This is a genomic window from Neorhizobium sp. T6_25, from assembly GCF_002968555.1.
Classification (GTDB): domain Bacteria; phylum Pseudomonadota; class Alphaproteobacteria; order Rhizobiales; family Rhizobiaceae; genus Neorhizobium.
This window is the reverse complement of the sequence record NZ_PVBL01000011.1, coordinates 1-57671: the sequence shown is the minus strand read 5'-3', so window position 1 is coordinate 57671 and position 57671 is coordinate 1. Positions and strand designations below refer to the sequence as shown.

At 61.9% G+C, this 57671-nt stretch carries 48 protein-coding genes (1 of these 48 running past the window's edge); 26 read left to right on the top strand and 22 right to left on the bottom strand.

What is annotated here, in order from left to right; genetic code table 11:
• The 3 genes from C5L10_RS16595 to C5L10_RS34905 form a co-directional block, all read left to right on the top strand.
• Positions 1-690, top strand: the 3' portion of a protein-coding gene (locus C5L10_RS16595; RefSeq protein ID WP_046667571.1) for a pyrophosphate--fructose-6-phosphate 1-phosphotransferase. Its footprint begins 522 nt before the window's first position; the window shows 690 of its 1212 coding nt (coding positions 523-1212); the start codon falls outside the window, past its left edge; its stop codon occupies positions 688-690.
• Positions 691-738: 48 nt separating this feature from the next.
• On the top strand, positions 739-1374 hold the full coding sequence (locus tag C5L10_RS16590) for a LysE family translocator (RefSeq protein WP_046667570.1): 636 nt from the start codon (positions 739-741) through the stop codon (positions 1372-1374).
• 101 nt (positions 1375-1475) lie between these two features.
• Positions 1476-2591, top strand: a complete 1116-nt coding sequence (locus tag C5L10_RS34905) for a transglycosylase SLT domain-containing protein (protein WP_052754749.1) — start codon at positions 1476-1478, stop codon at positions 2589-2591.
• A gap of 41 nt (positions 2592-2632) precedes the next feature.
• Here the strand turns inward: C5L10_RS34905 and C5L10_RS16575 are convergent, their stop codons facing one another.
• The gene (locus C5L10_RS16575; protein WP_105430659.1) at positions 2633-3985 is read right to left on the bottom strand and encodes a serine hydrolase; all 1353 of its coding nucleotides are present in this window, start codon (positions 3983-3985) and stop codon (positions 2633-2635) included.
• Between the two features lie 166 nt (positions 3986-4151).
• Here C5L10_RS16575 and C5L10_RS16570 point away from each other — a divergent pair, with 166 nt between their 5' ends.
• The 5 genes from C5L10_RS16570 (at position 4152) to C5L10_RS16550 (ending at position 9373) form a co-directional block, all read left to right on the top strand.
• Positions 4152-5399: a DUF3419 family protein gene (locus tag C5L10_RS16570; protein ID WP_105430578.1), complete on the top strand. Its 1248-nt coding sequence runs from the start codon at positions 4152-4154 to the stop codon at positions 5397-5399.
• Between the two features lie 11 nt (positions 5400-5410).
• On the top strand, positions 5411-6067 hold the full coding sequence (locus C5L10_RS16565) for a class I SAM-dependent methyltransferase (RefSeq protein ID WP_245448024.1): 657 nt from the start codon (positions 5411-5413) through the stop codon (positions 6065-6067).
• A 145-nt stretch (positions 6068-6212) separates the two neighbouring features.
• Entirely contained in the window at positions 6213-6998 is a 786-nt protein-coding gene (locus C5L10_RS16560) for a GH25 family lysozyme (RefSeq protein ID WP_105430658.1), read from the top strand.
• Between the two features lie 143 nt (positions 6999-7141).
• On the top strand, positions 7142-8344 hold the full coding sequence (locus tag C5L10_RS16555) for a lytic murein transglycosylase (protein WP_105430576.1): 1203 nt from the start codon (positions 7142-7144) through the stop codon (positions 8342-8344).
• Positions 8345-8443: 99 nt separating this feature from the next.
• A complete protein-coding gene (locus tag C5L10_RS16550; protein ID WP_105430575.1) occupies positions 8444-9373 on the top strand; it encodes a DMT family transporter in 930 nt (309 codons plus the stop codon).
• A gap of 418 nt (positions 9374-9791) precedes the next feature.
• Here the strand turns inward: C5L10_RS16550 and metF are convergent, their stop codons facing one another.
• The 4 genes from metF to ettA all read right to left on the bottom strand — a co-directional run bounded on the left by metF (position 9792) and on the right by ettA (position 16012).
• Complete coding sequence (gene metF, locus C5L10_RS16545) at positions 9792-10679, bottom strand: methylenetetrahydrofolate reductase [NAD(P)H] (protein WP_105430574.1); 888 nt, start codon at positions 10677-10679, stop codon at positions 9792-9794.
• 13 nt (positions 10680-10692) lie between these two features.
• Complete coding sequence (locus C5L10_RS16540; RefSeq protein ID WP_105430573.1) at positions 10693-11691, bottom strand: metalloregulator ArsR/SmtB family transcription factor; 999 nt, start codon at positions 11689-11691, stop codon at positions 10693-10695.
• A 151-nt stretch (positions 11692-11842) separates the two neighbouring features.
• Positions 11843-14140 (bottom strand): methyl-accepting chemotaxis protein, encoded by a 2298-nt coding sequence (locus tag C5L10_RS16535; RefSeq protein ID WP_105430657.1) that lies wholly within the window; start codon positions 14138-14140, stop codon positions 11843-11845.
• A gap of 222 nt (positions 14141-14362) precedes the next feature.
• Positions 14363-16012 (bottom strand): energy-dependent translational throttle protein EttA, encoded by a 1650-nt coding sequence (ettA, locus tag C5L10_RS16530; RefSeq protein WP_046667563.1) that lies wholly within the window; start codon positions 16010-16012, stop codon positions 14363-14365.
• A 91-nt stretch (positions 16013-16103) separates the two neighbouring features.
• Between ettA and C5L10_RS16525 the strand changes: the two genes are divergently transcribed.
• The 4 genes from C5L10_RS16525 (at position 16104) to C5L10_RS16510 (ending at position 20965) form a co-directional block, all read left to right on the top strand.
• Positions 16104-17042 carry an alpha/beta fold hydrolase gene (locus C5L10_RS16525; protein ID WP_105430572.1) on the top strand — a complete coding sequence of 313 codons (939 nt, stop codon included), beginning with the start codon at positions 16104-16106 and terminating at the stop codon, positions 17040-17042.
• 98 nt (positions 17043-17140) lie between these two features.
• Positions 17141-18103, top strand: coding sequence for a DMT family transporter (locus C5L10_RS16520; RefSeq protein ID WP_105430571.1), 963 nt, complete (start codon positions 17141-17143; stop codon positions 18101-18103).
• A 1-nt stretch (position 18104) separates the two neighbouring features.
• Positions 18105-19307 (top strand): CaiB/BaiF CoA-transferase family protein, encoded by a 1203-nt coding sequence (locus C5L10_RS16515; RefSeq protein ID WP_105430570.1) that lies wholly within the window; start codon positions 18105-18107, stop codon positions 19305-19307.
• Entirely contained in the window at positions 19304-20965 is a 1662-nt protein-coding gene (locus tag C5L10_RS16510) for a thiamine pyrophosphate-binding protein (RefSeq protein WP_105430569.1), read from the top strand. Before C5L10_RS16515 ends, C5L10_RS16510 begins: the two co-directional genes overlap by 4 nt.
• 59 nt (positions 20966-21024) lie before the next feature.
• Here the strand turns inward: C5L10_RS16510 and C5L10_RS16505 are convergent, their stop codons facing one another.
• The 3 genes from C5L10_RS16505 to C5L10_RS16495 all read right to left on the bottom strand — a co-directional run bounded on the left by C5L10_RS16505 (position 21025) and on the right by C5L10_RS16495 (position 22706).
• Positions 21025-21366: a RidA family protein gene (locus C5L10_RS16505; RefSeq protein WP_046607449.1), complete on the bottom strand. Its 342-nt coding sequence runs from the start codon at positions 21364-21366 to the stop codon at positions 21025-21027.
• A gap of 72 nt (positions 21367-21438) precedes the next feature.
• Entirely contained in the window at positions 21439-21777 is a 339-nt protein-coding gene (locus C5L10_RS16500) for a TIGR01244 family sulfur transferase (RefSeq protein ID WP_105430568.1), read from the bottom strand.
• An 89-nt stretch (positions 21778-21866) separates the two neighbouring features.
• Complete coding sequence (locus tag C5L10_RS16495; protein WP_105430567.1) at positions 21867-22706, bottom strand: DUF4432 family protein; 840 nt, start codon at positions 22704-22706, stop codon at positions 21867-21869.
• Between the two features lie 193 nt (positions 22707-22899).
• Between C5L10_RS16495 and C5L10_RS16490 the strand changes: the two genes are divergently transcribed.
• The gene (locus C5L10_RS16490) at positions 22900-24288 is read left to right on the top strand and encodes a L,D-transpeptidase (protein WP_371411945.1); all 1389 of its coding nucleotides are present in this window, start codon (positions 22900-22902) and stop codon (positions 24286-24288) included.
• Positions 24289-24414: 126 nt separating this feature from the next.
• Positions 24415-25017 (top strand): ClpX C4-type zinc finger protein, encoded by a 603-nt coding sequence (locus C5L10_RS16485; RefSeq protein ID WP_105430566.1) that lies wholly within the window; start codon positions 24415-24417, stop codon positions 25015-25017.
• A gap of 34 nt (positions 25018-25051) precedes the next feature.
• On the opposite strand, the gene C5L10_RS16480 is transcribed toward C5L10_RS16485, so the two are convergent.
• From C5L10_RS16480 to C5L10_RS16445, 8 genes are all read right to left on the bottom strand, one after another.
• Complete coding sequence (locus tag C5L10_RS16480) at positions 25052-25771, bottom strand: ParA family protein (RefSeq protein ID WP_105430565.1); 720 nt, start codon at positions 25769-25771, stop codon at positions 25052-25054.
• 218 nt (positions 25772-25989) lie between these two features.
• Positions 25990-27135 carry an iron-containing alcohol dehydrogenase gene (locus C5L10_RS16475; RefSeq protein ID WP_046633467.1) on the bottom strand — a complete coding sequence of 382 codons (1146 nt, stop codon included), beginning with the start codon at positions 27133-27135 and terminating at the stop codon, positions 25990-25992.
• On the bottom strand, positions 27132-28517 hold the full coding sequence (locus C5L10_RS16470; RefSeq protein WP_105430564.1) for an aldehyde dehydrogenase family protein: 1386 nt from the start codon (positions 28515-28517) through the stop codon (positions 27132-27134). The genes C5L10_RS16475 and C5L10_RS16470 overlap by 4 nt, the downstream gene beginning before the upstream one ends.
• Before the next feature lie 19 nt (positions 28518-28536).
• Complete coding sequence (locus C5L10_RS16465) at positions 28537-28953, bottom strand: type II toxin-antitoxin system VapC family toxin (protein WP_105430563.1); 417 nt, start codon at positions 28951-28953, stop codon at positions 28537-28539.
• Positions 28946-29416: a helix-turn-helix transcriptional regulator gene (locus C5L10_RS16460; RefSeq protein WP_105430562.1), complete on the bottom strand. Its 471-nt coding sequence runs from the start codon at positions 29414-29416 to the stop codon at positions 28946-28948. The genes C5L10_RS16465 and C5L10_RS16460 overlap by 8 nt, the downstream gene beginning before the upstream one ends.
• A gap of 82 nt (positions 29417-29498) precedes the next feature.
• Positions 29499-30869 carry a glutamine synthetase family protein gene (locus C5L10_RS16455; RefSeq protein ID WP_105430561.1) on the bottom strand — a complete coding sequence of 457 codons (1371 nt, stop codon included), beginning with the start codon at positions 30867-30869 and terminating at the stop codon, positions 29499-29501.
• 87 nt (positions 30870-30956) lie between these two features.
• Positions 30957-32507: an amino acid permease gene (locus C5L10_RS16450; RefSeq protein WP_105430655.1), complete on the bottom strand. Its 1551-nt coding sequence runs from the start codon at positions 32505-32507 to the stop codon at positions 30957-30959.
• Between the two features lie 101 nt (positions 32508-32608).
• Positions 32609-33385, bottom strand: coding sequence for an N-formylglutamate amidohydrolase (locus C5L10_RS16445; RefSeq protein ID WP_105430560.1), 777 nt, complete (start codon positions 33383-33385; stop codon positions 32609-32611).
• A 170-nt stretch (positions 33386-33555) separates the two neighbouring features.
• On the opposite strand from C5L10_RS16445, the gene C5L10_RS16440 reads away from it, so the two are divergent.
• The 5 genes from C5L10_RS16440 to C5L10_RS16420 all read left to right on the top strand — a co-directional run bounded on the left by C5L10_RS16440 (position 33556) and on the right by C5L10_RS16420 (position 38505).
• Positions 33556-34446 (top strand): MurR/RpiR family transcriptional regulator, encoded by an 891-nt coding sequence (locus C5L10_RS16440; protein ID WP_046633455.1) that lies wholly within the window; start codon positions 33556-33558, stop codon positions 34444-34446.
• Positions 34447-34594: 148 nt separating this feature from the next.
• Positions 34595-35701: an ABC transporter substrate-binding protein gene (locus C5L10_RS16435; RefSeq protein ID WP_105430559.1), complete on the top strand. Its 1107-nt coding sequence runs from the start codon at positions 34595-34597 to the stop codon at positions 35699-35701.
• Positions 35702-35773: 72 nt separating this feature from the next.
• The gene (locus tag C5L10_RS16430; protein ID WP_046608687.1) at positions 35774-36649 is read left to right on the top strand and encodes an ABC transporter permease subunit; all 876 of its coding nucleotides are present in this window, start codon (positions 35774-35776) and stop codon (positions 36647-36649) included.
• Positions 36646-37434, top strand: coding sequence for an ABC transporter permease (locus C5L10_RS16425; protein ID WP_105430558.1), 789 nt, complete (start codon positions 36646-36648; stop codon positions 37432-37434). The genes C5L10_RS16430 and C5L10_RS16425 overlap by 4 nt, the downstream gene beginning before the upstream one ends.
• Positions 37435-37443: 9 nt before the next feature.
• Positions 37444-38505, top strand: coding sequence for an ABC transporter ATP-binding protein (locus tag C5L10_RS16420; RefSeq protein WP_105430557.1), 1062 nt, complete (start codon positions 37444-37446; stop codon positions 38503-38505).
• Between the two features lie 85 nt (positions 38506-38590).
• Here the strand turns inward: C5L10_RS16420 and metH are convergent, their stop codons facing one another.
• Complete coding sequence (metH, locus tag C5L10_RS16415; protein WP_105430654.1) at positions 38591-42364, bottom strand: methionine synthase; 3774 nt, start codon at positions 42362-42364, stop codon at positions 38591-38593.
• Positions 42365-42533: 169 nt separating this feature from the next.
• Here metH and C5L10_RS16410 point away from each other — a divergent pair, with 169 nt between their 5' ends.
• Together C5L10_RS16410 and C5L10_RS16405 are read left to right on the top strand one after the other, a co-directional pair.
• Complete coding sequence (locus tag C5L10_RS16410; RefSeq protein WP_105430653.1) at positions 42534-43790, top strand: AGE family epimerase/isomerase; 1257 nt, start codon at positions 42534-42536, stop codon at positions 43788-43790.
• A gap of 96 nt (positions 43791-43886) precedes the next feature.
• Positions 43887-44372: an MgtC/SapB family protein gene (locus C5L10_RS16405; RefSeq protein ID WP_046667544.1), complete on the top strand. Its 486-nt coding sequence runs from the start codon at positions 43887-43889 to the stop codon at positions 44370-44372.
• Positions 44373-44398: 26 nt separating this feature from the next.
• Here the strand turns inward: C5L10_RS16405 and C5L10_RS16400 are convergent, their stop codons facing one another.
• From C5L10_RS16400 to C5L10_RS16390, 3 genes are all read right to left on the bottom strand, one after another.
• Positions 44399-47341: a PAS domain-containing protein gene (locus tag C5L10_RS16400; protein ID WP_105430556.1), complete on the bottom strand. Its 2943-nt coding sequence runs from the start codon at positions 47339-47341 to the stop codon at positions 44399-44401.
• A gap of 176 nt (positions 47342-47517) precedes the next feature.
• Positions 47518-49698: a bifunctional diguanylate cyclase/phosphodiesterase gene (locus C5L10_RS16395; RefSeq protein WP_105430555.1), complete on the bottom strand. Its 2181-nt coding sequence runs from the start codon at positions 49696-49698 to the stop codon at positions 47518-47520.
• A gap of 216 nt (positions 49699-49914) precedes the next feature.
• Positions 49915-51456, bottom strand: a complete 1542-nt coding sequence (locus C5L10_RS16390) for a UbiD family decarboxylase (RefSeq protein ID WP_105430554.1) — start codon at positions 51454-51456, stop codon at positions 49915-49917.
• A 158-nt stretch (positions 51457-51614) separates the two neighbouring features.
• Between C5L10_RS16390 and C5L10_RS16385 the strand changes: the two genes are divergently transcribed.
• From C5L10_RS16385 to C5L10_RS16365, 5 genes are all read left to right on the top strand, one after another.
• Entirely contained in the window at positions 51615-52595 is a 981-nt protein-coding gene (locus tag C5L10_RS16385) for a tripartite tricarboxylate transporter substrate binding protein (RefSeq protein WP_105430553.1), read from the top strand.
• Between the two features lie 251 nt (positions 52596-52846).
• A complete protein-coding gene (locus tag C5L10_RS16380) occupies positions 52847-54364 on the top strand; it encodes a PAS domain-containing sensor histidine kinase (protein ID WP_046667539.1) in 1518 nt (505 codons plus the stop codon).
• A complete protein-coding gene (gene fixJ, locus C5L10_RS16375) occupies positions 54351-54971 on the top strand; it encodes a response regulator FixJ (protein ID WP_046667538.1) in 621 nt (206 codons plus the stop codon). Before C5L10_RS16380 ends, fixJ begins: the two co-directional genes overlap by 14 nt.
• Positions 54972-55086: 115 nt before the next feature.
• Positions 55087-55437, top strand: a complete 351-nt coding sequence (locus tag C5L10_RS16370; RefSeq protein WP_046667537.1) for a hypothetical protein — start codon at positions 55087-55089, stop codon at positions 55435-55437.
• A 116-nt stretch (positions 55438-55553) separates the two neighbouring features.
• A complete protein-coding gene (locus tag C5L10_RS16365; protein WP_105430552.1) occupies positions 55554-56204 on the top strand; it encodes a helix-turn-helix domain-containing protein in 651 nt (216 codons plus the stop codon).
• 174 nt (positions 56205-56378) lie between these two features.
• Here C5L10_RS16365 and C5L10_RS16360 read toward each other — a convergent pair whose 3' ends face one another.
• On the bottom strand, positions 56379-57116 hold the full coding sequence (locus C5L10_RS16360) for a copper homeostasis protein CutC (RefSeq protein ID WP_105430652.1): 738 nt from the start codon (positions 57114-57116) through the stop codon (positions 56379-56381).
• Between the two features lie 59 nt (positions 57117-57175).
• Positions 57176-57671 (bottom strand): ROK family protein (locus C5L10_RS16355; protein ID WP_172717059.1); only part of this gene is annotated, 496 nt, incomplete at its 5' end.

The window sequence follows — 57671 nt, the reverse complement described above, 5'->3', positions numbered from 1 at the left end:
TTCGACAACGTTTCGAACGAGCAGAGTGCCGCTCCTCGCACATTTGTGATTCACGAAGTGATGGGACGTCACTGCGGCTGGCTTACCGCCGCGACCGCACGGGCCTATATTCAGAAGACCAAAGGCAACGAATATGTCGAGGGCTTCATGATGAACAGCGCGATGAAGAACATCGATGGTGTCTACCTGCCCGAGATGGCCTTCGACCTCGACAAGGAGGCCGCGCGCCTCAAGGACGTCATGGACCAGCGCGGTTTCGTGACCTTGTTCGTTTCGGAAGGTGCCGGCCTCGATACGATCGTCGCCGAGCGGGAAGCCGCAGGCGAATCGATCAAGCGGGACGCATTCGGCCATGTGAAGATCGACACGATCAATGTCGGCGGCTGGTTCCAAAAGCAGTTCGCGGCACTGATCGGCGCCGATCGCTCGATGGTGCAGAAATCCGGCTACTTCGCCCGCTCGGCGCCGGCAAACGGTAACGACCTGCGGCTCATCCAGGGCATGGTCGATCTCGCCGTCGAAAGCGCATTGAACAAGGTCTCTGGCGTTACCGGCCACGACGAGGACCAGGGCGGAAAACTGCGCACGATCGAATTTCCCAGAATCAAGGGTGGAAAACATTTCGATCTGACTGCAAAATGGTTCGGCGAAGTGATGGATCATATCGGCCAGCCCTTCGAAGAGGCTTGAGACAGGAAATTAGCGGGCGCCGCTCACGGGCGTCCGGGAGGAAATGGAATGACGGCTGACATCTGGCTCGCTTTTGCTGCGACCGCGATCTTTCTCGCCCTCCTTCCGAGCCCTATCGCTTGTCTGACTGCCAGTTTCTCTCTCCAGCGCGGTCGCCGCACGGCGATCGCGACGGTCCCGGGGCTTGCCGTCGGAATGTCGGCGGCGCTGATCGTGGCGATGATCCCCATGGCCCTGATCGCCGTCTATCTTCCCAAGCTCATCGACGTGATCTCCTGGGCAGGGCTCGGTTATCTGATGCTCTATGTGATCTGGTCCTACCAGGATCCACGAATCTCCGGCCCGATTGCCGATAACGACAATCTTCCCGAATGTCGGGCAGCGCGAATCTTCGGATGCCTGTTCGGCAAATCCGCCTTCCGGGCGCGTTATGCCGTCGTCCTTGCAGCCGTGCTCGCCCAGTTCGTCGATCCCGACCGCTCCCTCCTGCCCCAGCTTCTCGAAATGCAGGCGACTTTCCTTGTCTGCGCCGCGCTTGGAGCCGGAATTCATGTGCTTTTTCCGCGCCGCGTGCTCAACCGCCGGCGGCGGCCCGCCAACCTCAACTCCGCCTCACGCAAGCCCCAGACGCGCTTCATTTCGCGGCGCGCGGTCACAGCCGGCTATCGCCGGATCGCCGCCTGACGCTCGCCATCTTGTCGGACGCTGCCCAATAGGTTAATCAAAACACTCTTTTGGTGGCGTTTGGGCGGACTGGGGTAACCATTTTTCATGAAAGCGACCCAATGGCGATAATCCGATTCCTCGGCCGCGGGACGGCTGTGGCGTGCGCCGTTTCTTCGGTTCTGGCCGGATGTTCGAGCGTCGAGCGCGAGCAAAAGCTTGCAGCGACACAGACGGTTGCCCCGACCAGCGGCCAGGCGACGGGACCTGTCCAGACGGCCTCCGCGGATGGCCAGACGACTATCCAGTACAAATCCGATCTCCCGGTAAACGGGCAGGCCCAGACTGCAGGCCAGATCACCCCTCCGGGAGTTCAGGTCGCCTCGGCCGCCCAGACCGTCGGCACACAGCCGACCGTGGCGCTTGCCAAGTCCGCAAGACTTCCCGTGCCGGTGCCTGCCACCGCCGATGCGATGTCGGTTCAGTCCGCCGCAATGGCATCGCCCACCATGGCGCCGCTCGTCGCTTTCGCCCCCGCGCCCGGCCCGGCGATGATGCCGCCGCCCGTTGCTCCGACCACATCGACAATTCTCGCGTCGGCCCAGCCGGCGAACCTTGCGGCGCCAAAGGGCGGACGCCTCGTGTCGCCGCCGATCGCGCCAGCGGTTAGCGAAGGCAAGATCCAGCCGGCGGCAGCTTCGGCGATCGCGCTGGACGAACGGGAGCTGACACCGGACATGGTCGCGCTGCAGACCGTCGTCCCGACCCCACGCCCGGACACTGCGACGCTTGCCTATGCAGCGCAGCCGAGAGCCGTTGCCGCCTTGTCCGCCGTGGAATTCCCGCCGGCTCCCGGCGAGCCGATGCCGTCCACGGCCACCGGTGCGCCGCCGGAATTGAGCAAGCTCATCAAGCGTTATGCCGGCATGTACGGCGTGCCGGAATCGCTGGTGCACCGCGTCGTGCATCGGGAAAGCAAGTACGATCCCAAGGCCTATCACAAGAACGGCTACTGGGGCCTCATGCAGATCAAGTATTCGACCGCCAAATCGATGGGCTACGAAGGCCCGCCGGCCGGCCTGCTCGATGCCGAGACCAATCTCAAATACGCGATCAAATATCTGCGCGGCGCCTGGCTTGTCGCCGACAACAGAAACGACAATGCCATCAAGCTCTACGCGCGCGGTTATTATTACGACGCCAAACGCAAGAACATGCTGGACGTCCTGGAGAAATAACCGGGCTGAAAGTGCCTCGATCGAAAATGTTCAGCGGCGCCTCAGGGCGCCGTTGTTGTTTTCACCACCTCGGCGACCAGCCGGGTCGGATCGTAACGATTCCAGCTTGGCGTCAGCCCGAGCCGCACCACCACCAGATCGAGCGACGGGATGATCGTGATGGTCTGCCCGTCATGCCCCTGCAGGAAAAACGCATCCGTCGGGATGTCCGGATTATTCTTTCCCGGCAGCCATGTCTGCATTTTCGAATAACGGCCGTTCGACGTGGCGTTGGCCTGGTGCATCAGGGTGACGAAACCAGGCGGCAGGATCCGGTTGCCGTTCCAGACGCCGTCCCGCGCAAGCAGCAGCCCGATCCGGGCCCAGTCGCGCGCGGTCGCATACATATACGAACTGCCGACGAAGGTGCCTGCCGCATCGGTCTCCATGACGGCGCTTTGCATGCCGAGCGGGCCGAACAGCGCGTTACGGGGATAGGACAACGCCGCAGTCCTGTCGCCGATCCGGTCCATCCAGATCTTCGAGAGCATCACGGCCGTGCCGGAAGAATAGCCGAACCGCGTGCCGGGATCAGCCTCCAGCGGCTGGTCGGCCGCGAAATTCGCCATGTCCGGCTCGAGATAGAGCATGCGGGTGACATCGGCGACCGTGCCGTAACTTTCATTGAAGGCAAGCCCGCTTTCCATGGCGGCGAGGTCGGTAATCCGGATATCGCCGCGCTGGTTGCCCTGCCATTGCGGGAACAGGACCTTGTCGTCCAGCGAAAGCTTTCCGTCTCGAATGAGCGTGCCGAGGATAGCGGCATTCACGGTCTTGGTCATCGACCAGCCGAGCAGCGGCGTATCCTTGGAAAAACCGGTCGAATAGGTCTCGCCGACGATCCGTCCCCGCTTGACCACGACCGCCGCTCGAAGGCCCGGACCGACAAGACCAGCATCTGAAAGAAGCCGCGCAACCGACGGATCGGATTCGACTTTTCCGCCCTCCGGCCAAAGAACGGACGAATCGACTGACGTAACAGCAGGCACCGGAATGCCGACAGTTACCGCGGGCGCGCCATCGGGGACGACAGCGCAGCCGAGCCCTTCGCGATAGACCGCGTCATTGCCGGCAAAAATGCCGAGCAGCGCTGCATGAACCCGTTTCTCCGGTCGATCGACGGAGACCCGCATCAATTTCAGAAGCGGGTGACCCGGAGCCTGCACGTCGACGGCGAGGACCTCGCTGCTGTCGCGGCCGGCAAGGAAGACGTTCGAGCACACCATCTTGGCTGAATAGCCGCTTCCGACCCTCAGCAGTTCCGGCGGTAAGGTATAGAGCCAGATCCCAAGCCCGATCAGGCCGACGACGATGACGCCGCAGAGGATTTTCACGAACCGCACCAACAACCGCATGCCTGCCTCCATTTCAAGGGCCGCATGCAATCAGGATTCTCGACGCCAAGGAAGGGGTGTTCGGCCGCCCTGGGGCCGATCGGCGGACTGGCCACAGGCGGCGTCATCAATCTGTAGCATGACAGGTTTACACGCGCTGAAACTCTGGACAAAGCGGGACTCGACCATGGCGGATATTGCACAGGAAGCCGGTTTTCGGAAAAACCAGAAGCTGAAGGACGCCCTTCTGCAGCATAAAGCTCTATCCCGGCAGGGTTTCTCAGAAAGGCTTTTCGGCCTCCTGTTCTCCGGTCTCGTCTACCCGCAGATCTGGGAAGACCCGGAAGTCGACATGACCGCCATGGAGCTTTCCGGCGAGCATTCGATCGTCACTATCGGTTCCGGCGGCTGCAACATGCTCGCCTATCTGTCCCGTTCGCCGAAGAAGATCGACGTCGTCGACTTGAACCCGCACCACGTCGCACTGAACCGCCTGAAGCTCGCCGCCTTCCGCCACCTGCCCGGCCATGGCGATGTCGTGCGCCACTTCGGCATGGACGGCATCCGTACCAACAGCAAGAGCTACGATGCGTTCATCGCGCCGAACCTCGATGCCGCGACCCGCGCCTACTGGGGCAAGCGTTCGCTCGCCGGCCGCCGTCGGATCGAAGTGTTCGACCGCAATATCTACAAGACCGGCCTGCTCGGCCGCTTCATCGGCGCCGGCCACCTGATCGCCCGCCTGCATGGCATCGACCTGACCAAAATGGCCGACGCCAAATCGTTGCGCGAACAGCGCCAGTTCTTCGACGATCGCATCGCTCCGCTGTTCGACAGGCCGCTGATCCGCTGGATCACCAGCCGCAAGAGCTCGCTGTTCGGCCTCGGCATTCCGCCGCAGCAATATGACGAGCTGGCGAGCCTTGCCTCCGACGGCTCGATCGCCCCGGTGCTGCGCCAGCGCCTCGAAAAGCTCGCCTGCCATTTCCCGCTGCGCGACAACTATTTCGCCTGGCAGGCCTTTATGCGACGTTATCCGAAGCCGGAAGAAGGCACGCTGCCGACCTATCTCAAGGCTGAAAACTACCGCGCGATCCGCGACAATGCCGAGCGCGTCACGGTCCACCATGCCAGCTTCACGGAACTGCTGGCCCAGAAGTCCGCCGGCTCGGTCGATCGCTACGTGCTACTCGACGCGCAGGATTGGATGACGGACGAGCAATTGAACGACGTCTGGTCGGAAATCAGCCGCACGGCCGCGCCCGGTGCCCGCGTGATCTTCCGCACGGCGGCCGAAAAGAGCGTGCTCGACGGTCGCCTTTCCCCGGCCCTTTTCGACCAGTGGTCCTATCTGGAAGAACGCTCCAACGAACTCAACCTGGAAGACCGGTCGGCAATTTACGGCGGTTTCCACATCTATGTGAAAAAAGCCTGATGGCGACGGATATGGCGAGTAACTCCCTGCCGACTGGCCACGCCGAGCGCATGGACCGGATGTACCGGTATCAGCGCCATATCTACGACATCACCCGCAAATACTACCTCTTCGGCCGCGACCGGGCGATTGCGGGATTGAATGTCCCGCCGAATGCCTCGCTGCTCGAAGTTGGCTGCGGCACGGGCCGCAACCTCGCCCTCGCCCACCGGCAATATCCGGCGGCCAGGCTCTACGGCCTCGATATCTCCGCTGAGATGCTGGAAAGCGCCAGGGCCAATTTCCGCGGCAAGCCGATTATCCCGGAGTTTCGCGTCGCCGACGCCACCAATTTCAAAGCGGAAGAGTTCGGTGCGACCGGCTTCGATCGCATCCTGATTTCCTACGCCTTGTCGATGATTCCCGACTGGGAAAAGGCGATCGATGCCGCGCTTGCGGCCTTGGCGCCGCATGGCTCCCTCCATATCGTCGATTTCGGCCAGCAGGAACGGCTGCCAAGCTGGTTCGGGCGGTTCCTGAAGGCCTGGCTCATGCGTTTCCACGTCACGCCGCGGCCAAACCTGCACGAAGTGCTGGAAAGCAAGCTGGCGGCCGCCGATGCCGACATGATCTTCGAGGAGATCGGCCGGGGGTATGCGTGGCACGCTGTCATCCGCCGCCGCGGCTGAAGCGTTGGGTTCCCGCATCTCCGGCATGAAATCCTCTTGCCCTAACCGATTTTTTACGACGTTATGGTGAATATGGAGTTCATGCCTCCCTGTTTTGCGTCGAACGGGGCAAGAGGCTTCCACGTCGACACTACACGGGATGTTCATGCCTCGGCTCCTTCTGGCCCTCCTTGCCACCGCGCTCCTTGCCACGGGATGCACATCCTCAAGTTATGACCTGATGGAAACGTCATCGGTCAAGAAGATGCGGTTCAAGGACAGCGATCCCCAAGATTTCGGCAAAACTCATCCGGGGCTCCACGAGGTCCACGGCATCGATGTTTCCAAGTGGAACGGCACCGATATCGACTGGCCAGCCGTAAAGAAATCCGGCATCGCTTTCGTCTTCATCAAGGCGACGGAAGGCAAGGACCGAATCGACCCGACCTTCGAACTGAACTGGCGGGGCGCCGCATCTGCCGGCATTCCCTATGCCCCCTACCACTTCTATTATTTCTGCTCGACAGCCGACGAACAGGCCGACTGGTTCATCAACAACGTGCCCAGGGACGCGGTGAAGCTGCCGCCAGTCCTCGACATGGAATGGAACCATTCCTCCCCGACCTGCAAGACCCGCCCCGATCCCGAGACCGTGCGCGCCTCCATGCAGCGCTTCATGGACCGCGTCGAGGCCTATTACGGCAAGCGGCCGATCATCTATACGTCGGTGGATTTCCACCGGGACAATCTGGTCGGCGCCTTCAGCAACCACCACTTCTGGCTCCGCGCCGTGGCGCAGCATCCGACCAAGATCTACCCGGATCGCCGCTGGGCTTTCTGGCAGTATACCTCGACGGGCGTCGTGCCGGGCATCAAGGGCGAGATGGATATCAACGTCTTTGCGGGCACGTCCAAGAACTGGCACAACTGGGTTGCGGCAGTCTCAAAGTAAACCCCATGCACCAGGCGAAACAGGTGTCTGGCAATGTGTGAGCAGTTGCGATAAAAACTGCGCCAACACGGCTGCCGTCCACGTTTCGGTCACAAAATTTTCCGAGATCGGACGGCGCTTACTCAGATTCTTAGGAACGCCGAATGTCCGCTCGCTTTGCCCGCCGCCTCGCCCTTGCCTCCGTCATAACCAGTTGCCTTGCCTCCACCGCCCTCGCCCAGGCCCCGGCTATCGCCTGCGGCGGCGATCTCGGCGTTTTCCTTGACGGCGTCAAGGCGGAAGCCATTTCCAAGGGCGCCTCGGCAAGCGCGGTAGACGAAGCGCTCGCCGGCGCCCAGATCGATCAGAAGGTTCTATCCCGCGACCGGGCTCAAGGCGTCTTCCGCCAGACCTTCCTCGAATTTTCGCAGCGCACCGTCAGCCAGGCGCGCCTCGACATCGGCCGCCAGAAGATCAAGCAGTATGCGGAGGTCTTCGCCCGGGCAGAGAAGGAATTTGGCGTGGCGCCCGGCGTCATCACCGCATTCTGGGGGATGGAGACCGATTTCGGCGCCGTGCAGGGCGATTTCAATACCCGCAACGCACTGGTGACGCTCTCGCACGACTGCCGCCGCCCGCAGCTTTTCCGCCCGCAGCTGATCGCCCTGATCGAGATGGTCCAGCACGGCGACCTCAATCCGTCCACCAACACGGGCGCATGGGCCGGCGAGATCGGCCAGGTGCAGATGCTCCCCGAGGATATTATCGCGCACGGCGTCGATGGTGACGGCGACGGCCATATCAACGTCAAGGCCAGTTCCCCGGACGCTATCCTCACGGCCGCAAAATTCATCCAGAGCATGGGCTTCAAGCCTGGCCAGCCGTGGATCCAGGAAGTGACGCTGCCGGAGAACCTCCCCTGGGACAAGTCCGGCCTCGGCAACGAGATCCCTGCCAGCGAATGGTTCAAGCTGGGCGTCACCCCGCGCGATGGCGTGACCAACTTCGGCAACCTGCCCGCAGCCCTCATCCTTCCGCAGGGCCGCAAGGGGCCGGCTTTCCTAACCTATCCAAACTTCAGCATCTATCTGGAATGGAACCAGTCGTTCATCTACACGACCTCGGCCGCCTATTTCGCGACCCGGCTTTCGGGTGCTCCGACCTATCTGAAGGGCACGCCGGACCAGGGCCTGGACGACACCGGCATGAAGGCGCTGCAGACCAAGCTGGAAGCGCTCGGCCACAATATCGGCAAGGTCGACGGCATCCTGGGGTCGGGCACGCGCCAGGCCGTCCAGAAGGAACAGGCGCGCCTCGGTCAGCCGGCCGACGGCTGGCCCACCCAGACCCTGCTCTCCGCGCTCTGAAATACCATCTCTGAATACGATCGCCGCCCGACCGAAATCGGGTGGCGACTCGCGGATCATAAGGTTATCCCCTAACCTCGACCGCGAGGGGGATTTTGCATGACAACCGCCGCCATTCCGAAGCCCAGCGCCACCGCCTGGGCCCTGATCCTGCTGCTCGGGCTGATCTGGGGCGGATCGTTCTTCTTCGCGCGCGTCGCAGTCTTGGAAGTGCCACCCTTCACCCTCGTCTTCCTGCGCCTGTTCCTGGCAGCAGCGGCGCTGCACATCTATCTGCACGGCCGGTTCGGGCTCTATGCGACGCTGAGAACCCACTGGCGGTCCTTCCTGGTCATGGGCTTCATCAACAACGCCCTTCCCCATACGCTGATCTTCTTCGGCCAGACCGAGATCGGCGCCGGTCTCGCTTCGATCCTCAACGCGACCACGCCGATCTGGACGGTGCTGATCGCCAATCGCTGGACGGCCGACGAAAAACTGACACCGGCAAAAATCGCCGGCTGCCTTGCGGGTCTTGCCGGGACGGCCGTGCTGATCGGTCCGGGCGTCACGGCGGCCGCGTCCGCGCCGCTCTGGGCGCTGATCCTGCCGATCCTTGCGGCAATCTCCTACGGAGTGGCAGGCACCTACGGCAAACGTTTCCGCGGACTGCCTGCGCCGGTCAGCGCCACCGGACAACTCACGGCCTCCAGCCTGATGATGTTGCCTGTGTCGCTGCTCGCCGACCAGCCCTGGGCACTGCCCGCCCCGTCGACGCATGCCGTCCTTGCAATCCTCGCCCTGGCGCTCCTGTCGACCGCCTTCGCCTATCTCCTCTATTTCCGTATCCTTGGGATGGCCGGCGCAACGAATGCCTCTCTGGTTACGCTCGTCGTGCCCCCGAGCGCGATCCTTCTCGGCGCGCTTTTCCTCGGCGAGAGATTGGAGGCAACCGACCTCATCGGCATGCTGCTGATCGGTTTCGGCCTGGTCCTGCTCGACGGAAGGCTCCTTCGCAGGCGCAGCAATTCGCCGTCCGGCGCGTCGTAACGGATCGAAACCATCACGGAATATGTCAGAAGTTAACAGTCCTACACGACTTTTTAACTCTGCGGAAATTAAGATTAACGGATGCTTTACCGATAAAAATCAGCGACTTACGCAATCCGTTCCGGGATAGGGTGAACAGGGGGACGGCACTGCAGCACAGAAACACGCTTCCCAACCGGCACGAAACCGACTTAAAGTCTGCCCGTCAACGCAAGGAGGCAGACATGGGACGCACATACTCTCTCAATGTCTTGGTAGTCGGTGCAGCGTTTGTGTTTGTGGCATCCATGCTCTTCATTTGAGCGCCACCAGTTTCCACTACCAGTTCAAGATATCGCATCCAAGACCGTTTGATAATCAGCACTTCCGGTGAAAACGCATGCTCCTTTCGTAGGAGCATGCGTTTTTTTCATTGCGCTCAGGCAGCGGCGATCCGCGGCGTACGGATCTGCCGGCGGCCAAGCCGCTGAAGGACGGCGGAGACGAGCGGTGCCCGGTTCATCGTGTAGATGTGGAAGTCGCCAAGGCCGCGGCGGATCAGGTCCTCGATCTGTTCGGCGGCGATATCCGCAGCCACGCTGGCGCGATCCTCGGGCCTGTCGTCCAACCCTTGGAAACGGGCATCCAGGAAAGACGGAACCGAAGAACCGCAGCGTCCGGCGAAACGCTTGAGCTGGGTCAGGTTCTGGATCGGCATGATGCCCGGCACGATCGGGATCGCGATGCCGGCGGCGCGGACCTTTTCGAGGTAACGTTCAAAAACGTCGTTGTCGAAGAAGAACTGGGTCAGCGCCCGGGCAGCGCCCGCATCCGCCTTGCGCTTCAGCATTTCGATGTCTGCGCCAAGATCGGCGCTTTCCGGATGTTTTTCGGGATAGGCGGAGACGGAAATGTCGAAGCCGCCGAGTTCCGTCAGGCCGCGCACCAGCTCCGCCGCATTGGCATAACCCTGCGGGTGCGGGCGATAGTCGGTACCGACACCGCTCGCCGGATCGCCGCGCAGGGCAACGATGTGGCGGATACCGGCGGCGCGGTACTCGCCGACGACGGAATGGGTTTCTTCGCGCGTGGCATCGACGCAGGTCAGATGTGCGGCGGTCGCAAGCGAGGTCTCGCCGACTAGACGGCGCACCGTGTTGATCGTCGGCGCCTTGGTCGAACCGCCCGCACCATAGGTGACCGAAACGAATCTCGGATCCCAGAGCGCCAGTTCATCGACCGTATCCCAGAGCTGGCCCTCCATCTCTTCCGACTTCGGCGGAAAGAATTCGAAGGAAACGCTGAAAGTTTCGCTATCGGCGGTCATTGGTTCAGCTCCCTTAAAGGACGGCTTGCGATTGGGCGGATGCATGATGGGCGGCGATCAGCAGGCGGCGGTCCCGGGCAAGCCAGACAGTGGCCGTGAGCCCGCCTTCCTTGCCCGAACCAAGATCGATCGCCTGCTCGACTTCGAGGCCGACCTTCTCGAGCCATTCCGCCATCACCTGATGGGAGAAGCCGAGACGCACATGGGCATGGTCGTTGCGCAGATATTCGAGCGTATGTGGTGCGAGATCGACGATCAGCAGGCGGCCGCCCGGACGCAGCACGCGGGCTGCCTCGGCGATCGCCAATTCCGGCTGGTCGAGGAAGTGCAGTACCTGGTGAACGGTGATCAGGTCAAAATCCTGGCCTTCGAGCGGCAAGTTGAGAATGTCGCCGTGCCGGACGGATGCCTTGACGATCCCGGCCTTGTCGAGATTGGACCGCGCGACCGAGAGCATGTCGCGGCTCGCGTCGATGCCAACGGCGCGACGGTAGATGTTAGACAGAAGCTGGAGGATCCAGCCGGTGCCGGTGCCGAGATCGAGAAGCGCGTCGACGGGCGCCGGCCCGATCAGCTTGAGCAGTGCCGACTCGACTGCCGCGTCGCTGATATGCAGGCGGCGAAGCTCGTCCCATTCGGATGCGTTGCGCGTGAAATAGGCTTGGGCGCGTTCGGCACGCAGCCGCTTGACCGTCGTCAGCCGCTCGCTGTCCCTCAGCAGGACCGGATCCTCCTCCGAGGAGGCGGCAAGCAGCGTCCTCACCAGCGTTGCCGCCTTGCCTTCCTGCTTCAGCCGGAAATAGGCCCAGGCGCCTTCCTGATAGCGATCGATCAGCGCCTCTTCGGCAAGCAGCTTCAGATGCCGCGAAATGCGCGGCTGCGATTGGCCCAGGATTTCGGTAAGATCGGTGACGGTGAGATCCCCGGCAGCGAGAAGCGCAAGCAGGCGGAAGCGCGTCGGCTCGCCGGCTGTTTTTAGTACGTCTACCAGGGTGTCGAGCGCCAATCCCATTCAGCCGCATCCTTACGCAATCAAGATATAAAGATATGTTTATATCGTTTTGCCGTTCTATGCAAGCGGCAACTGATGGATCCGACGAGGTCGCCTGAAACGCAGAAGGCGGCCGAAGCCGCCCTCTCAAGTTCTGTTTGTGCCAGGAAGATCAGAATTCTTCCCACTCGTCGGCGGATTGCGCGAGGGCCGTATTTCCGCGGGAAACCGGAGCGCGCGCCGGCATCGGACGGCTCGGTGCAGCGGCGACCGGGCGCGAGGCCGGAGCTATCGGTGCGCGCATGCGGCTTGCCGTTTCGCGAAGCTGGCCCGAGGCGCTGCCGCCGAGCTGGAAGTGCGAAAGGAGATCGCTGAGCTTGCCGCTCTCCTGGGCAAGGCCCGCGCCGGCGGCGTTCATCTCTTCGACCATTGCGGCATTCTGCTGGGTCGACTGGTCCATGTGGTTGACGGCGGTGTTGACCTGGGCCAGGCCAACCGACTGTTCCTGTGCCGCGATTGCGATCGCATCCATGTGACCGTTGACGGTCTGAACCAGTTGCTCGATGACGCTGAGCCCCTCGCCCGTCTCGCTGACGAGCTTGACGCCTTCGCTGACGGCAACCGCCGAGTTGGAGATCAGCGACTTGATTTCCTTGGCGGCGTTTGCCGAGCGCTGGGCGAGTTCGCGGACTTCCTGGGCGACGACCGCGAAACCCTTGCCGGCTTCACCGGCTCGCGCCGCTTCCACGCCGGCGTTCAGCGCCAGCAGGTTGGTCTGGAAGGCGATCTCGTCGATAACCCCGATGATCTGGCCGATCTGCTGCGACGACTTCTCGATCCGTTCCATGGCAGCAACCGCGTTGCGGACGACTTGGCCCGAATGGTCGGCGCGGGTCCGTGCGTCGCGGACGACGTCGCGGGCCTCGCCGGTGCGCTTCGAGGTCGAAACGACGTTGGCGGTAATCTCTTCGAGTGCTGCCGCCGTTTCTTCCAGCGAAGCGGCCTGCTGCTCGGTGCGCTTGGACAGGTTGTCGGACGCATCGGAGATTTCTCTCGAACCGCTGGTGACCGTGGAAACCGAATTGCCGACGCTGAGCAGTGCGTCGCGCAGCTGACGGACCGAGGTGTTGAAGTCGTGGCGCAGGCCTTCGAACTGCGGCGCCAAGGCTTCGTTCACTTCGCAGAGCATGTCGCCGGCGGCAAGACGGCGAAGGTTGGCGGCGAGCGCACCGGTCGCCTGGGTCAGCTTCGCCTCGGTATCCGCCTCACTCTGGCGCTGCATTTCGATGCGCTCGGCTTCCGAGCGACGACGGGTCGCTTCCGCCTCGGCTTCCAGCTCAAGATTGCGGATCGCGGCTTCGCGGAAAACTTCGACCGAGCGGGCCATGGCGCCGATTTCGTCCTTGCGGTCGGCGTAGGGGATCGCCTCCTCGGTATTGCCGGAGGCAAGGCTTGCCATACGGTCGCCGACGCGACGAATTGATTTGGATAGCTGGCGAGCGATCACGACTGACAAGGCAATGGCGGCGATGACAAATGCGCCAAGCAGCGTCAGCGACGTCAACAATGAATTGTAGGAATTGCCAAGCTTGGACGTGGCTTGTGCGTGGACGCTTGCCGCGGTTTCAACCAACAACTGGCCGACGAAGTCGCGACGCGATGCCATTGCTCTGGTCCAGTTGTCCAGATCGGCGGGAGCAGGCGTGAAGGCCGTATTCTTCGCCATTTCCTCAATCCTTTGCTGAACCAATCGACCTGGGGCCGACTGCATGAAAGTGTCCAGCTGGCCAACAATCGCAGGATTCACGAACTCGCGCACGAGCTGACCGTAGATTCGAATCTGCGTCGTTGCAGCACCAAAGCGAGCAAACTCTTCAAGTGAAAGCGTACCGTTCTTGGTATATTGCATACCGATCCGGTTAAGAACGAGAAACCCTTCGTTATATTGCAGCAAGGCGCCGTAGCCTGTTACTCCCTGCTGAAGATCGCGATCCTCCATGATATTGCCGGTTCTCGCGGTGAGCTGAATGGAGGATGCCGAAAGCGGCTGCAGATAGAGAAGCGGCACCATCGCCTCGATGGGTCCGGCGTCAACCTTGCCGCGAAACTCCGAAATCTTGGCGTATCGTTCGTCGAGAGTGCGTTTGATGTCGGTCAAGAGCGTGTCCGCATAGCCGGCACTGACCACTTCGTTGTAGCCTGAAACGATCGCCTTGTAGGCCTCATCGGTCTTCTGGCGCATCTGGCTGCGCTGATCGGGCGAAGCTGCACTTTCAACCGGCAAGGCAAGCATCAGTCGTCCACTCGCCCCAGCTAGACGCTCGAGGGCCGCCGCGCCGGAGAGCTTTTGATAAGCGCCATAGCTATTCAACGTGACGAAAGCGCCGAGCCCAATCACGGCCAGGAGCGGAACGGAAGCAAGAAGCGTCAACGATGTACGGAAAGGCAGACGTTCGATCAAACGCAGCATGAAAAACCCTTTGAAGCGGGCTGTCATCATGACAGCGTCAAGACCCCGGCGGACATGGTCTCCCTGGGCGAAAATGCGCTACCAATCTTTGCGATTGTCTTTATCGGGCTACGTCAAAAATACCCATAATTTTGGGGGTTCTAATTTTAGCTTTTATTAATCTTGCATAAAACGAAAACCCCGGCAGAGCCGGGGTTTTGAATTAGATGGAGCTAAAAAAGACTAACGCGTCAGACGCTTGTGAGCCTGGCTGCCGGGGTTGAGGGCGTCGGGGCCGAGTCGGCGAACCTTGTCCTGCTCATAGTCCTCGAAATTGCCTTCGAACCATTCCACATGGCCGTCGCCTTCGAAGGCAAGGATATGCGTCGCCAAGCGGTCGAGGAACATGCGATCGTGGCTGATGATGATGGCGCAGCCGGCAAAGTTTTCCAGCGCGCTTTCGAGCGCACCCAGCGTTTCCGTATCGAGGTCGTTGGTCGGTTCGTCGAGGAGGAGAACGTTGCCGCCCGCCTTCAACATCTTGGCAAGGTGAACGCGGTTGCGCTGGCCGCCGGAGAGATTGCCGACCTTCTGCTGCTGGTCGCCGCCCTTGAAGTTGAAGGCGCCGCAATAGGCACGGGAGTTCATGTCGAACTTGCCAAGCTTGATGATTTCGGCGCCGCCCGAGATTTCTTCCCAGACGGTCTTGTTGCCGTCCAGCGCATCACGGCTCTGGTCGACGTAACCGAGGTGGACCGTCTCGCCGACCCGGATCGAACCGGCATCCGGGGTTTCCTGGCCGGTAATCATCCGGAACAGCGTCGTCTTGCCGGCGCCGTTCGGGCCGATGATGCCGACGATGCCGCCCGGCGGCAGCTTGATCGACAGGTCGTTGATCAGCGTGCGGCCTTCAAAGCCCTTGGTGATGCCTTCCATCTCGATGACCACCTGGCCGAGACGCTCGCTGACCGGGATGATGATCTGTGCGTCGCCGGGACGCTGCTTTTCAGCCGCTTCCACCAGCTGTTCGTAGGACTTGATACGCGCCTTGGACTTGGCCTGGCGCGCCTTCGGGCTGGAAGCGATCCATTCCTGTTCGCGGGAAATCGCCTTCTGGCGGCCGGCCTCTTCCCGGTTTTCCTGCTGCATGCGCTTGGCTTTCGCGAGCAGGTAGGCCGAGTAATTGCCTTCGTACGGAATGCCGCGGCCGCGGTCGAGCTCGAGAATCCAGCCGGTGACGTTGTCGAGGAAGTAGCGATCGTGGGTGATCATCATCACTGCGCCCGGATAGTCGCGCAGGTGCTTTTCGAGCCAGGCGATGGTTTCGGCGTCCAGATGGTTGGTCGGTTCGTCGAGCAGCAGCAGGTCCGGCTGCGACAGCAGGAGACGGCAGAGCGCAACGCGGCGGCGTTCGCCGCCCGACAGGCTGGTGACTTCCGAATCGCGCGGCGGGCAGCGCAGCGCTTCCATCGCCATCTCGACCTGGCTTTCCAGATCCCACAGGTTCTGGCTGTCGATGACGTCCTGAAGCTTGGCGCCCTCGTCCGCGGTCTCGTCGGAATAGTTCATCATCAGTTCGTTGTAACGGTCGAGGACGGCCGTTTTCTTGGCAACGCCTTCCATGACGTTCTCGAAAACCGTCTTGGACTCATCGAGATGCGGTTCCTGTTCGAGATAGCCGACGGTCGCGCCTTCTGCGAGCCAGGCTTCGCCGGTATATTCCTTGTCCTGACCGGCGATGATGCGCAGCACGGTCGACTTACCGGCGCCGTTCGGACCGAGGATACCGATCTTGGCATCTGGGTAGAAAGACAGATTGACGTTCTCAAGGATTTTCTTGGCGCCGTAGGACTTGTTGAGTCCCGACATGTGATAGATGAACTGACGTGCCATGGATAAAAGTGCTCCGGGGGGAATTTCGGTTTGCCGCTATGTAGGCGAATTGGTGGCCGGGAGCAATGCGCGAACGGTCGAGGGAGCGAGGATGTTCGACGAAACGAGGCGGTTTAAGAGCCCAACGGGTGCAAACCTTGCCTATCGTTACCAACCGGCGGCAGAACCGGGGCTCGCCATCCTGCTGGTCTCGCACGGGCTTGCCGAGCATTCCAGGCGCTACAGGGCTTTAGCCGAGGCCATGGCCGGCCACGGCTTCCACGTCTATGCCTTCGATCATCGCGGTCACGGCGAGACGACCGCGCCGGACGCGCCGATCGGCCGCTTTGCCCGGCACGACGGCGTCGGCCTGGTGCTTGCGGACGTCAAAGCCATGCGCGACATGGCGGCGGACGCCCATCCCGGCCTGCCGGTCCTGCTCTTCGGCCATTCCATGGGCGGCCTGATCGCCCTCAATGCCGCCGTAGAGCATCCCGACAGCTTTGATGCCGTCGCGGTCTGGAATTCCAATTTCCATCCCGGCCCGGCTGGTCGCGCCGCGCAGGTGATCCTGCGCATCGAAAAGGCCCTGAAGGGTTCGGATGTTCCAAGTGGGCTCCTGCCGAAACTCACGTTCGGCGTCTGGGGCAAGTCCATTCCCGGCCACCGTACGGAATTCGACTGGCTGAGTCATGACCGGGATGTCGTCGACGCCTATATCGCCGATCCCTTGTGCGGTTTCGATGCCAGCGTCTCGCTGTGGCTCGATCTTTTCGAACTGACCTTCCGTGCGCCGAAGATGATCGATCGGCTGGCCAAAACCCTGCCGATCCATCTGATCGGCGGCGCCGAAGACCCGGCGACCAATGGCGGCCGCGAAATCCTGTGGCTCTCGGAGCATTTCAAGAGCCGCGGCTTTTCAAACGTCACGACCAAGATCTGGCCCGGCACGCGCCATGAAACGCTGAACGATACGGTGCGGGCGCGCGCCACCGCCGAGTTCGCCGCCTGGGCCAGAGCCGCCCTGCCCGTCCCGGCGCCGGCGATCTGAATCGACAGTCCACATAAAACGGCCCTGCATATCAAACGGAATAAGTTCATGACATTTAATCAAGTGCTTCCGGAACCGGTCCCGGCTATAGGAAATCCATGAATTCGTCGCCCGCAAGCCTTGTCGCATCAGCCCCGAACCGGATCGTCAACGGTATGGGTTTGATGCTGATTGCCATGCTGATCGCCCCTTTCATCGATATCTTTTCCAAGCTCGCGACCGATACGACATCGCCCACCTTCATCACCGCCGCCCGCTTCGTTTTCCAGGCGCTCTGCATGCTGCCGATCGTGCTCTGGAATGGATACTGGCGGACGTTCTCCTGGCGGCTCAGCGTCTTCCATGCGATCCGCGCGACCCTCATCACGGTCTCCATGGTCTGCTTCGTGGCGACGCTTGCAGTCATGGAAGTGGCCGATGCGATCGCCATCTTCTTCGTCGAGCCGATCATCCTGACGGTGCTGTCCAGCATCTTCCTCAAGGAGACCATCGGCTGGCGGCGTTATACCGCCTGCGCGGCCGGCTTCGTCGGCGCCATGATCGTCATCCGCCCGAGTTTCCAGGAGATCGGCTTCGTGGCGCTACTGCCGATCGTCACCGCCTTCTGCGTGGCGATCTTCGCGATCCTGACCCGGGCGCTGGCGCATCGTGAAGATCCCTGGTCGATGCAGTTCCAGATGGCGCTCTGGGGAATTCCGATCTCAGCCATATTGCTCTTTGTCGGCGACCGGACCGGAATCGCCTTCCTGGCGCCCTCCATGCCGGACTGGACGACCTTGCTGTGGCTCGCGGGCGTCGGCGCCTTCGCGGCCCTGTCGGGCATCTTGGCCGTCTACGCCTATCGGGCCGCGCCCGCATCCGTGATCGCACCGCTGCAATATTTCGAGATCGTTTCGGCGACGCTGTTCGGCTGGCTGGTCTTCGGCGACTTTCCCGATCCGGTCAAATGGCTCGGCATTTCGATCATTATCGGCTCCGGCCTCTACATCATCTGGCGGGAACGCCGCGTCGCCTCCATGAAGCCGGTAACCAGCGCCGCCAAATCAACCGTGACCCCGTGACATGACCCAGATCCCTAAAAAACCGCCGCTTACCGGCATCCGCGTCATCGAACTTGCCCGCGTGCTTGCCGGTCCCTGGGCCGGGCAGATGCTGGCGGACATGGGCGCCGACGTCATCAAGGTGGAAAACCCCGATGGCGGCGACGATACCCGCGCCTGGGGGCCGCCTTTCGTCGAAGGCAAGGACGGCGAAAACCTCTCGGCCGCCTACTACCACTCCACCAACCGTGGCAAACGCTCGATCGCCGTGGACCTCAAGACCGAGGAAGGCCAGGACATCGTCCGCCGGCTGGCCGGGACCGCCGACGTGCTGATCGAGAATTTCAAGCTCGGCGGCCTCGTCAAATACGGGCTCGACTACGAGAGCCTGAAAAAGATCAATCCGAAGCTGATCTATTGCTCGATCACCGGTTTCGGCCAGAACGGCCCTTACGCCAATCTCGCCGGCTACGACTATATCGTCCAGGGCATGTCCGGCTTCATGTCGATCACCGGCGAGCCGGATGGCCAGCCGATGAAGGCGGGCGTCGCGATCGCCGACATCTTCACCGGCATCTATGCGGTAACCGCCATCCAGGGCGCGTTGATCCATGCGATGAAAACGGGCGAAGGCCAGCACGTCGACATGGCGCTGCTCGACGTCCAGGCCGGCATCCTCGCCAACCAGAACATGAACTACCTGATCTCGGGCGAGGCGCCGGTGCGGCTTGGCAACGCCCACCCGAACATCAGCCCCTACGAGGTCCTGGCCACCGAAGACGGTTACCTCATCCTCGCCGTCGGCAATGACGGCCAGTTCCGCCGCCTCTGCCGCATCCTCGGCATCGACGGGATGGCAGACGACGAGCGTTTCGCCACCAACAAGGCGCGCGTCGCCAACCGCGTCGAAGTGCGCCGGTTGATCCTCGCGCAGACGTCGAAATGGAAGAAAGCCGATCTGCTCGCCGCCTGCGGCGACAATGCCGTGCCGGCAGGGCCGATCAATTCGATTGCCGAAATGTTCGACGATCCGCAGGTCAAGGAGCGCGGCCTCCGAATCGATCTCGAAGCGGCCGATGGCACGGTCATCCCGGGCGTGCGCAGCCCGATCGTGCTGTCGGAAACGCCGCTAGTCTATCACCGGCCAAGCCCGGCGCTCGGCGAACATACCGCAGACGTGCTGGCGCAACTCGATCAAATCGAAAAAGAGGGGAGAGAAAAATGAACACCGTCATCAAGACCGGAGGCCAGCTCATCGTCGAGGCGCTGAAGGCGAACGGCGTCAAGCGCATCTCCTGCGTACCCGGGGAAAGCTATCTCGCCGTGCTCGACGCGCTGTATGAAAGCGGAATCGAGATCCTCGTCTGCCGCCAGGAAGGCGGCGCCGCGATGATGGCCGACAGCTGGGGGCGCCTCAGCGGCGAGCCCGGCATCTGCATGGTGACCCGCGGCCCCGGCGCCACCAACGCGTCGGCCGGCCTTCACATCGCCAGGCAGGATTCCATTCCCATGATCCTCTTCGTCGGCCAGATCGGTCGCGATATGAAGGAGCGCGAGGCCTTCCAGGAAGTCGAATACCGCCGCGCCTTCACCGAATTCGCTAAATGGGTCGGCGAGATCGACGACGCCCGCCGCATTCCGGAATTTGTCACCCGCGCCTTTGCCGTCGCCACCTCCGGCCGCCCCGGTCCGGTCGTGCTGACGCTGCCGGAAGACATGCTGGTGGAAGAGGTCGAGGCGCCCGAAGCCCGCGCCTACATGCCGGTCGAAAGCCATCCCGGCAAAAGCCAGATCGCCGCATTCGAAACCATGCTCAAGAACGCCGAGCGTCCGATGTTCATCCTCGGCGGCACCCGCTGGAGCGAGCAGGCGGTTGCGGACTTCGCGGATTTCGCCAGCCGCTTCAAGGTGCCCGTAGGCTGCTCCTTCCGCCGCCAAATGCTCTTCGATCACCTGCACCCGTCCTATGCGGGCGATGTCGGCATCGGCATCAATCCGGTCCTCGCCAAGGCGGTCAAGGAGGCCGACCTGCTGGTGCTGATCGGCAGCCGCATGTCGGAAATGCCCTCCTCCAGCTATACGCTGATCGATATCCCCTACCCGAAGCAGAAGCTCGTCCATGTCTTCCCGGATCCGGAAGAACTCGGCCGCATGTACCGGCCCGACCTTCCGATCTGCGCCGCCCCTGCGGAATTCGTCGCCGCCCTGAAGGAGCTCGACCCGCCGGCCGCCCCGCTCTGGGCCGAACGGAAATCGGCGCTGCACGACTCCTACCTCAAGTGGTCGACGCCGCCGGAGGCCGGCCCCGGCCCGGTCAGGATGGGGCCGATCATGCAGTGGATCGAGGAGAACGTGCCCGACGACGCGATCTTCACCAATGGCGCCGGCAATTACGCCACCTGGCTGCACCGTTTCCACCGCTTCCGCAAATACAACACCCAGTCCGCCCCGACCTCCGGCTCGATGGGCTACGGCCTGCCTGCCGCGGTTGCCGCAAAACAGCTGTTTCCCGAACGCGAAGTCGTCTGCTTTGCCGGCGACGGCTGCTTCATGATGCATGGCCAGGAATTCATCACCGCCGTCCGCTATGGACTGCCGATCATCACCGTGCTGGTCAATAACGGCATATACGGCACGATCCGCATGCACCAGGAGCGGGAATATCCGGGCCGCGTCAGCGCCACCGACCTCGTCAACCCGGATTTCGTCGCCTATGCCAAGGCTTTTGGCGGGCACGGGGAACTGGTCGAGAAGACGGAAGAGTTCGGCCCGGCCTATGAACGTGCGCGCGCCAGCGGCAAACCCTCGATCATCGAGGTCAGGCTCGACCCGGAAGCGATCACGCCGGCGAGGACGCTGACCCAGATCCGCGAAAAGGCCTGAACAGAAAAAGCCGGCCTATCAGAGCGATAGGCCGGCTTTTTGAATCAATATCGCAGCGGTCAGATCGCAGCCGTGACGATGAACTCGACCTTGTATTTTGGTGCAGCGAGCTTGGCTTCGCTGGTGGCCCGGGCCGGCGGGTTGGCCGGATCGATCCAGGCCTCCCAGACGGCGTTCATTTCGCCGAAATAGGCGATATCCGAGAGATAGATGATCGTCTGCAGGATCTTCGACTTGTCGGAACCGGCGGCTGCCAGCAGGCGGTCGACTTCGGCGAGCGCGTCCTTGCACTGGTCGGTGACACTCTCGCCTTCGCCAACCTGGCCGGCCAGATAGACGGTGTTGCCGTGGACGACGGCGCCGCTCATGCGGGCGGCCGGCTCGATGCGCTGGATGCTCATGGAATTCTCCTCAAAAAAAATTGAGCCTCGGGAAAAGACCCCGCGCAAAAGGCACGAGGCCGCGGAAAATCTTCAGCCGCGCAGATGCTGGCTCTTTTCGTAGATCGCCGTCGAACGGGCGCCGGACCGGCAGAAACCGAGCATCGGGCGCGGGAATTCGTCGAGCGCATCGACCATCGCCTTGACGCCCTGTTCGTCTACACCCATGCGGCCGACCGGGATGTGGCTGATGTCGAGGCCAAGTTCCTTGGCGCGGGCTTCGATCTCGGCGTAATGCGGCTGGCCCGGCTCTTCGTCGTCAGGACGATGGCAGACGACCGACTTGAACCCCATGGCCTTGATCTGATCGAGATTCTCGACGGTGATCTGGCCGGTGACGGAATACTCGTCGTTGATCTGGCGGATATCCATGGCTTGAGCCCTCCGTTCTGATTGAGGCGCCAGCATTACGACGGTGCCGCCCGGGCGTCAATCGGGCGACGACCGCCGGACGGCAGGTCTCAGACGAAGCAGAAGCGCAGTCCGTATTCGACGCTTTCGCCGGGTTTGACGAGGCCGAGTTCTCCGTTTGCCTCCAGTTCCTGACGGCTTGCCAAGCGATGCGAAACCGGCTCTATCCCAAGCACATGCGCCGGCGCCTTCTGGTTTCGCCAGACCTGCAGATGCGGAAGCGTATCGGCCCTGAATTTCACCTTCAGCGTCAGTCCGCCGATCGCTGCGATCGGACCGAGCGCAATTTCGGCCCACTGCTCGCCCTCGACGGCCGCCGGCACGCAGAATATGCCGCCTGTCTCACCGCCAAAGGTCCAGGGGAAGCCGCCGTTGTCGAGCATCCCGCCACTCAGCCGGACCCGGTCGTCGAACAGCCAGGCGCCGATATTCATGTGGTACATATGCACCCGCGCGAACGGCTTCGAGCCGGTATTGGTGACCTTGTCCGAGAGACTCACCTCGCCCGTCGCCCCGTCGATCCGCCAATGGCGTTCGAGGAGGGCCGTCTCGCCGGTCGCAAGGGTCAGCGGCACGCGGGCACGGCACTCCGCATCCGGCCCCTGCGCATCCCAGAACAGGATTTCGGCGGGGTGGGATGAGAAGGATCCGTGCAGCGGAAATTTCCGGCCGTCAGAGGCGCCTTCGATCGCCTCGGGGTGACGAATATGGTCCGGCCCGCAGGTGAAGAGAAAGCCTTCGAGCGAGTGATCGATTCGCGGATCTCCGTCGTCCGGAATGGCCCGGCCCGGAGCAAGGTCCACATCGCCGACAAAACAGCCTCCGATATCGAGAACGGAGCTCTGATCGAGGAAAATCCTCGGTCCGTTAGCGGCGGAAAAAGCCTTCATAATCATTCCCTTCACGGTTTCGTCAACACTTCTAACCGATCGTGAAGTGAATTTAACGGTGTGTTCATGACGAATTCACTTTTTCCACACTACGGTCAAATTTAACTTGTCTGTGGCGACAGGCGAACGGGCGGGAACCAATGTCCGATTTCCCGATTACGTTTAAATAGGAAACAAGGAAGTCGGTGACATCGTGAAGCGGCTATTTTTCGCATGCGCAAGTCTGGTTATCTTGACCGCGGCACAGGGAATTCCCTCCGCCGAGGCGCAGAACCGCTACGGCCGCAATCCATCGGAAACAATGCTCGTCGCCCCTGACGGCTCGATCCTGGACTACGTGCCCGACCGCGGCGACGTCATCATCAGCCGTGACGGCATGGGGCGCCGTGTCCTGATCGACCATTTCGGCAATGTCGTCGCAACCGAGGTCCGCGGGGAAACCTATCGCCCCAGCCGGGCGCAGGAATATCCACCGGTGCCGGGCGGTTACCGGTCCCTGCGTGACTCGGGCGGCTATCAGCAGGGTGCCGGCGGTTATCGCGACTACCGCGAGTATCGGCCGGGCGAACCAGGCGCCATTACCGGCGGGATCCCGGGGCAAGGCTCGGTCAGCCGCATGCCGCTGGATGATCAGGCCCTCCCCGACACCGGCTATCCGCAGGAAGCCTCAATCGAGCCGGACCAGCGGCCGGCGGAAACGCTTCTGCCGCAGAAGCCGATCATCACCGTCACCAAGAAGCCGCAGGCCCAAATCGCAGCACTACAGGTCTTCCTGGACCGTGAAGGCATCTCGCCGGGCGTCATCGACGGCCATCTCGGCGACAACGTCAACAAGGCGATCGCCGCCTGGCAGGAAATGACCGGCGAGACGCTCGATCCGAACAATTCCGAGGAGATCCTGCAGCGACTAACCTATTCGGGCGGCCTGCCGATCGTCGACTACACGATCACCCCGGCCGATGCCGCCGGTCCCTATGTCGCGTCGATCCCGGAAGACTACGCACACAAGTCGCAGCTGCCGGCGATGTCCTATACGTCCGTGACCGAAAAGCTCGCCGAGCAGTTCCACATGGACGAAGGTTATCTCAAGGCGCTCAATCCCGGCGTGGATTTCACCCTCCCCGGCTCGACCATCAAGGTCATCAATCCCGGCCAGCCGAAGGCCGGTCAGGTCACCCGCATTCTCGCCGACAAGGCCAGGAAACAGGTCTTCGCCTACGGCGCGGACGGGCGCCTGATCGCCGCCTATCCGGCCACCATCGGCTCCACCGACACGCCTTCGCCGACCGGAACCCATACGGTCGAACGCATCGCGCTCGATCCCGGTTACACCTACAATCCGAAGATCAATTTCAAGCAGGGCAACAACGACCAGATCCTGCAGATCCCGCCGGGTCCGAACGGCCCGGTCGGTACAGTCTGGATTGCGCTCTCGAAGCCCACCTACGGCATCCACGGCACGCCGGAACCCTCTAAGATCGGCAAGACCAACAGCCACGGCTGCGTCCGCCTGACCAACTGGGACGCAAGGGAACTTGCCAAGATGGTCAAGCCAGGCACGACGGTGGAATTCACCGAGTAAGATCCCGGCACAACCTATCAGCCGTCGGCACCCGCTGCCGACGGCTTTTTGTTTGCCTGGCAATCTGGCTTCAGCCAAAAGAAGCCCTAGTTTTTCGCGAGAAAATGTACATCGGCGGTGGATGGAATGAACTTCCCAACGAGACTCAAAGGCGCCCTGTCCCTCCTCTTCGGACGCGGCGACGATAGAGCTGTCTGCTCTTTTTGTGGTGAAAACCGCCGCACTGTCGAGATGATCATTGCCGGTCCGGCAGCCACGGCGATCTGCAATCGTTGCATCTTCGTCTGCAATCAGGTCATGCTTGAAAATTCCGGCCCGCCTGGTTTCCGTCGCCATGCCGAAAGGGATCATGAAAAGACGATCGCAATACCGCTCGCCCATGACGAAGTCCTGCTGGGCGCTCCCGAACGTATCGCGCTCGAGCAAATGCTGCATGTCCTCGTCGCGTCGCTTCCGCAAAGCGAACTGATCGGCTGGAGCTATATGCATTCGCAGGATCGGTTCGACCTACTGACAGTCGAGATCCTGACGACATCCGAGATGCCGTCGAGTGAAATCAGCAGCCTCGCCCAGCGGAACTGGCGTCAGATGCGCGACCGGTTCATCGCCGCGCGTAGCGTTCCGGCCAATCTGGAAGAGCCCGAACTGATCGGAGCCGCAGCCGCAGCTACCCAGGCGGCCGGTGCATATGCAAAGGCGGTCGGCTCTTTCGAACCAACCGCCTCGTAATCCAGGTCTGAAATAAACAGAAGTCGAACGGTGATCAGGCCGCGTAGCGGCCCAATCCGAAGAGGCGCGACGCGACGGACCGGGTGATCTTGACGGGCATGAGACGCATGACTTCCTGCGCGTAGGAGCGAGCGTTCTCCTTCGCCTTGTCGAGATTGCTGACCTTGGCCGGATCGAGCGTGTGGAGCGTTCCGCCGGCCTCGAACAGTTCCTTGAAGGCGATACGTTCGCCGATCGGCGTATCGAGGACATGCACGCCGCGGGCAGCCAGAAGCCCTTTAATGGTCAGCAGCGCCTTGGTGGTGACCATGGACGTCACGCGCGTCAGCACCACCGAATGCGGGATCACCAGACCGGCCTTCTCCTTCATGTAGGACAGCAGGTCGAGGATCTGCGCCGCACCCTTCGCGTCCATGGCCGAACCCTGGACGGGGATCATCACGTGGTCGGAAAGGCCGATCGCCGTGGTGACCAGCGCGTCACGGGCACCGGCGAGGTCGATGATGAAATAGTCGGTGCGCGATGCCATTTCGCGGAGATGACATTGCAGCGATGCGAGGGTGACTTCCGATACCACGTCGATGTTGCGCACTGCTGCGCCTGACGTCTCGAACCATTGGCTGATCCAGCGCTGCGGATCGGCATCGATGACGGTGACGCGAAAACCCTGATGGGCAAGTTCGGTGGCGAGCAGGAGTGCCGCGGTCGTTTTTCCGGCTCCACCCTTGGCATTGGCAAAGGAAATTACTGGCATTTTCGGTCCTCGAACAAGTCTTGAGCCACATCGCTCACGAGGACACCGGGAAGCATGGTGTCATAAGCACATCCTTTCCAAAGATGGTTAACGAATTGCAAATTTAACCACCACTAATATCACTCAGGAGATTTAGCTTTTGGCTCTAAAACGCGGAAAAGCCCGGAAGTTTTGCCTTCCGGGCTTGATGGACGTCGATGCTTCGGGATCTGGAAGTCTTAAAAGCAGGCGAGGAAAAGCGCCTTGGTATTCTCCATCGTCATGGTGACGGGGTTGCCGCCGCAGCTGGGGTCCTCCATCGCCATGGCGGTCAGCTCATCGATTCGGTCGGGCTTGATTCCCATCGCCGTGAGATTTTCGGGTACGCCGAGTTCCGAGCGCAACGATAGGACATAATCGTAGAACCCGTCGAACCCGCCGGCGATGCCGAGATAGGCCGCGGCGCGGGCGATCTTCTCCTCGATCGCCGGTCGATTGAAGCGCAGCACCGGCGGCATGACGACCGCATTGGTCATGCCGTGATGGGTATTGTAGACCGCGCCGATCGGATGCGACAGCGAATGGATGGCGCCAAGCCCCTTCTGGAAGGCGACCGCGCCCATGGCCGCTGCCGACATCATGTTGGTGCGTGCTTCGAGATCCGCCCCGTCCTTGTAGGCGCGCGGCAGGAACTCCTTGACGAGCCGCATGCCCTCGAGCGCGATCCCGCCCGACATCGGATGGTAGAAGGGCGAGGAATAGGCTTCCAGGCAATGGGCAAAGGCATCCATGCCGGTGCCGACGGTGATCGCCTTCGGCATGCCCATCGTCAGTTCCGGATCGCAGATGACGACGCCCGGCAGCAGTTTCGGATGGAAGATGATCTTCTTGACGTGGGTGGCGGAATTGGTGAGCACCCCTGCCCGCCCGACTTCCGAACCGGTCCCGGCCGTAGTCGGCACGGCGACGATCGGCGCGATCTTCGAGGCGTCGGCGCGGGTCCACCAGTCGCCGATATCCTCGAAATCCCAGACCGGCCGCGTCTGCCCGGCCATGAAGGCGATCAGCTTGCCGAGATCGAGGCCCGAACCGCCGCCGAAGGCAACGACGCCGTCATGGCCGCCGTCATTGTAAGCCTTGATGCCGGCTTCGAGGTTGTTCTCGTTCGGGTTCGGATCGACATCGGCAAAGATCGCCCGGCCGAGGCCCGCCTCTTCGAGCACGTCGAGCGCGTGGCCGGTGATCGCCATCGAGGCCAATCCCCGGTCGGTGACCAGAAGCGGCTTGCTGAGGCCGAGCGTCTTGCAGGCGTCCGCCAGTTCCTTGATGCGTCCGCGGCCCAGCTTGACGGCGGTCGGATAGCTCCAGTTCGCGACGATATTCATTTCGTGACCTTCTTCAGGTGATAGGATTTCGGGCGGGTCAGGTTGTGGAAACCGAGGACGGAGAGCGAGCCGCCTCTCCCCGTTTCCTTGACGCCGGTCCAGACCAGCGCCGGATCGAGATAGTCGGCGCGATTCATGAACACCGTGCCGGTTTCGAGCTGGCTGCCGATCCGGTTCGCCCGGTCGACATCCGGCGTCCACAGCGACGCCGTCAGCCCGTAGCGGCTGTCGTTCATGTAACCGATCGCCTCGTCGTCACTCTTCACCTTCATGATGCCGACAGCCGGACCGAACGTCTCTTCTCGCATGATCTCCATGGAATGATCGACGTCAACCAATACCTGCGGCGCAAGATAGGCGCCACCGTCGTCGGCCGGGAAAAGCTTCGGATCGACCAGCGCCCTGGCACCGCTTGCCACCGCGTCGGCGATCTGCTGGCGCACCACCTTGGCAAAGCGCTTGTTGGCCATCGGCCCGAGCGTCGTTTCCTTGTCGAGCGGGTTGCCGAGCTTGTAGTTCGACACCCAGGCAACCGACTTCTCGACGAAGGAATCGTAGAGCGATTCATGCACATAGATGCGCTCGATACCGCAGCAGCACTGGCCGGAATTATAGGTCGCGCCATCCATCAGCGTATCGACGGCAGCATCCAGATCGGCGTCCTCCATGACGTAACCGGGATCCTTGCCGCCGAGTTCGAGGCCGATGCCGGTAAAGGTACCGGCGGCAGCGCGTTCGATCGACCGCCCGCCCTCGACCGAGCCCGTGAAATTGATGAAGTTGAACGTCCCTTCGGAAATCAGCTTCGCCGACGTCGCGTGGTCGAGGAAGATATTCTGGAAGACGTCTTCCGGAACGCCGGCCTCGACAAAGGCGCGCACCATGCGCTCACCGACAAGCAGCGTTTGCGAGGCATGTTTGATGACAGCCGCGTTGCCGGCCATCAGCGCCGGAGCGACCGTGTTGATCGCCGTCATATAGGGATAATTCCACGGCGCGATGACGAACACGACCCCATGCGGCTCTCGTTCGATGCGACGTTCGAACGTGGCGCTGTCCTCGACGCGCAGCGGAGCGAGCGCATCGGCGGCGATCGACGCGACGTAATTGGAGCGCTCGTTGAACCCCTTGAACTCGCCGCCATAGCGCACCGGCCGGCCCATCATCCAGGCAAGCTCGGGTACCACTTCCTCGACCATCTCGTTGAGACGCGCGACGCCCTTGAGCACGAGCTGGACACGCTCCTCGAGCGGCCGCTTCGCCCAGGATTTCTGCGCATGCCGTGCGCGCCCGATAGCTTTGGCGGCCGCTTCCGCCGACATGGCCGGACGCTCGGCATAGACCGAGCCGTCGACCGGCGAGATACATTGGATCATCGTCATTGATATAGACTCCAGAAATTCAGCATTCGAGCGTGCGGACATGCCCCGCAATCCCGTAGGAAAGAATCGCACGATCGCGCGTGATGATGGTCAGGTCATGCTCCCGGGCGGTCGCGATCAGGATACGGTCGGTGGGATCGTTATGGATAGGAAGTGGCAGAAAGGACGACTCAATCAACGTTGACAACGATACATCGACAACTTCGGCACCTATTGTGTCGACAGCATCCCGAAACCATATCATTGCACTTTTGGTTGTGGGCAATCGACCTTTGCTGACGAGCATTCCAATTTCCCATGCTGACATCGAAGAAACATGCAGAGCGCCGTGGCCCGCCCGGCATCGGCTCAAGGCTACATTGGCATTTTGACTGAGTGGCGAACCTTTCACGATCCATATAATCGCGCATGTATCCAGGAGATAGAGATCAGTCATCCTCGTAGACTTTACCCCAATTAGGATCAGCAGGCGCAGTCAGATCAAGATCGTCCGGTATAGTTATTGTCCCTTTCATGCTGCCGTAGGCCGGATGCAACTCAAGCAGTTCACCATCGGGACCTTCCATCCAGCGTTTACCGTCCTTGTAAATGATGTCGGCCTCCGTGAACATCTTCACGCCAGGTTTGGAAACCGTCAGGCCCTGATCGTGCAGGTAAACTTCCTGCTGTTTCTCTCCCAGGCCGGCCGGCTCACCACGTCTGTGGGATGCGACTTCCTCAAGACGAACATCGAGAAAAGCGGCAACCTGATCCTGCTCCTCAGCACTCATATTGCGTTCACCCTTCAGCATCCTCGAAATCGCGCTCGGATCCAGCGACATGAAACGGGCCATATCACGCAACGATGCGCCCTGCTGTTCAAGCTTTTCGTAGAACCACTTGCTGTCGATCTTGCTCATAGCCAAGTCCTCGCAAAACGTGCCAGAACCATTAGCAAAATGCGACAGCAACTACAACGAAAACCCTGACGTTGCGATTATCTCAAGCCCTCTCGAAACCGCGTGCCACTTCCCAGTCCGTCACGCGGCGATCGTATTCCTCCTGTTCCCATTGGCCGGCGCGGACATAGTGATCGATGACGTCGTTGCCGAAGGCGGAGCGCAGCAGTTCCGAGCCGTCCATGAGTTCGATCGCGTCACGCAGCGTTCGCGGGATTTCTCGAACACCCTTGCCGCCATAGGCGTCGCCGACGAAGGCAGGCTCGAGCGTCATCTTCTTCTCGATCCCGTCGATGCCCGCCGCAATCAGTGCCGCCATGGCGAGATACGGGTTGAGATCGGAACCGCCGACGCGGCATTCGATGCGGATTCCCTTGGACGCCTCGCCGCAGAGACGGTAGCCCGCGGTGCGGTTGTCCTTCGACCAGACGGCCTTGGTCGGTGCGAACGTGCCGGCCATGAAGCGCTTGTAGGAATTGATGTAGGGCGCCAGGAAGAAGGTGATCTCGCCGGCATGGCTAAGCAGCCCGGCGATATAACGTCTCATCAGTTCCGACATGCCGTGCTCGCCGTCCTTGTCGAAGAACAGCGGCGTCTTGCCGTCCGCACTCCACAGGGACTGGTGGATGTGCGACGAGCTGCCGGCGGCCGAGTAGTTCCACTTGGCGAGGAAGGTGATAGCCTTGCCCTTGCCCCAGGCAATCTCCTTGGCCGCATTCTTGATGATCACGTGCCGGTCGGCCATGGTCAGCGCATCGGCGTAACGAACGTTGATTTCCTCCTGGCCGGCCGAAGCCTCGCCCTTGGAATTCTCGACCGGAATGCCGGCGCCCTGCAGGCCGGTGCGGATCGCCCGCATCACCTCCTCTTCCTTGGTGGTCTGGAAGATGTGGTAGTCCTCGTTGTAGCCGCTCGCCAGCTTGAGATTGCGGTAGCCGCTTTCGCGGGCCTGGTCGTAGGTCTGGTCGAACAGGAAGAATTCGAGTTCGGTCGCCATGAAGGCGGACATGCCCATGTCTGCGAGCCGCTGAACCTGCCTCTTGAGGATTGCCCGCGGCGAATGCGGCACGTCCGCATGGGTGTGGTGGTCGAGCACGTCGCAGAGGACCAGCGCGGTGCCTTCGAGCCAGGGCAGTTTTCTGAGCGTCGCGAGATCCGGCTTCATCGTATAGTCGCCGTAACCCTGCTCCCAGCTGGTCGCCTTGTAGCCGGAAATGGTCTCCATCTCGATATCGGTCGCCAGCAGGTAGTTGCAGCTGTGCGTTTCCTGATAGGCGCTCTCGACGAAATATTCCGCCTGGAACCGCTTGCCCATCAGACGGCCCTGCATATCCACCTGGGCGGCGATGATCGTATCGATGCGGCCGTCGGCGACATCGCGTTTCAGATCGTCGAAGGAGTAAATCGGGGTCATGCCTCACATCCGTTTCAAAAGGGTGAACCGCCACAACCTCTCGAGTGTCGTGGCGGCGGGATCATAGGGGCGTCAGCCCGGTCGCGCTTACTTTTCTCCGACAGCCGCTTCCGCAGCAGCGATCTCGGCCTGCCGCTTGGCGATGGCCTCGCCGATCGGCGGCCCCATGAAGCGCCGGTTCTCGAAGGCGAACCAGACGATTCCGGTCAGCACCAGGAAGCCGACGGTGATTTCGAGCGCCCAGTCATTCGGCGGCTGGATGCCGATGAAGAAGATGACGATCATCGAGATGATCGCCAGGACTGCAACCAGCCTGTAGACCGGAATCCCCATGTTCCAGGGTCCCATTTTCGGCCATTTCGCCGTGCCGATCGTGAACAGCCCGAGCGCGATCGGCAGGGCGAAGGAAAGGAACAGGAAGATGACCGTGCAAGACACGACGATCGAATAGGCCGGCGTGCCGGCAATGGTGATCGCCGAGGTAAACCAGACGAACAGGACTGCGAGGATGGAGCCGGTCCAGATCGCCGCGACGGGCGAACGGTGTTTTGGGCTGACCTTGGCGAGCACCGACGACGCAGGCAGGCCCTTGTCGCGCGCGAAGGCGAAGATCATTCGCGATACCGACGTGACGGTAGCCAGGCCGCAAAGCAGCTGCGAGATGAAGATCAGGAAATACAGGATGCTCTTCACGGTCGGGTTCATCTGCGCGTCCATCGCCCAGAAGAATACGTTCCAGCCCTGCTTGGCCGCATCGTCCATGTTGGGGATCATCAGTACGAACGCGCACAGCATGATGTAGCCGAACAGGGCGGACCACAGGACGGCCGAGACCATGCCGCGCGGCACGGATTCCGCCGCCTTGACGGTTTCCTCGGATGTGTGGGCCGAGGCATCATAACCGGTGATCGTGTAGATCGGCAGGAGCAGGCCGAGAAGGAATGCCATCAAGCCGGAAACGCTCGTCGGCCAGACCAGCGCCGCCCCCTCCGTGCCGGTATAGTTGGCGAAAGTGAAGAGCCGCGCGAAATCGAAGCCGGGGGCTGCGATAAGGCATGCGATCGTCAGGAGGATCGCGGTCGCAAAGATCAGATAGCCGGAAAAGTCGGTGAGTTTCGCGGTCAGACCTATGCCAAAATGATTGATGCCGGCCTGCAGCCCGGTGATGATGGCTACGAAAACCACCCGGTGCGTCAGCGTATCCTCGATGCCGAAGGTGGGGCCGAAGGCGCCGAAGAAGAAATAGAACGTCCCGACATTGATGGCGCCGAGCACGGTGACGAGGCCGAGCAGGTTGAGCCAGGCGGAAAGCCAGCCGGTGAAGCGGTTGCCGAGGATCGAACCCCAATGATAGAGACCGCCCGCCGTCGGATAGGCCGAGCCGATCTGCGCGAGCCCGAGCGCGAAGATGCCGGAAATAAGGCAGCCGAGCGGCCAGCCGATGCCGATCGCTGCGCCGCCGGCGCCGGCAGTCGCCTGGCCCAGCGAATTGATGCCGCCGGAGAGAATGCAAATGATGGAAAACGAAATTGCGAAGTTGGAAAACGAGCTCATGCGACGCTCGAGTTCCTGTGCATAGCCCATGGAATGCAGGATATGGGTATCCTGCTTTTTGTCGCCTTCGGTATAATCGGACATGACTTCCCCCTGTTGGCAGAAAGACCGCGCCATCGCGGCCATCCGGTTTGTCCTTCCCGCGGCGATCGACCGCGGGCATGCGAGCTGCTGCTCCCCGGGTCTTATCTTTGGATGTCTGCGAGGCTTTCCCGCAGCAATCCTGTCAAGAAATCGGCCACGACCCCCTGGCCGGTTTCGTCTGTTATGAGATCGTTCCTGATTTCGATCATGACGTTGAGAAGCCCCGCCGGCAGGGCGTGGACTTCCAGCGTATGTGTCACGCCGTCCGCCGGCCCGTAAGGCTCGTTGCGCTCGACGCGATAGAGATGCGTATCGGATGCGACGTGCAGCATCCGGTCGGCAAGCCGGCTGTCGGCATCGTGAAGCACGCCGATCTCGACGGGCCGCTCCTTGCCGAAATAGACGGGCGTAAAGCTGTGAATGGTGACGAGCACCGTCTGAAGCCCCCTTGCCCGCCGTGCCGCGATCTCCTCGCGGACGCGGCCGTGGAACGGCAGGTAGAGTGCCGTGGTCCGTCGCGATTTCTCTGCCTCGGACAGGTTCTCGTTGCCGGGGATCCGGAATATCTCGGACACGTCGCGGATGGCGGCGGGCGAATCCGGCGGCCGGTTGCAGTCGTAAATGAGCCGCGAAAACCGCTGGTGGATCAGCGTCGCGTCGAGGCTCTTCGACATCAGCCGGGAAACGGCAAGAGCTCCCGGATCCCAGGCGATATGCGAGGCAAGCACATCCTTCGAGAGCCCGAGGTCGCCGTAACGCTCCGGCAGGCGTCTCGAGGCGTGTTCGCAGACGAGCAGCACCTCTCCCCGGCCGCCCGCATTGTCCACGGCAACGGGCTCGCCATCCGCCTCCGAGAAGAATTCCGACTGGACCAGCATGAACGCGTTCCGGGAAAAATCGTTTAAATTGGATTAAGAAGAGAATTCTTCACTTTCCGGCCGCCGTCAACGTGATTCTGAAAATTTCTCTTCAAACGCACCGTTGACTTCTCTGCAGAAACGATTGTTAATCTTTCGACAACCGGCGAAGACCGGAGGGAACAGCTTTAGTGCCACCAACTGCACGCACCGTATCGGATGTCATTCGTGTTCGCTACGACAGCCTGACGCGCGCGGAAAAACAGTTGGCGGACAGCCTATTGGAGAACTATCCGGTGTCAGGGCTCGGCAGCATCACTGTCATCGCGGAGAACGCGGGCGTTTCGACGCCGACGGTCGCGCGCATGGTGCAGAAGCTCGGCTACAAGGGTTATCCGGAATTCCAGTCGCATCTGCACCACGAGCTGGAGGCAACGATCTCCAACCCGATCGCCAAGCATGACCGGTGGGCGTCCAATGCGCCGGGCACGCACATCCTCAACCGTTTCGCCGACGCGATCACCGCCAATCTGCGCGATACGCTTTCGGCTCTCGACACCACGACCTTTGAGGGCGCGGCTGCACTTCTGCGTGATCGCGACCGCAGCATCTATTTCGTCGGCGGCCGCATCACGGGGGCGCTGGCCGAGTACTTCTTCACGCATATGCAGGTTATCCGTCCCAGGACCACCCTGATCTCCACCAATTCCAGTTCCTGGCCGCAGCATGTTCTCAACATGAGCGCCGGCGACGTCCTGGTGATCTTCGATATCCGCCGCTACGAGCAGGAGATGGCGACGCTGGCAGAGGCCGCACGGGCCAACGGCGTCGTCATCATCTTGCTAACCGACGTCTGGGCCTCGCCCGTTGCCAAACATGCGCAGCATACATTCAAGGTGCGGATCGAGGCGCCATCGGCCTGGGACAGCTCCGTCATTACTCTCTTCGTCGTCGAGGCGCTGATCGAGGCGGTCCAGAGCGCGACATGGGAGGAGACCCGCGAACGCATGAACTCTCTGGAAGGTCTTTTCGAGCGGACGATGCTGTTCCGCCGGCCGGGCCGCCAGAGCCGTCCCGACTGATTGTCGGGCTTAAGAAATATGCCGGCAATCCGGGGATTTCATGAGCAAATGCTCATCCTCCGGGCTGTCACATACGATACATGAACTGGCTCTACGAGTCGCGCCGAAACGATCCGGACCACACGACCTGAACCCCTAGGAGGATACCTTGCTCAACAAGACCCGACGTCTTCTTTCCCTGACGACCGCCATCGTCATCGCCTCCACCGCCATCGCAGCCGCCGAGCCGAGCGCCGAGCTGATTGCAGCCGCCAAGAAGGAAGGCACGCTGACCACGATCGCCCTGCCCCATAGCTGGTGCGGTTACGGCGACGTCATCGCCGGCTTCAAGGCGAAGTACGGTCTCGAAGTCAACGAACTGAACCCTGATGCCGGTTCGGGCGACGAAATCGAAGCGATCAAGGCCAACAAGGGCAACAAGGGCCCGCAGGCTCCCGACGTCATCGACGTCGGCCTGTCGTTCGGCCCGTCCGCCAAGACCGAAGGCCTGATCCAGCCCTACAAGGTCTCCACCTGGGATTCGATCCCGGCCGACGCCAAGGATGCAGACGGCTACTGGTACGGCGATTATTATGGCGTTCTGGCTTTCCTGGTGAACAAGGACCTCGTCAAGACGTCGCCGAAGGACTGGCCTGATCTCCTGAAGTCCGACTACGCCAATGCCGTCGCGCTCGCCGGCGACCCGCGCAGCGCCAACCAAGCCGTCCAGGGCGTTTTCGCTGCCGGTCTTTCCGGCGCCAAGGGCGACTCCGCCAAGGCCGGCGACGAAGGCCTGAAGTTCTTCGCCGAACTCAACAAGAAGGGCAACTTCGTGCCGGTGACCGGCAAGGCCGCGCCGTTCGCGCAGGGCACCACGCCGATCATCGTCGCCTGGGACTATAATGCCCTGTCCTGGGGCCAGAGCCTGAAGGGCAACCCGCCCTTCGAAGTCGTGGTTCCGGCAACCGGCGTCGTAGCAGGCGTCTACGTCCAGGCGATCTCCGCCTTCGCTCCGCATCCGAACGCTGCGAAGCTGTGGATGGAATACCTCTATTCCGACGAAGGTCAGCTCGGCTGGCTGAAGGGATATTGCCACCCGATCCGCTTCAACGATCTTGCCAAGAACAACAAGATCCCGAAGAACCTGCTCGACGCCCTGCCCCCGGCAGCGGCCTATGAGAAGGCTGTATTCCCGACGCTCGCCCAGCAGGCTGCCGCCAAGGAAACCATTACCAAGAAATGGGACAGCGTAGTCGGCGCCAACGTCGCAAAGTAATCGGAACAAGACTGAGCTCCCGCGCCGCCCGGCGCGGGAGCTTTCCCGTTTCCCCCTGGATGGCCAGCATTCATGACCACCGCTTCCACGTCATTCATCGATCGCCGGACAGTCATCGACTGGCTCGGCATCGTGCCGTTCATGGTATTCGCGCTTGCCTTCCTGATTGTTCCGACGCTCTATCTGATCGTCGGTGCCTTCTTCAATCCGGCCGGCGAATTCACGTTCCAGAACATTGTCGATCTCTTTTCGCCTTCCATCCTGAGCGCCTACTGGATCAGCATCCGGGTATCCGTCGCCTCGGCGCTGGGCGGCGCGTTGATCGGCTTCTTCCTCGCCTGGGCAGTCGTGCTCGGCGGCGTGCCGTCCTGGATCCGCTCCAGCCTGCTGACCTTTTCAGGCGTTGCCTCGAACTTCGCCGGCGTGCCGCTCGCCTTCGCCTTCCTGGCGACACTTGGCCGGACCGGGTTGGTCACGATCTTCATGCGGGACTGGTTCGGCTTCAATCTCTATTCCACGGGGTTCAACCTCCTCTCCTTCTTCGGCCTGACGATCACCTACATGTTCTTCCAGATTCCGCTGATGGTACTGATCCTGACGCCGGCGCTGGACGGATTGAAGAAGGAGTGGCGCGAGGCATCCGAGATCCTTGGTGCATCCACGTGGCAATACTGGCGCATGGTCGTGCTGCCGATCCTCTGGCCGAGCCTGATGGGCGCCACACTCCTCCTTTTCGCCAACGCCTTCGGCGCGATCGCGACCGCCTTTGCGCTGACCGGTGCCTCGCTCAACATCGTGCCGATCCTGCTCTACGCCCAGATCCGCGGCGACGTGCTGCATAACCCCAATCTCGGTTATGCCCTGGCCCTCGGCATGATCGTCATCACAGGCATTTCCAACATCCTCTACATCTGGCTGCGCAGCCGCGCCGAACGGTGGCAGAAATGAAGGCGCACAAGATCTTCGCCTGGATCGCGATCGCCATCGGCGCCATCTATTTCTTCGTGCCGCTGATCGGCACGTTCGAGTTCTCGCTGCGCATGCGGCGCGGCGTCTATTCCTTCGATGCCTACCAGTCGGTGTTTACGGACGCTCAGTTCCGCGCCACCTTCGGCTTCTCGATGCTGATGGCGCTGGTGACGATCGTCGTCGGCATGTTCCTCATCGTGCCGACCGCCTATTGGGTCCGGCTGCGCCTGCCGCAGATGCGGCCGGTCGTCGAATTCATCACGCTCCTGCCGCTCGTCATTCCGGCGATCGTCATCGTCTTCGGTTACCTGCGTCTCTACAATTCCTCGTCCTGGATCCCGTTCACCGGCTCGACGCAGGGCACCAACATCCTGCTGACCTTCTCCTACGTCACCCTGGCGCTTCCCTACATGTACCGTTCGGTCGATACCGCGATGCGGACCATCGATGTGCGGACGCTGACGGAGGCGGCGGAAATTCTCGGCGCCAAATGGCCGACGATCATGTTCCGCTGCATTTTCCCGAACGTCATGTCGGGCGTGCTCTCGGGCGCCTTCATCACCTTTGCGATCGTCATGGGCGAATTCACCATGGCGGCCCTCCTCAACCGTCCGGCATTCGGTCCCTATCTCCAGCTCGTCGGCGCCAACAAGGCTTACGAGCCTTCTGCGCTGGCGGTCATTGCGTTTGCGATCACCTGGCTCTCGATGGGTCTGATCCAGCTCGTTTCCCGCTTCGGCAAATTGTCGCCGGCCAGGCCTTAAGGAATTTTGATGTCGTTCCTCGTTCTCGAAAGTATCAAGAAGAGTTTCGGCCCGACGCAGGTCGTCAAGGACTTCAACATGTCCATCGAGAAGGGCGAGTTCGTCTCCTTTCTCGGACCCTCGGGCTGCGGCAAGACGACCGTGCTGCGCATGATCGCCGGGTTCGAAAGCCCGAGCGACGGGGCGATCTCGATCAACGGCCGGAACCAGAACGCGCTGAAGACCAACCAGCGCAATATCGGCATGGTCTTCCAGGCCTACGCGCTGTTTCCGAACATGAACGTCTTCGACAACGTCGCCTTCGGTTTGAAGGTCGCCGGCAAGTCCAAGACGGAGATCGAAACACGCGTCAAGGAAATGCTGAAGCTGATCAGCCTCGACCATCTGGCCGACCGCTATCCCTACCAGATGTCCGGCGGCCAGCAGCAGCGCGTGGCGCTTGCCCGGGCGCTTGCGCCGAAGCCGCAGGTCCTGCTGCTCGACGAGCCGCTGTCGGCGCTCGATGCCAAGATCCGTGTGTCATTGCGCGAGGAGATTCGCGAAATCCAGCGCCAGCTCGGCATCACCACCGTCTTCGTGACGCACGACCAGGAAGAGGCCCTATCGATCTCCGACCGCGTCGTAGTCATGAATGCCGGCCGCGCCGACCAGATCGGCACGCCGTCGGAAATCTACAATCGCCCCACCACCCGTTTCGTCGCCTCCTTCGTCGGCACGCTCAACATCATCGAGGCGATCGTCGTCGATCCGGCTGCCAACACCGTGAAGGTCGGCGAAAATACCATCAGGCTAAGGGAATCGATCGGTGCCCTGAAGGGCGGCGACAAGCTGTCGATCGCGCTGCGCCCGGAAGCCGGTTCGCTACTGGAAAATGCCAAGGGCGACACCTCTTTGACCGGCCAGGTGATCTCCTCGCATTTCCTGGGCTCGGTCATCCGCACCAAGCTCGATGTCGGCGGAAACCAGATTTCCTTCGACATGTTCAATTCGCCGGATGCGGTCCTGCCGCAGTCGGGCGAAACCCTGACGCTGCGCTTCAACGCCCACGATTTCCTGATCATCCGCGATTGATCGCGGAGGGCTGACGGTCCGCAGACGAAAACGGCATCCTCGCGGATGCCGTTTTGCATTTGAGCCGTATCTGGCGGCGGCCTCCTCAGGCCGCGTCGTCGACCGCATCCTGGCCGGACGTCGGCACGTAGTTGAGGACCGGCCCAAGCCAGCGCTCCACTTCCTCGACCGACATTCCCTTGCGCTTGGCATAGTCCTCGACCTGGTCGCGCTCGATCTTGGCGACGCCGAAATAATAGGATGCCGGATGGCCGATATAGAGGCCGGAAACCGACGAGCCGGGCCACATCGCGTAGCTTTCCGTCAAGACGACGCCGGTCGCCTCTTCCGCGTCGAGCAGCCGGAACAGCGTCGCCTTTTCCGTATGGTCGGGCTGTGCCGGATAACCCGGCGCCGGGCGGATGCCGTGATAGGCCTCGGTAATCAGCTCTTCCGCCGAGAACGTCTCGTCGGGCGCATAACCCCAGAATTCCTTGCGGACCTGCTCGTGCATGCATTCGGCGAAGGCTTCCGCGAAGCGGTCGGCAAGCGCCTTGACGAGGATCGAGGAATAATCGTCGTTCGCCCGCTCGAACCGCTCGGCGATCGCCACTTCCTCGATACCGGCCGTGACGACGAAACCGCCGACATAGTCGTTTAGGCCGGTCTCGGCAGGTGCCACGAAATCCGACAGCGCCACGTTCGGGCGACCGTCCCGCTTCGAAAGCTGCTGTCGCAGCGTGAAGAAGGTCGCGAGTTCTTCCGCGCGGCTTTCATCGGCGAAAACGCGGATATCGTCTCCCACCGTATTGGCCGGCCAGAAGCCGATCACCGCCCGTGGCCGGAACCACTTTTCCGCAATGATCTTGTCGAGCATCGCCTGCGCGTCTGCATAAAGCTGGCGTGCCGCCTCGCCCTGCTTTTCGTCCTCGAGGATCGCCGGGAAACGGCCCTTCAGTTCCCATGTCTGGAAGAACGGGGTCCAGTCGATGTATTTCGCCAGTTCCGCCAGATCGTATGTCTCGAACACTTTCGTGCCGGTGAACTGCGGCTTCTTGGGCTGATAGGACGACCAATCGATCTTTTCGGCATTGGCCCGCGCACGCGCGATCGGCAGACGGGTCTTTTCCGCTTCCGAGCGGGCATGGGCCGCAGCCACCTTGGCATATTCCGCCTGAACCGTGCTGATGTAGTTCGGCTTTCCGTCTTCGGACAGAAGCGCGGACACCACGCCAACCGCGCGGCTGGCATCCGTCACGTAGATCGCCTGGCCGCGATTGTAGCGCGGGTGGATCTTGACCGCGGTGTGCACGCGGCTGGTCGTCGCGCCGCCGATCAAGAGCGGAATGTCGAAACCCTGGCGCTCCATTTCCGAAGCCACATGCGCCATCTCGTCGAGCGACGGCGTGATCAGGCCGGAAAGCCCGATGATATCGACCTTTTCGGCAATCGCCGTTTCCAAGATCTTGGTCGCCGGCACCATCACGCCGAGGTCGATGATCTCGTAATTGTTGCAGGCGAGCACGACCCCGACGATGTTCTTGCCGATATCGTGGACGTCGCCCTTGACCGTCGCCATCAGCACCTTGCCGGCGGATTTCTTCTGGTCCCCACCGTTGAGGCGCTTCTCTTCTTCCATATAGGGCAGAAGTACGGCGACGGCCTGCTTCATGACGCGGGCGGATTTCACCACCTGCGGCAGGAACATCTTGCCCGAGCCGAACAGGTCGCCGACCACGTTCATGCCGGCCATCAGCGGGCCCTCGATCACATGCAGAGGCCGCTCCGCATTCTGGCGCGCCTCCTCGGTATCGCCCTCGATGAACTCGTTGATGCCGTTGACGAGCGCATGCGACAGGCGCTTCTCCACTGGCCATTCGCGCCAGGCGAGATCCCTCTCCTTGGCTTCCTTGGCCCCGGTCCCACGATAGCGTTCGGCGATATCGAGCATCCGTTCGGTCGCGTCGTCGCGGCGGTTGAGAACGACGTCCTCGCAGGCCTCGCGCAGGTCCGGATCGATGTTCTCATAGATCGCCAGCTGGCCGGCATTGACGATGCCCATGTCCATGCCCGCCTGGATGGCGTGGTAGAGGAACACGGCATGCATCGCCTCACGCACCGGCTCGTTTCCGCGGAACGAGAAGGAGAGGTTCGAAACGCCGCCCGAAATATGCACGAGCGGCATGCGCTCGCGTATGGTCTTCGTCGCCTGGATGAAGGCGAGACCGTAGCTGTTATGCTCCTCGATGCCGGTCGCGACGGCAAAGATGTTCGGGTCGAAGATGATGTCTTCCGGCGGAAAATCCGCCTCTTCGGTCAAAAGCTTGTAGGCGCGTTCGCAGATCGCCACCTTGCGCTCATAGGTATCGGCTTGGCCCTGTTCGTCGAAGGCCATGACCACGACAGCGGCGCCGTAATTACGCAGCAGCTTGGCCTGGGCGATGAACTTCTCCTCGCCTTCCTTCATCGAGATCGAATTGACGACCGGCTTGCCCTGCACGCATTTCAGGCCCGCTTCCATGATCTCGAACTTGGACGAGTCGAGCATGATCGGCACCCGGGCGATATCCGGCTCTGCAGCGATCAGGTTGACGAATTCGACCATCGCCCGCTGCGAGTCGATCAGGCCCTCGTCCATGTTGATGTCGATGATCGAGGCACCGTTTTCCACCTGCTCGCGGGCGACCACGAGAGCCGCGGTAAAATCGCCCGCCGTGATCAGCTTGCGGAATTTGGCCGAGCCGGTGACGTTGGTGCGCTCGCCGACATTGACGAACGGCAAGTCCTTGGTGAACTCGAAGGGTTCCAGGCCCGCAAGCGACATGAACGGCCGGTGTTCCGGCACTTCGCGCGGCTTGTGCGGCGCGACCGCTTCGGCAATCGCGCGGATATGCTCCGGCGTCGAACCGCAGCAGCCGCCGACGACGTTGACCAACCCCTCGGCCGCAAAGCCTTCGATCTGGCGGGCCATGTCTTCGGGCGATTCGTCGTAACCGCCGAACGAATTCGGCAGACCGGCATTCGGATAGGCGGAGATGAACGTGTCGGCAACGCCCGAGAGTTCCTGCAGGTGCGGCCGCATCGCATCGGCACCGAGCGCGCAGTTCAGCCCGACCGTGAAGGGCTTCGAATGACGGATGGAGGACCAGAAGGCCGACGGCGTCTGGCCCGACAGCGTGCGGCCGGAAAGGTCGGTGATCGTGCCGGAGATCATCACCGGCAGGCGGATGCCCTTCGCCTCGAAACGCTCGGCGCAGGCGAAGATCGCGGCCTTGGCGTTGAGCGTATCGAAGATCGTCTCGATCAGGATGATGTCGGCGCCGCCGTCGATCAGCCCGTCGAGCTGCTCGCCATAGGCAAGCCGCAGGTCGTCGAATGTCACCGCCCGGTAACCGGGATTATTGACGTCGGGAGAAATCGAGGCCGTCCGGTTGGTCGGGCCGATGGCGCCGGCAACGAAACGGCGGCGACCGTCTTCCTTCTGTGCCCTCAACGCCGCCCGCCGGGCCAGCCGCGCGCCGTCACGGTTCAGGTCGTAGACCGCGTTCTCCATCTGATAGTCGGCCTGGGCGATGCGGGTCGAGGAGAACGTATTGGTCTCGATGATATCGGCGCCGGCCTTGGCATAGCGGTAATGGATTTCCTCGACCGCCTGCGGCTGCGAGAGAATCAGAAGGTCGTTGTTGCCCTGCTGGTGGCAGGCGCATCCGGCAAATCGCTCGCCGCGGAAATGGCCTTCGTCGAAACCCAGGCCCTGGATTTCAGTGCCCATCGCACCGTCGAGGATGAGGATTCGCTCACGAGCCGCGGCCTTGAGTGCCGAGAGAATCTCCGCGCCATCGCGCTCGGCGGCTTCGGGACCAAAGAGTTCGTCGAACATGGCACTGCCCTTCATCATTTCCGGATACCTCAATAACCGCATAAAGATATGTTTATGTCAATATATAACCGGTGCGCCGTGCGATATAGAATAGTCGATGACATGAAACCGGCCGGGCGTTATAGGCGTTCTGACCCCAATGCCCCGCCATAGCGATTCCGAGGTTTTCATGAGCGACACCGGTCAGACAGAAGCCAAGTGGGCGAGCCTTCCCTATCATCGTCGCTGGCTCCTAAACGAGGCCGACGGGCTCTTCGATTTTTTCCAGTACCGAGCGATGAACCCAAAGGGTGGTTTCTTCGATCTCGACGACCACGGCACCCCGATCGGCGGCGCCAATCCGACGCGGGGCATCCATGCCTCGGCGCGTATGGTCCATTGTTTCTCGATCGGCTACCTGCTCGGCCGGCCCGGCTCCGGTGATATCATCGACCACGGCATGCGCACGCTCTGGGAGCGCCATCGCGACAGCGAATATGGCGGTTATTTCTGGCAGGTCAACGATCACGGCGCTGCCGATTCCGCCAAGCAGGGTTACGGCCACGCCTTCGTGCTGCTCGCCGCCTCCTCGGCAAAGGTCGCCGGCCATCCTCTCGCCGACCAGATGCTCGCCGACATAAGCGAGGTTCTGGAAACCAGGTTCTGGGAACCGCGCCACGGCGCGATCGCGGAAGAATTCGCCCGCGACTGGTCGCCGATCGACGGCGGCAGCTATCGCGGCCAGAATTCCAACATGCACCTCACCGAAGCGCTGATGGCCGCTTTCGAAGCGACCGGCGAGAAGGCATATCTCGACAAGGCGGAAAGCATCGCCGACCTCGTCATCCGCCGCTCCGCCGGCAGCGTCGGGTTCCGGGTCGCCGAACATTTCGATCCGGAATGGACGATCGACAAGGACTATTATCACCCTGACGAGATGTTCCGCCCGGCCGGCACCACGCCGGGCCATTGGCTGGAATGGTCGCGCCTCCTGCTGCAGCTCTGGACACTCGGGGACAAAAAGCACGGCTGGATGCCGGATGCGGCGAAATCGCTGTTCGTCCAGTCCATGTCACTGGGTTGGGACAAAGAGAAGGGCGGCTTCTTCTACACGCTCGACTGGAACGACAAGCCCGCTAAGACCAACAAGCTGTGGTGGCCGATGTGCGAGGCAGCCGGTGCCGCGCATTTCCTCAACGAGCACCTGCCGGCCGACGATTTCTACGAGGACAGCTACCGGCTGATCTGGGGCACGATCGCCAACGGTTTCATAGATCACAAGAACGGCGGCTGGCACGAGGAACTGACCGAGGACCTCGTCCCGGCCCACACCCTCTTCCCCGGCAAGGGCGATATCTACCATGCCCTGCAGGCCTGCCTAATTCCGCTGTTCCCGGCAAACGGCAGCCTGACGAAGGTCATCGTCGAGGCCGAGGGGCTTATCTGAAGCATGCCACTCAACGGCACCCCGCGGTGACGGAACCATCCATGCCTGCATCAGTTTCCCGTGTCACATAGTTGTAACATCGGGATATGGTGAACCATGCTCAACGTTCTCGCGGAGGAGTTTTCCCACGAGGCGCCCGTTGCGATCGAAGTGCTTCTAGTGAGGCTGGTCGGCGCGGCAATCCTCTGCGGTCTGATCGGCCTGGAACGCGAGTTCCGCAACAATTCCGCCGGCCTGCGCACCAACATGCTGATCGGCCTCGCATCCGCCGTGTTCACCCTCGCCGGCCTGCAGATCATGCATGAATTCGGAAACCGCCCCGATACGGTGCAGATCGACCCGATCCGCCTCATCGAGGCGGTGACAGCCGGGATCGCTTTTCTCGCGGCTGGCGTCGTCTTCCAGATGCGCGGCGATGTGAAGGGCCTGACCACCGGCGCCAGCATGTGGCTGTCTGGCGCGATCGGCCTTTGCGTCGGCCTCGGCATGTGGATTGTCGCGGTGACGGCGACCGGCGCCGGCATCGTCATCCTCTGGCTGCTGCGCAAGACCGAAGTGGCCGCCGGCATGAAAGACGAATAGCGGCAGGGCGTCAGAGATTAAACGGATCAGCCGCCCGAGCGCGGCGCCACCATTGCCCGGATGCGGGCCGTCAGCAGTTCGTAGTCGTAAGGCTTGGTAATCAGCGCGGTATTGCCGAGCGTCTCCGATCCCGGAACGTTGCGGTCGCCGGTCGCGAAGATTACCGGCAGATCGGCCAGCGTTTCGCGCAATTTCAAGGCGAGCTGCAATCCGCTCATTTCAGGCAGATGGACGTCGGTGACGAGAATGTCGACGCGATCGCTACCGGCCGCGGCAAGCGCTTCGGCAGCCGATCCGGCTTCGATCACGGTCATGCCCGCATCCTGCAGGAAATCGGCCGTCGAGATGCGGATCAGCGCCTCGTCCTCCACCAGCAGAACGGAGATCGGCAGATCCGGCGCCGATGGTTGTTCGCCGGCAGCTTTGGCCGAAGCTGTCGCGGCCAAACCTGTCTCGGAAGGACTTTCCGGCAAGCGCGGCTGTGGAGCCTGCCGATTCTGATCGATCACCTGGCGGATTTTTCGGGCGAGCGCCTCTCGCGTATAGGGCTTGCTCAGGAGATTGACGCCCGGGTCGAGCCGGCCGCCGTGGACGATCGAATTTTCGGTGTAGCCCGAGGTGAAAAGCACGCCGAGATGCGGCAGCCGCTCCTTGGCCCTTTTGGCAAGATCGCGGCTCTTCAGCCGACCGGGCATCACCACGTCCGTGAACAGACAGTCGATCGGCACGCCGCTTTCGATGATCGCAAGCCCGCTGTCGGCGTCCTTGGCCCGCAGGACCCGGTACCCCAGTTCGGCAAGCAGGCTGACCGTGATTTCCCGCACCGCTTCGTCGTCCTCGACGACCAGGATCGTCTCGTTTCCACCGAGGGCAGCGCCACCGGTATTTTCAGCGACCACATCCTCGTCCTCCATCGATCGCGGAAGATATATCCGCACCGTGGTGCCGTTTCCCGGCTCGCTGTAGATCCGGATATGGCCGCCAGACTGCTTGACGAAACCGTAGACCATCGACAGGCCGAGCCCCGTCCCCTTGCCCTCCGGCTTGGTGGTGAAGAAGGGGTCGAAGACCTTGGCGAGAATGTCGGCCGTCATGCCCGTACCGGTATCGGTGACCGCGAGCATCACGTATTGGCCGGCCTCGATGTCGAACGTGCGGCTCGCATATTCGTCGTCGAGGTAGGCATTGCCGAGTTCGATCGTCAGCTTGCCCTGCCCGTTCATCGCATCGCGCGCGTTGATCGCGAGGTTGAGGAGCGCATTCTCGACATTGCTCGGATCGACAAGGGTGTTCCACAGCCCGCCGCCGACGATCGTGTCGATCTCGATCGCTTCGCCGAGGCTGCGCCTCAGGAGATGGTCCATCTCGCGGATCAGGCGGCTCAGATTGATTACCTTCGGCGAAAGCGGCTGGCGCCGGCCGAAGGCGAGAAGCTGCGAGGCAAGCCGGGCGCCGCGCGAAGCCCCTGCAAGCGCGCTGTTCAACCGCCTTTCGGCCACTTCGTTGCCCGCAAATTCCCGGCCGAGAAGCTGAAGATTGCCGGTGATCACCTGCAGGAGATTGTTGAAATCGTGGGCGATGCCCCCTGCGAGATTGCCGATCGCCTCCATCTTCTGGCTCTGGCGAAGCACTTCCTGCGTCCGCTCGAGCTCGATCGTTCTTTCCTCGACGCGGTGGCCGAGGGTTTCCGCGAGGCTCGAAAGCTCCGATTCTGTCTTCTTCTGCTCGTCGATATCGGTATTGGTGGCAACCCAGAGGGTGATCTCGCCCTCGGCATTCTTGATCGGCACCGCGCGGCTGATGAACCAGCGATAGACGCCGTCGTGGCGCCGGAGGCGGATTTCCGTCTCCAGCCGGCTTCCGGTGCGCAAGGCCTCGCCCCAGGCGGCGGCAATCCGGGGCGAATCATCCGGATGGAGCATCTCGGAGCGCCGCTCCTTGTCGAAATAGAAGGATTCCAGGCCGCTATAGGTGAAGATCTGGTCGTTGCACCATTGCATCCGGCCATCCGGCGTCGCCGTCCACACATGTGTCGGCAAGGACTGGGCAAGCGTCCTGAAACGGTCCTCGTTTTCGCGGGCCGCCTCCTGCGCACGGCGAAGCTCCGTAACGTCCTGGCCCTGCACGAAAATGCCGCTGACCATCCCGTCGTGATCGCGGATCGGCTGATAGACGAAATCGAGAAAGCGTTCTTCCGGCTCAGCGCTTTCGGGGGACCGGAAAACGACGCGCGCGCCATAGGCGCTATAGGGCGTGCCGGTCCGGTAGACCTCGTCGAGCAGCTCGTAGACACCCTGGCTGGCGACATCCGGCAGAGCCTCGCGCACCGTCTTGCCGATGAGGTCCTCGCGGCCGACGATCGCCCGGTACGACCTGTTGACGATCGAGAAAACATGCTCCGGGCCGCGCAGCACGGCCATGAAGCCGGGCGCCTGCTCGAACAGCATGCGCAGATATTCCCGTTCCTCGCCGAGCACGGCATTCTGCCCCTGGACCGCATCGGCACGGCGCATCAGATCCGTATGCACCTTGAGGACGCCGTCGCCCGCAGACCGGCTGCGCAATAGGTGAAGTTCGGTCACGTCCACCGTATGCTGCAGAATGAAGATCAGCCGCCCCGCCTCGTCCTTGATCGGCGTATGGGTTGCGCTCCAGTAACGATCCTCAAGCTCTCCATCGGGACCTGGGATCGGATAGGGCATGAGCGGCAGGTGATCCACCTCAGCGGTGGAAAGGACCCTGGCGAAGGACTGGCGCAGCAGCCGGCCCGGGACAGAACCCGGTTCGCTTGGAAACGCGTCGAACATGGTGCGGCCGACAAGCTCTTCACGGCTGCGCCCCGTCACCGCCAGATAAGCGTCGTTCATTCCGACAAGCCGCAATTCCCGGTCGAGTATGACATAGGGATTGGGTGAGAGATTAAACAACTGATTCAGATCGATTTCGGAAAGCTCCGTCAGTCTGAACATGCGCCGTCCCTGATGCCAATGCACCACAGGTTATAGGGCTTCCGCTAATATTGACAATTGAAATCAAGCGGGTTCGGGAAATCTCCCACGGGATTATCGCGATACGCCGAAAGACATCTAACGCCCCGATTTTGCTCGCGGTTCCGGCACCGACCTGTACGGATCAAGGCGGATTACTAGATCCGGATCCGCTGCCTTTCCACCGGTTGGACGAAAAGCCGGGCGACCTCGTCGGCTGGCATCGCCTTGCCGTAACGATAGCCCTGCCCCGCCTCGCAGCCCATCAGGCGAAGCGCCGTCTCCTGCTCCTCGGTCTCGATGCCTTCGGCGATCGTCTTCAACCCCAGTTCCCTGCTGAGCGCGATCAGCGCCCGGGTAATAGCGGCATCGCGCGGCTTGGTCAGGAGATCGCGCACGAACCCCATGTCGATCTTGAGCGTCGTCAGCGGATAGCGCTGCAGCGAACCGAGCGAAGCATAACCCGTACCGAAATCGTCGAAGGCGATGCCGACGCCGAGCTCACGCAATGCCTGGATCGATTCGAGCGACTGGTCGTCGTCGTTGAGCGTGACCGTTTCGGTGATCTCAATCTCGAGGAAACGCGGATCGAGCGCGTAGCGTTCAATCAGATCGACGACGCTGCGCGCCAGATCGCCGGCCCGGACCTGCGCCGGAAACAGGTTGATGCCCATCTTGATCGGCGGGTAGCCGGCCGCATCCCAAGCGGCCATCTGGCGGCCTGCCTCGTCCAGCACCCAGAACCCCACGTCGAGAGCAAGCGAGCTCTGCTCCAGAGCCGGGAGAAAGGCCGCCGGCGACAGGAGCCCGCGCTCCGGATGCTGCCAACGAATAAGCGCCTCGACGCCGAATACCTCGCCGGTATCGAGCGTCACCTGCGGCTGGTAGTGCAGCACCAACTCGTTCTTGTTCAGCGCCCGCAGCAATTCGTCCCGCAGCATTCGCTTTGCCAGGGTTTCGTTGCGCATCGACTGTTCGAACATGCGCACGACGCGGCCGCCGGCCTGCTTGGCCCGGTAGAGCGCGAAGTCGGCACTGGCAATGAGCTCCTCGGAATCGGAACCATGGTTCGGCGCAAGCGAAAAGCCGACGCTCGCCCCGATGCGGAACGTGTGCCCGGCAACCTCGAACGGTATCTTGAAAGCTTCGATGACCGCATTTGCGGTTTTCTGGGCGACGAGAGGATCCCCGGTTCCGGGAATGAGAATGGCAAACTCGTCGCCGCCGAACCGGGAAACAGTGACGTTACGGTCGAGGACGGCCGGCAATCTGACACCGATCGCCTGCAGCAGCGAATCGCCGATGCCGTGTCCCAGCCGATCGTTGACGTCCTTGAAGCCGTCGAGATCGAAGAGCAGCACGGCGAGCGGCCGGTTGCGCGCCAGTTCCTCGCGCAGAAGATCCTCGAAACGGTGCCGATTGCACAAGCCGGTGAGCGTATCCTGGCTTGCCAGCCTCAGGAGCCGGACGTCGCGGTCGCGGCGTTCCGATATGTCCTTGATGATGGCGCCCACACCGACGCCGCGCTGATCGTGCCAGATCGAAAGCGCCATCTCGATCGGAAACTCCGTGCCATCCTTGCGGCATGCCGAAATCTCGACGGTCTTGCCCTTGAGCATGGAACTGCCGCCCGCGGCCACGCGCGCGAGACCGGCGTTGTGAGCGGCGCGGAAGCGTTCGGGCACGATCAGGTCGAGCGAGCCGCCGACCATCTCCTCCCGGCTGAAACCGAACATGTCGAGCGCCGCCTGGTTGACGAACTCGACCCGGCCGGTGGGATCGACGGTGATCAGCGAGAGATCGGTGGCATCCGCGAAGTTGGCAGCCGTCGCCTGCGGTATGCCCTCGCGACGCAATTCCATGTGCTCCATGACCATGGCGGCAAGGCCGGCGAGCGTTCGCCTTTCCCGCTCGGAGAAACTTTCTCGCACATGCGTATCGGCGATGCACAGCGCTCCGAGCCGGAAACCGTCCGGCGAGATCAGCGGCGCACCGGCATAAAACCGGATGAAGGGTTCGCCGGAGACGATTGGCAGGCCGGAGAACCGCGCATCCAGTCGCGCATCGGAGACGACAAGGACATCGTCCGTGCGGATCGTGTGATCACAAAAGGTTTCGGATCGGTGGGTCTCTTCGATATCGAGACCCGAACAAGCCTTGAACCATTGCCGATCCTCTTCGATCAGCGTCACGAAAGCCATTCGCGTGGAAAAAAGCTCAGAGGCAAAACGGCAGATTCGGTCGAAACGGTTTTCAGGCCCGGAGCCCGCGATGCGGTAGTTCGCCAGAGCGTCAAGCCGTCTGCGCTCCGCAATATCGATGCTGTCGGCGTAAGACATCTCTGCTCCAGAGGAGGGCGGTAGTAGGACTACCATAGAAATCCATCCATTAGAGAAAGCATAACGGGGCGCCCCCAAGAAATGAATGGTGTTTGGGAGGGGGCTCACCCGTTTAGCGGGATGGAAGAGAGCTTTCTCGACTTAAAATGAAAAACCTCCCGGATTTACACCCGGAAGGCTGCTTCTGTAAGGCACAATGTCCCGAAATGGATCATCCTATCGGGGAAGATAGTAACGGCCGCGCTCGTCGCGCTCCAGTCCCTTGGAGCGGAAGGTGTCGAGTTCGCGGACGACCTCGCGGCCATCGCGGCTGCCGACGGCGGCCATCAACTCCTCGAAATGTTTGGCGCCATCCTTCAAAGCCGCTTCGAGCGAGGGAAACCGCTTGCCGGGATAGGACGGAGCCTGCGGCGTGACGAGCTCCCAGCTCTGGGCATGCTGCATCGGCCAGGTCAGGTCGTAGCCGGCCTTGGCGCCGGAGCGGGAGCCGTGAAGCGACGGATCGAGCGGCGACAGCCGGACGCCGGTGGCGATCACCAGATCCCGGTCGGCCTGGAAGCGGGTACCGAACGCCCATTCCATCTGGCTGTCGTCGAAGATGTCGATATCCGGATCGACGACGAAGACGTTCTTGACGCCGACGGCGCCGAGAACAGCATAGAGTGCCGAGCGCGCCTCGCCGGGATAGGTCTGGCGGATGGAGAAGCGCATGCTCATCGAGCCGCCGGCCGCGACCGGCGCATAGACGGCGACCGGCTGGCGCACGACGTCGCGGAGCGTCTTCCAGACGTTCATCTCCATGCGCAGCGCTTCGAGGTTGGAAGTATCGGTGAAGTCCATGCGATTGCCGCTGATTGTCGCGGTCTGGAAGAGCGCGTCCCTGCGGTGGGTGATGGCGGTGACATGGAAGACCGGATTGGTCTTCACGACGCCGTAGTAGCCGAGATATTCGCCGTAGGGCCCTTCCTTCTCCACGTAACCGCGCTCGTCGAAATAGCCTTCGATGACCATTTCCGCGTCGGCCGGGACCATGATGTCGCTGGTCACGCATTTGACGACCGGCAGCGGCGCCCCGCGCAGGGAGGAGATCAGCTCCAGTTCGTCGACCGGCTCCTTCATGGTGGCCGACACCATGTCGATCGGATGGCAGCCGACCACATAGGCAACGTTCAGCCGCTCGCCCCGCTCGGAAGCGGCCATGTACATGACGCGCAGGTCGCTCGGCGCAATCAGGTCGACGCCCGCTTCCTTTGGGCCGCGCAGCATCAGCCGGCGCATGCCGCAATTGTAGCGGCCGTCCTTCGGGTCGATCGTATAGTCGATCGTCGCGGAAATGTAGGGCGCGCCATCGAGCGCGTGCTGCACGTGGACCGGCAGCTTGAGGAGGTCGGCGTCAGTGCCGGGCAGCACGACCTGCTGCACGGGCGCCTCGTCCCGGGAGAGCTTCACCAGTTCCGGCTTCAACGACAGGCGGCGGCGCATCTCGAGCGCCACGTCCCCGGCGGGCACGCCGAAAGCCTTTGCGAGACGCGAACGGCTGCCGACCACGTTGCCGATCAGCTGCTGGCCTTCGGGACCTGCATTTTTGAACCAGACGGCCTTCGGGTTGTTTTGAAGGATCGCCGCGACATCGGCCAGATCGACCTTCTCCTCGCGGATCTCGAGTTCGTCGGCGCTCAGGCTCTCGACGAAATTCTTCAACCGGAAACGGTCGAGATCAAGCGCGGCGGCGGATTGAGTTGTCGTATTGGCGGTCATTCTTCCTCTCCCGAAAACGCGTTTCTGCGTAGGACGGTTTTTAGCCAGAACAGTTGATTAAATCAAATATAATTATACAATGTTGTATCAGGTCGCATCGGGGAGGTGTGATCGGCCAGCGTCGACTGCAAGACCAGGTCATCCATGGGAGGGAATTCATGCAGACTATCACGCGTCGTTTCGTGCTTGCCGCATCGGTCGCCGTTGCCGGCAGCGCCCTCGGGCTTTCGCCGGCCGCGGCCCAGGCGAATTATCCAAATCAGACCATCAGCATGATCTGCGCGTTCCCGGCCGGCAGCGGCGCCGACGTCATCGTCCGCTTTTTCGCCGAGAAGATCGCGAAGGTCTCAGGCGCCACCATCATCGTCGAAAACAAGCCCGGCGCCGGCGGCAACATTGCCGGACAGTACGTCACGCGCTCCAAGCCGGACGGCTACACGATCTTCTTCCACACCGGCAGCGCCGTTGCCGGCAACATGCACATGTTCAAGACGCCGCCCTTCGACGTGGTGAAGGACCTGCAGGTCGCGGCCACCGTCAACAAGCAGCCGCACATGATCGCCGTTCCGGTATCGAGCCCGATCAAGACCATGAAGGAGCTGACCGAATACCTGAAGAAGGAAGGCTCGAACGCGAGCTATGCCGTCAACAACACGTCGGGCAAGGTGCTGGCAGCCATCTACAAACAGGAAGCCGGCCTCGAAACGGTCGAGGTCGCCTATAAGAGCAGCGCCGATTCCATGAACGACATCATGAGTGGCGCCATGGCCTTTGCCGCCCAGGATCCGGTCTTCTCCCTGTCGCAGCTGCGCGAGGGCCGCTACCGCCTGCTGGCAGTCAGCTCCGCCAAGCGGATTCCCGGCGCTCCCGACGTTCCGACCATGACCGAAGCCGGTTATCCGATGGACCAGGTCGGTTGGTTCGCGATGATGGTTCCCTCGGCGACCCCGAAGGATATCGTCAGCAAGATCAATGGTTGGACCAGGCAGGTCCTCGGCCAGGACGAGGTCAGGAAGTTCGTGACCGACCAGGGCGGCGACGTGTTTGTCTCGACGCCGGAAGAAGGCCAGGAATACCTCAAGAAGGAGGTCGCGGCCTGGGCCGGCTACGTCAAGGTCGCCAATATCCCGCAGCAGTGAACCCTTTGGCCCAGCGGTTCGTTGCATTGGCGGAAGCGGCGCGCCGTCGCCGCTTCATTCGTGGCGGCACCCGGCCGCACGTCGACATAAATAAACGCGCAAAAGTATATGCTTTTTAAGCTACAACCGCTTCCGCCGTTGGACGCCGCATCCGCGCTCATGCTAGAACGAATTCAGGGATAGGCTGTCAGGTTTCAAATGCACAACGGAATGGCGCTCCTCCTCCAGACGATCGGATTCGGTTAGGCATCATGGCTTCCAAGACGATCGCCGAAAAGAAGGATGACTATATTCAGTCTTTCTTGAGCCGTCGGTTTTCCCCCGCCGAGGTTTATGTCATTGCGACCGTCGGCGTGCTGATCGCGTTCGGGCTGCGCATTTCGCTGCATGGCGTCCTCGACGAAAGGGCACCTTTCACGTTCTTCATTCCGCCGATCCTGGTCGCCGCCCTTATCGGTGGCCTGCGGGCCTCGCTTTTCGCGGTGGCCCTTTCCGTTCTGGCAGGCTACATCATCAAGGAGTTGACGCCGCGGGGAGCCGTTTTTTCGGAAATGGCCATGCTCAGCTTCATTGGCGTGGTGATCGCGCTGCTCGGCGAAATCCTTCACTCCGCCCGCAAGGCGATCGGAAAAGCCCAGGCGAGGGCTGATTCCCGCGAAGCCCATCTTCGCTCCGTCCTCGACACCGTTCTCGATGCCAGCATCGTCAGCACAAGGGACGGGACGATCGTCTCCTTCAACGCCGCTGCAATCCGCCAGTTCGGCTACAGCGAAGAAGAGGTGGTCGGCCAGAACCTGCGCATGCTGATGCCGGAACCCTATCACCGCGAACACGACGGCTACATGGAAAGGTATCTGAGGACCGGCGAGAAGCGGATCATCGGCATGGACCGCGTGGTCGTCGGGCGACGCAAGGACGGCTCGACCTTCCCGATGAAGCTTGCTGTCGGCGAGACCCATACCGGCGGGGAAACCTTCTTCACCGGCTTCGTGCGCGACCTGACCGAACGCGAGGAATCGGCTGCACGCCTGCAGGAGATCCAGGGAGAACTCGCCCGGCTCGCCCGCCTCAATGAAATGGGTGAAATGGCATCCACCCTCGCCCACGAACTGAACCAGCCCCTCTCGGCGATCGCCAACTATGTGCATGGTTGCGCACGCCTTCTGCGCGACATGGACGAAGCCGTGGCAGTGCGCATGCGCGAAGCGTTGGAAGAGACGGCGAACCAGTCGCTCCGGGCCGGCCGAATCATCAAGCATCTCCGGGAATTCGTGACCAAGGGCGAGACGGAAAAGGCGCCGGAGAATATCCGCCGCCTGGTCGAAGAAGCCGGCGCTCTGGCGCTGGTCGGCTCGCGCGAAAAAGGTGTCCGGACGGTATTCGAATTCGCGCAGGGTCCGGAAATGGTCACCGTCGACCGCATCCAGGTCCAGCAGGTGCTCACCAACCTGATGCGCAACGCCATCGAGGCGATGCGCGACAGCCAGCGGCGGGAACTGGTCATCCGCACCCTCCAGGAGGACGAAGACATGATCCAGGTGATCGTCCAGGATACCGGCCCCGGCATTCCCGAAGAGATCGCCGGGCAACTTTTCAAACCCTTTGTCACCACCAAGGCCGGCGGCATGGGAATAGGGCTTTCGATTTCCAAGCGCATCGTCGAAGCGCATGGCGGCGAGATGACGGTGACGCGCAATGAGGCCGGAGGAGCGACGTTCCGTTTCACACTCCCGATCGACAAGGAGGAACGCGAGAATGCAGACGGGTGACTACACGATCCATATCGTCGACGACGAGGAGCCGGTCAGAAAGTCCCTTGCCTTCATGCTGACCATGAACGGTTTTGCCGTGCGCATGCATGAAACCGCCTCGTCCTTCCTGCAGTTCGCGCCGAGCGTGCGAAACGGCGTTCTGGTCACCGACCTCAGGATGCCGGACATGACCGGCGTCGAACTGATCCGCAAGCTGACAACCAGCCGGACCGGCATTCCTTCGATCGTCATCACCGGCCACGGCGACGTGCCGATGGCGGTGGAGGCGATGAAGGCAGGCGCCGTCGACTTCATCGAAAAACCGTTCGGCGACACGGTCATCATCGAAGCGATCCAGCGGGCGGCCGAGCTGCTGTCGGATAAAATGCTCGATACGGACGACCTGGCCGAGGTTCAGACGCGGCTTGAAAGCCTGAGTGACCGGGAGAGGCAGGTGCTGGCGGCCGTGGTTGCCGGTCTGCCGAACAAGTCGATCGCCTACGATCTCGACATAAGCCCCCGCACCGTCGAGGTGCATCGCGCCAACGTCATGGCAAAGATGAAGGCGAAAAGCCTGCCGCAACTCGTTCGCATGGCGATCGCCGCCGGTTTCGGTCCCAATTGAACGGCGCAAAAATATTGGAATTTCTTGATCTATCGCAAAGCGCCACTCCCCACGCAGGCCCTAGATGTCTGATTTGAGCGGCTCTCCGGCTGCCCCCACCCGCGCGGGAAGTTTGGTGTTATCACAAGCGAGAAGCATAGTCGTCATCGCGCCCGATCTCGGTCTCAGGCAGTCGTTGACATTCGCACTCGAGGTAGAGGGCTACCGCGTCGAGGCGCATGAATCCTGGCGCAAGAGCAACGTTGTCCTTGGCCCGACGCTTTGCATGATCATCGACGACCAGGTACTGCGCTCTTCGAGCGACACCCTGCAGCGCCTGCGCCAGTCGGGTCAAGCAGTGATCCTGCTCACCGACGGCATGTCCCCACCCATCGAAGGCGAACTCGGCCGGGTCCTAAGCCTTGCCAAGCCGTTCAACGGCGCCGATCTCCTGGGGCTAGTCAAGAACCTTGCGCTCACGGCCTGAGCCGGTTCGAAGCTGTCGCCAGCCCGCCCCTACGTAAATCCCCCTAGTGATACAACCCAATTTTTCCCCTGCACGTCTTCTGTCATCTTCAAACTACAGCAAGGGGAGACGTGAAGATGCACACCGCAGCCGCTCATGCCACGAAGTTGGAGCTCACCAAGAGCCAGATCGTGATCGCACCCCAGGCCGCGGGTCTCTTCCGGGCCAATTCTGTGACGACCTTCAATGCCGGTGCCGAAATCTACGCCCCCGGCGACAAGGCAGGTACGTTCTATCACGTCGAATTCGGCGCCGTGCGGATCCACCGCCTCTTGTCGGACGGAAGAAGGCAGGTCATCGCCTTCCATCTGGCCGGGGAAACCTTCGGGTTCGAGGCTGACCGGACCCATAGTTTCTTCGCCGAAGCAATCGCGCCGACGGGCTTGCGCGCCATCAACCGGGCCGCCAACGACCAGGCCTTGCCGGAACTGCTTTCTCTGGCGCTGCGCGGCATGCTGCGCGCCCAGGAACATATCATGATGATCGGCCGCCAGACGGCGGTGGAACGGATCGCCGGCTTCCTCGTCGACATGGCGGAACGCCAGGGCGGGCTCGAATATTTCGACATACCCATGACCCGGCTTGATATAGCCGACTATTTAGGCCTGACGATCGAAACGGTGTCGCGCGTTTTCGCAAAACTCCGGACGGCCGGCCTTATCAAACTGCGGAGCATTCGTTGCATCGAAATCAAGAAGCACGAAGCACTCCGCAGCCTCTGCGCATGACAGTGAATGAAAGTGCATAGCAGTGCATGAGCGGACGGTGGCGGCCGTCCGCTGACCATGGAAGTGCATATCTCCTCAATTTCGTAACATCCTCCCTCACTGCTGAGCGGCAGGTCGTCGTCCCCCGGCGGCCTGCCGCAAAGTCGTGCCTGCCGACCGGCAGACACCTGAGCGTCAGTCCCGCGCCACTTCCAATTCATCCAGCAAACCGCGCATCTGCCGAACGATCTCGCTGCTCGTCTCGTGGGAAACAGGCCCCTGGAAACCGAAGGCAATGGCGCGCTCGTCCTTGCTTCCGACGGGCCGGCGGCAGGAGCTGTGGACCTCGTGCACGCCGGTTTCGCGCACCACCCGTTCGACGGTCGCGAGATTGATGCCGCCGCCGGGCATGATCGACATCCTGTCCCCCGCCCGCTCCACCAGCATCTTCAACATCTCGATCCCATCCGGCCCGCTGACCTTGAGGCCGGAGGTCAGGATGCGCTCGACACCGAGCGCGACCGCCTGTTCCAGGGCTTCAAACGGATCCGGCACCAGATCGAAGGCGCGGTGAAGCGTCACCCCGAGGCCTTGTGAATGCGCCATCAGCCGCTTGAGAAAGCCCATGTCGAGCACCATGTCCGGTCGGCTCGCGCCGATCACCACGCCTGCAAGGCCCGCCGCCCGCACCGCATCGATATCCGCCATCATCGCCGCCTCGTTGTCGGCGTCGTAGACGAAGCTGCCGGCGCGGGGCCGGATGATCGCATAGACCGGGATCGGCGCCTTGGCGGCAAGCGCGATCATGCCCGGCGGCGGCGTCAGCCCGCCGACATCGAGTGCCGCGCAGAGTTCGATGCGGTTTGCGCCGCCGGCGATGGCTGCCGCCAGACCTTCGGGACTATCGACGCAGACTTCAAGCAGGATGGACAGGATCAGTCTCCTTGATGACCGGCACTCTCGTGTAATAGCAGGCGCCGCTGAAAAGCGCTTTAATGACCTTGAACGGCACTCTCGCGACCGTAGCCGGCGCTTTGATGGCCGAGCACCGCGGCACCGACCAGCCCGCCATCCTCCTGACGGAGCGCTGGTGTCACCAGCGGGTGATCGAAACGGTTGAGGATACGCTTGCGCACTGCCCGGTCCAGCGCATCGATGAGCGGCGTGACCGAGGCAAGCCCGCCGCCGACCGGCACGATCGAGGCCCCGGTGACATTGACCGACAGCGCCAGCGGATCGGCGATCAGTTCGAGATAGACGGCGACGGTCCTTGCCGCCTTCGCTTCGTCCGCCTGCCAATCATCGAGGATTCGATAACTCGTCTCTTCGCAGCCATGCAAGAAATGATGCAGCCGCTCGATGCCGCGCGCCCCGCCGATCGTGTCGACGCAGCCGGACTGGCCGCAGCCGCAGGAAAAGCGCGGGATATTCAGCGTCTCGCCGTCGATCTCGACCGTAGCGTTGAGGATCGGGCCGTGACCCCACTCC

What these genes read in the sequence shown, in the direction of transcription:
- C5L10_RS16590 (WP_046667570.1), top strand. Translation starts at nt 739, where the DNA reads ATGACGGCTGACATCTGGCTCGCTTTTGCTGCGACCGCGATCTTTCTC.
- C5L10_RS34905 (WP_052754749.1), top strand. Translation starts at nt 1,476, where the DNA reads ATGGCGATAATCCGATTCCTCGGCCGCGGGACGGCTGTGGCGTGCGCC.
- C5L10_RS16575 (WP_105430659.1), bottom strand. Translation starts at nt 3,985, where the DNA reads ATGCGGTTGTTGGTGCGGTTCGTGAAAATCCTCTGCGGCGTCATCGTC.
- C5L10_RS16570 (WP_105430578.1), top strand. Translation starts at nt 4,152, where the DNA reads ATGGCGGATATTGCACAGGAAGCCGGTTTTCGGAAAAACCAGAAGCTG.
- C5L10_RS16565 (WP_245448024.1), top strand. Translation starts at nt 5,411, where the DNA reads ATGGCGAGTAACTCCCTGCCGACTGGCCACGCCGAGCGCATGGACCGG.
- C5L10_RS16560 (WP_105430658.1), top strand. Translation starts at nt 6,213, where the DNA reads ATGCCTCGGCTCCTTCTGGCCCTCCTTGCCACCGCGCTCCTTGCCACG.
- C5L10_RS16555 (WP_105430576.1), top strand. Translation starts at nt 7,142, where the DNA reads ATGTCCGCTCGCTTTGCCCGCCGCCTCGCCCTTGCCTCCGTCATAACC.
- C5L10_RS16550 (WP_105430575.1), top strand. Translation starts at nt 8,444, where the DNA reads ATGACAACCGCCGCCATTCCGAAGCCCAGCGCCACCGCCTGGGCCCTG.
- metF (WP_105430574.1), bottom strand. Translation starts at nt 10,679, where the DNA reads ATGACCGCCGATAGCGAAACTTTCAGCGTTTCCTTCGAATTCTTTCCG.
- C5L10_RS16540 (WP_105430573.1), bottom strand. Translation starts at nt 11,691, where the DNA reads ATGGGATTGGCGCTCGACACCCTGGTAGACGTACTAAAAACAGCCGGC.
- C5L10_RS16535 (WP_105430657.1), bottom strand. Translation starts at nt 14,140, where the DNA reads ATGCTGCGTTTGATCGAACGTCTGCCTTTCCGTACATCGTTGACGCTT.
- ettA (WP_046667563.1), bottom strand. Translation starts at nt 16,012, where the DNA reads ATGGCACGTCAGTTCATCTATCACATGTCGGGACTCAACAAGTCCTAC.
- C5L10_RS16525 (WP_105430572.1), top strand. Translation starts at nt 16,104, where the DNA reads ATGTTCGACGAAACGAGGCGGTTTAAGAGCCCAACGGGTGCAAACCTT.
- C5L10_RS16520 (WP_105430571.1), top strand. Translation starts at nt 17,141, where the DNA reads ATGAATTCGTCGCCCGCAAGCCTTGTCGCATCAGCCCCGAACCGGATC.
- C5L10_RS16515 (WP_105430570.1), top strand. Translation starts at nt 18,105, where the DNA reads ATGACCCAGATCCCTAAAAAACCGCCGCTTACCGGCATCCGCGTCATC.
- C5L10_RS16510 (WP_105430569.1), top strand. Translation starts at nt 19,304, where the DNA reads ATGAACACCGTCATCAAGACCGGAGGCCAGCTCATCGTCGAGGCGCTG.
- C5L10_RS16505 (WP_046607449.1), bottom strand. Translation starts at nt 21,366, where the DNA reads ATGAGCATCCAGCGCATCGAGCCGGCCGCCCGCATGAGCGGCGCCGTC.
- C5L10_RS16500 (WP_105430568.1), bottom strand. Translation starts at nt 21,777, where the DNA reads ATGGATATCCGCCAGATCAACGACGAGTATTCCGTCACCGGCCAGATC.
- C5L10_RS16495 (WP_105430567.1), bottom strand. Translation starts at nt 22,706, where the DNA reads ATGAAGGCTTTTTCCGCCGCTAACGGACCGAGGATTTTCCTCGATCAG.
- C5L10_RS16485 (WP_105430566.1), top strand. Translation starts at nt 24,415, where the DNA reads ATGAACTTCCCAACGAGACTCAAAGGCGCCCTGTCCCTCCTCTTCGGA.
- C5L10_RS16480 (WP_105430565.1), bottom strand. Translation starts at nt 25,771, where the DNA reads ATGCCAGTAATTTCCTTTGCCAATGCCAAGGGTGGAGCCGGAAAAACG.
- C5L10_RS16475 (WP_046633467.1), bottom strand. Translation starts at nt 27,135, where the DNA reads ATGAATATCGTCGCGAACTGGAGCTATCCGACCGCCGTCAAGCTGGGC.
- C5L10_RS16470 (WP_105430564.1), bottom strand. Translation starts at nt 28,517, where the DNA reads ATGACGATGATCCAATGTATCTCGCCGGTCGACGGCTCGGTCTATGCC.
- C5L10_RS16465 (WP_105430563.1), bottom strand. Translation starts at nt 28,953, where the DNA reads ATGACTGATCTCTATCTCCTGGATACATGCGCGATTATATGGATCGTG.
- C5L10_RS16460 (WP_105430562.1), bottom strand. Translation starts at nt 29,416, where the DNA reads ATGAGCAAGATCGACAGCAAGTGGTTCTACGAAAAGCTTGAACAGCAG.
- C5L10_RS16455 (WP_105430561.1), bottom strand. Translation starts at nt 30,869, where the DNA reads ATGACCCCGATTTACTCCTTCGACGATCTGAAACGCGATGTCGCCGAC.
- C5L10_RS16450 (WP_105430655.1), bottom strand. Translation starts at nt 32,507, where the DNA reads ATGTCCGATTATACCGAAGGCGACAAAAAGCAGGATACCCATATCCTG.
- C5L10_RS16445 (WP_105430560.1), bottom strand. Translation starts at nt 33,385, where the DNA reads ATGCTGGTCCAGTCGGAATTCTTCTCGGAGGCGGATGGCGAGCCCGTT.
- C5L10_RS16430 (WP_046608687.1), top strand. Translation starts at nt 35,774, where the DNA reads ATGACCACCGCTTCCACGTCATTCATCGATCGCCGGACAGTCATCGAC.
- C5L10_RS16425 (WP_105430558.1), top strand. Translation starts at nt 36,646, where the DNA reads ATGAAGGCGCACAAGATCTTCGCCTGGATCGCGATCGCCATCGGCGCC.
- C5L10_RS16420 (WP_105430557.1), top strand. Translation starts at nt 37,444, where the DNA reads ATGTCGTTCCTCGTTCTCGAAAGTATCAAGAAGAGTTTCGGCCCGACG.
- metH (WP_105430654.1), bottom strand. Translation starts at nt 42,364, where the DNA reads ATGTTCGACGAACTCTTTGGTCCCGAAGCCGCCGAGCGCGATGGCGCG.
- C5L10_RS16410 (WP_105430653.1), top strand. Translation starts at nt 42,534, where the DNA reads ATGAGCGACACCGGTCAGACAGAAGCCAAGTGGGCGAGCCTTCCCTAT.
- C5L10_RS16405 (WP_046667544.1), top strand. Translation starts at nt 43,887, where the DNA reads ATGCTCAACGTTCTCGCGGAGGAGTTTTCCCACGAGGCGCCCGTTGCG.
- C5L10_RS16400 (WP_105430556.1), bottom strand. Translation starts at nt 47,341, where the DNA reads ATGTTCAGACTGACGGAGCTTTCCGAAATCGATCTGAATCAGTTGTTT.
- C5L10_RS16395 (WP_105430555.1), bottom strand. Translation starts at nt 49,698, where the DNA reads ATGTCTTACGCCGACAGCATCGATATTGCGGAGCGCAGACGGCTTGAC.
- C5L10_RS16390 (WP_105430554.1), bottom strand. Translation starts at nt 51,456, where the DNA reads ATGACCGCCAATACGACAACTCAATCCGCCGCCGCGCTTGATCTCGAC.
- C5L10_RS16385 (WP_105430553.1), top strand. Translation starts at nt 51,615, where the DNA reads ATGCAGACTATCACGCGTCGTTTCGTGCTTGCCGCATCGGTCGCCGTT.
- C5L10_RS16380 (WP_046667539.1), top strand. Translation starts at nt 52,847, where the DNA reads ATGGCTTCCAAGACGATCGCCGAAAAGAAGGATGACTATATTCAGTCT.
- fixJ (WP_046667538.1), top strand. Translation starts at nt 54,351, where the DNA reads ATGCAGACGGGTGACTACACGATCCATATCGTCGACGACGAGGAGCCG.
- C5L10_RS16365 (WP_105430552.1), top strand. Translation starts at nt 55,554, where the DNA reads ATGCACACCGCAGCCGCTCATGCCACGAAGTTGGAGCTCACCAAGAGC.